This window comes from Aquibacillus koreensis, assembly GCF_025154055.1.
Classification (GTDB): Bacteria; Bacillota; Bacilli; order Bacillales; family Amphibacillaceae; genus Aquibacillus_C; species Aquibacillus_C koreensis.
The window spans coordinates 57,672-101,961 of sequence record NZ_JAOALK010000032.1 but is presented as its reverse complement, the minus strand read 5'-3'; the positions used below and the strand labels follow the sequence as shown (position 1 = coordinate 101,961).

The 44,290-nt window shown below is 37.2% G+C and carries 38 protein-coding genes and 4 tRNA genes (1 of these 42 running past the window's edge); 32 read left to right on the top strand and 10 right to left on the bottom strand.

The genetic code is table 11. The annotated features are described in order from the left end of the window. Positions 1-20: 20 nt before the first annotated feature. The 9 genes from NYQ66_RS08625 to zupT all read left to right on the top strand — a co-directional run bounded on the left by NYQ66_RS08625 (position 21) and on the right by zupT (position 5,640). Positions 21-94: transfer RNA gene (locus tag NYQ66_RS08625), tRNA-Ile, on the top strand. Positions 95-179: 85 nt separating this feature from the next. Further along, a tRNA-Asn gene (locus tag NYQ66_RS08620) sits at positions 180-254 on the top strand. Positions 255-293: 39 nt separating this feature from the next. Next, a tRNA-Ala gene (locus NYQ66_RS08615) sits at positions 294-366 on the top strand. Positions 367-585: 219 nt separating this feature from the next. After that, positions 586-885: a DUF6508 domain-containing protein gene (locus tag NYQ66_RS08610; RefSeq protein ID WP_259868841.1), complete on the top strand. Its 300-nt coding sequence runs from the start codon at positions 586-588 to the stop codon at positions 883-885. Between the two features lie 238 nt (positions 886-1,123). Beyond that, on the top strand, positions 1,124-1,417 hold the full coding sequence (locus tag NYQ66_RS08605) for a hypothetical protein (protein ID WP_259868840.1): 294 nt from the start codon (positions 1,124-1,126) through the stop codon (positions 1,415-1,417). 168 nt (positions 1,418-1,585) lie between these two features. Then, complete coding sequence (locus tag NYQ66_RS08600; protein WP_259868839.1) at positions 1,586-2,098, top strand: DinB family protein; 513 nt, start codon at positions 1,586-1,588, stop codon at positions 2,096-2,098. A 35-nt stretch (positions 2,099-2,133) separates the two neighbouring features. Further along, positions 2,134-2,589 (top strand): GNAT family N-acetyltransferase, encoded by a 456-nt coding sequence (locus NYQ66_RS08595; RefSeq protein ID WP_259868837.1) that lies wholly within the window; start codon positions 2,134-2,136, stop codon positions 2,587-2,589. A 162-nt stretch (positions 2,590-2,751) separates the two neighbouring features. Further along, the gene (locus tag NYQ66_RS08590) at positions 2,752-4,467 is read left to right on the top strand and encodes a permease (protein ID WP_259868835.1); all 1,716 of its coding nucleotides are present in this window, start codon (positions 2,752-2,754) and stop codon (positions 4,465-4,467) included. A gap of 363 nt (positions 4,468-4,830) precedes the next feature. After that, positions 4,831-5,640 carry a zinc transporter ZupT gene (zupT, locus tag NYQ66_RS08585; protein WP_259868832.1) on the top strand — a complete coding sequence of 270 codons (810 nt, stop codon included), beginning with the start codon at positions 4,831-4,833 and terminating at the stop codon, positions 5,638-5,640. Between the two features lie 71 nt (positions 5,641-5,711). Here zupT and NYQ66_RS08580 read toward each other — a convergent pair whose 3' ends face one another. After that, positions 5,712-5,849, bottom strand: a complete 138-nt coding sequence (locus NYQ66_RS08580; protein ID WP_259868830.1) for a lmo0937 family membrane protein — start codon at positions 5,847-5,849, stop codon at positions 5,712-5,714. A gap of 117 nt (positions 5,850-5,966) precedes the next feature. Here NYQ66_RS08580 and NYQ66_RS08575 point away from each other — a divergent pair, with 117 nt between their 5' ends. Then, complete coding sequence (locus NYQ66_RS08575) at positions 5,967-6,173, top strand: hypothetical protein (protein WP_259868828.1); 207 nt, start codon at positions 5,967-5,969, stop codon at positions 6,171-6,173. 84 nt (positions 6,174-6,257) lie between these two features. Here NYQ66_RS08575 and hpaB read toward each other — a convergent pair whose 3' ends face one another. The 6 genes from hpaB to NYQ66_RS08545 form a co-directional block, all read right to left on the bottom strand. Beyond that, positions 6,258-7,694 (bottom strand): 4-hydroxyphenylacetate 3-monooxygenase, oxygenase component, encoded by a 1,437-nt coding sequence (gene hpaB / locus NYQ66_RS08570; protein ID WP_259868827.1) that lies wholly within the window; start codon positions 7,692-7,694, stop codon positions 6,258-6,260. Between the two features lie 67 nt (positions 7,695-7,761). Next, positions 7,762-8,265, bottom strand: a complete 504-nt coding sequence (locus NYQ66_RS08565; RefSeq protein ID WP_259868825.1) for a DNA topology modulation protein — start codon at positions 8,263-8,265, stop codon at positions 7,762-7,764. Between the two features lie 162 nt (positions 8,266-8,427). Then, entirely contained in the window at positions 8,428-9,300 is an 873-nt protein-coding gene (locus NYQ66_RS08560) for a metal ABC transporter permease (protein ID WP_259868823.1), read from the bottom strand. Then, positions 9,297-10,166: a metal ABC transporter permease gene (locus tag NYQ66_RS08555; RefSeq protein ID WP_259868822.1), complete on the bottom strand. Its 870-nt coding sequence runs from the start codon at positions 10,164-10,166 to the stop codon at positions 9,297-9,299. Before NYQ66_RS08555 ends, NYQ66_RS08560 begins: the two co-directional genes overlap by 4 nt. 1 nt (position 10,167) lies before the next feature. Further along, the gene (locus tag NYQ66_RS08550; protein WP_259868820.1) at positions 10,168-10,920 is read right to left on the bottom strand and encodes a metal ABC transporter ATP-binding protein; all 753 of its coding nucleotides are present in this window, start codon (positions 10,918-10,920) and stop codon (positions 10,168-10,170) included. A gap of 12 nt (positions 10,921-10,932) precedes the next feature. Beyond that, the gene (locus NYQ66_RS08545) at positions 10,933-11,862 is read right to left on the bottom strand and encodes a metal ABC transporter solute-binding protein, Zn/Mn family (protein WP_259868818.1); all 930 of its coding nucleotides are present in this window, start codon (positions 11,860-11,862) and stop codon (positions 10,933-10,935) included. Positions 11,863-12,656: 794 nt separating this feature from the next. On the opposite strand from NYQ66_RS08545, the gene NYQ66_RS08540 reads away from it, so the two are divergent. The 7 genes from NYQ66_RS08540 to NYQ66_RS08510 all read left to right on the top strand — a co-directional run bounded on the left by NYQ66_RS08540 (position 12,657) and on the right by NYQ66_RS08510 (position 19,105). After that, positions 12,657-12,730: transfer RNA gene (locus NYQ66_RS08540), tRNA-Gly, on the top strand. 134 nt (positions 12,731-12,864) lie between these two features. Beyond that, a complete protein-coding gene (locus tag NYQ66_RS08535; protein WP_259868817.1) occupies positions 12,865-14,571 on the top strand; it encodes an ABC-ATPase domain-containing protein in 1,707 nt (568 codons plus the stop codon). Between the two features lie 75 nt (positions 14,572-14,646). Beyond that, positions 14,647-15,804, top strand: a complete 1,158-nt coding sequence (gene queG / locus NYQ66_RS08530; RefSeq protein ID WP_259868816.1) for a tRNA epoxyqueuosine(34) reductase QueG — start codon at positions 14,647-14,649, stop codon at positions 15,802-15,804. A 92-nt stretch (positions 15,805-15,896) separates the two neighbouring features. Then, positions 15,897-16,427, top strand: a complete 531-nt coding sequence (locus tag NYQ66_RS21440) for a methylated-DNA--[protein]-cysteine S-methyltransferase (protein ID WP_272479955.1) — start codon at positions 15,897-15,899, stop codon at positions 16,425-16,427. A gap of 295 nt (positions 16,428-16,722) precedes the next feature. Continuing rightward, on the top strand, positions 16,723-17,091 hold the full coding sequence (locus NYQ66_RS08520) for a DUF2294 domain-containing protein (RefSeq protein WP_259868815.1): 369 nt from the start codon (positions 16,723-16,725) through the stop codon (positions 17,089-17,091). 584 nt (positions 17,092-17,675) lie between these two features. Further along, positions 17,676-18,683 carry a sodium-dependent bicarbonate transport family permease gene (locus NYQ66_RS08515; RefSeq protein WP_259868814.1) on the top strand — a complete coding sequence of 336 codons (1,008 nt, stop codon included), beginning with the start codon at positions 17,676-17,678 and terminating at the stop codon, positions 18,681-18,683. Positions 18,684-18,694: 11 nt separating this feature from the next. Beyond that, positions 18,695-19,105: a carbonic anhydrase gene (locus NYQ66_RS08510; protein ID WP_259868813.1), complete on the top strand. Its 411-nt coding sequence runs from the start codon at positions 18,695-18,697 to the stop codon at positions 19,103-19,105. Positions 19,106-19,153: 48 nt separating this feature from the next. Here the strand turns inward: NYQ66_RS08510 and abc-f are convergent, their stop codons facing one another. Continuing rightward, positions 19,154-20,785: a ribosomal protection-like ABC-F family protein gene (abc-f, locus tag NYQ66_RS08505; protein ID WP_259868811.1), complete on the bottom strand. Its 1,632-nt coding sequence runs from the start codon at positions 20,783-20,785 to the stop codon at positions 19,154-19,156. A 350-nt stretch (positions 20,786-21,135) separates the two neighbouring features. Between abc-f and NYQ66_RS08500 the strand changes: the two genes are divergently transcribed. From NYQ66_RS08500 to NYQ66_RS08440, 13 genes are all read left to right on the top strand, one after another. Further along, positions 21,136-21,999 (top strand): amidase domain-containing protein, encoded by an 864-nt coding sequence (locus NYQ66_RS08500; protein WP_407652061.1) that lies wholly within the window; start codon positions 21,136-21,138, stop codon positions 21,997-21,999. An 89-nt stretch (positions 22,000-22,088) separates the two neighbouring features. After that, on the top strand, positions 22,089-22,568 hold the full coding sequence (locus tag NYQ66_RS08495) for a tRNA (cytidine(34)-2'-O)-methyltransferase (RefSeq protein ID WP_259868808.1): 480 nt from the start codon (positions 22,089-22,091) through the stop codon (positions 22,566-22,568). Between the two features lie 1,083 nt (positions 22,569-23,651). Continuing rightward, entirely contained in the window at positions 23,652-25,547 is a 1,896-nt protein-coding gene (locus NYQ66_RS08490) for a PrkA family serine protein kinase (RefSeq protein WP_259868806.1), read from the top strand. A gap of 60 nt (positions 25,548-25,607) precedes the next feature. Beyond that, positions 25,608-25,793 (top strand): hypothetical protein, encoded by a 186-nt coding sequence (locus NYQ66_RS08485; RefSeq protein WP_259868805.1) that lies wholly within the window; start codon positions 25,608-25,610, stop codon positions 25,791-25,793. A 205-nt stretch (positions 25,794-25,998) separates the two neighbouring features. Continuing rightward, positions 25,999-28,851 carry a 2-oxoglutarate dehydrogenase E1 component gene (locus NYQ66_RS08480; protein WP_259868803.1) on the top strand — a complete coding sequence of 951 codons (2,853 nt, stop codon included), beginning with the start codon at positions 25,999-26,001 and terminating at the stop codon, positions 28,849-28,851. Next, positions 28,848-30,128 (top strand): 2-oxoglutarate dehydrogenase complex dihydrolipoyllysine-residue succinyltransferase, encoded by a 1,281-nt coding sequence (odhB, locus tag NYQ66_RS08475; RefSeq protein WP_259868801.1) that lies wholly within the window; start codon positions 28,848-28,850, stop codon positions 30,126-30,128. The genes NYQ66_RS08480 and odhB overlap by 4 nt, the downstream gene beginning before the upstream one ends. Before the next feature lie 449 nt (positions 30,129-30,577). Next, positions 30,578-31,738: a sporulation protein YhbH gene (gene yhbH, locus NYQ66_RS08470; RefSeq protein ID WP_259868800.1), complete on the top strand. Its 1,161-nt coding sequence runs from the start codon at positions 30,578-30,580 to the stop codon at positions 31,736-31,738. 151 nt (positions 31,739-31,889) lie between these two features. Beyond that, positions 31,890-32,771 carry a hypothetical protein gene (locus NYQ66_RS08465; protein ID WP_259868798.1) on the top strand — a complete coding sequence of 294 codons (882 nt, stop codon included), beginning with the start codon at positions 31,890-31,892 and terminating at the stop codon, positions 32,769-32,771. Between the two features lie 142 nt (positions 32,772-32,913). Beyond that, the gene (locus NYQ66_RS08460) at positions 32,914-34,203 is read left to right on the top strand and encodes an NCS2 family permease (RefSeq protein WP_259868796.1); all 1,290 of its coding nucleotides are present in this window, start codon (positions 32,914-32,916) and stop codon (positions 34,201-34,203) included. A 112-nt stretch (positions 34,204-34,315) separates the two neighbouring features. Further along, a complete protein-coding gene (locus NYQ66_RS08455) occupies positions 34,316-34,816 on the top strand; it encodes a hypothetical protein (RefSeq protein WP_259868795.1) in 501 nt (166 codons plus the stop codon). Positions 34,817-34,955: 139 nt separating this feature from the next. Then, positions 34,956-36,146, top strand: coding sequence for a NupC/NupG family nucleoside CNT transporter (locus NYQ66_RS08450; RefSeq protein WP_259868794.1), 1,191 nt, complete (start codon positions 34,956-34,958; stop codon positions 36,144-36,146). 224 nt (positions 36,147-36,370) lie between these two features. Then, positions 36,371-37,801, top strand: a complete 1,431-nt coding sequence (locus tag NYQ66_RS08445; RefSeq protein ID WP_259868793.1) for an aldehyde dehydrogenase family protein — start codon at positions 36,371-36,373, stop codon at positions 37,799-37,801. A gap of 147 nt (positions 37,802-37,948) precedes the next feature. After that, a complete protein-coding gene (locus tag NYQ66_RS08440; RefSeq protein ID WP_259868791.1) occupies positions 37,949-38,275 on the top strand; it encodes a YnfA family protein in 327 nt (108 codons plus the stop codon). Positions 38,276-38,326: 51 nt separating this feature from the next. On the opposite strand, the gene NYQ66_RS08435 is transcribed toward NYQ66_RS08440, so the two are convergent. Further along, positions 38,327-39,685, bottom strand: a complete 1,359-nt coding sequence (locus NYQ66_RS08435; RefSeq protein ID WP_259868790.1) for an MATE family efflux transporter — start codon at positions 39,683-39,685, stop codon at positions 38,327-38,329. A 246-nt stretch (positions 39,686-39,931) separates the two neighbouring features. On the opposite strand from NYQ66_RS08435, the gene NYQ66_RS08430 reads away from it, so the two are divergent. Both NYQ66_RS08430 and NYQ66_RS08425 read left to right on the top strand, forming a co-directional pair. Beyond that, positions 39,932-41,011, top strand: a complete 1,080-nt coding sequence (locus NYQ66_RS08430) for an undecaprenyldiphospho-muramoylpentapeptide beta-N-acetylglucosaminyltransferase (protein WP_259868788.1) — start codon at positions 39,932-39,934, stop codon at positions 41,009-41,011. A gap of 164 nt (positions 41,012-41,175) precedes the next feature. Then, on the top strand, positions 41,176-41,550 hold the full coding sequence (locus NYQ66_RS08425; protein WP_259868787.1) for a hypothetical protein: 375 nt from the start codon (positions 41,176-41,178) through the stop codon (positions 41,548-41,550). Between the two features lie 77 nt (positions 41,551-41,627). On the opposite strand, the gene NYQ66_RS08420 is transcribed toward NYQ66_RS08425, so the two are convergent. Continuing rightward, positions 41,628-44,290, bottom strand: partial view of an MMPL family transporter gene (locus tag NYQ66_RS08420; RefSeq protein ID WP_259868785.1) — the 3' portion only. It continues 433 nt past the right edge of the window; the window shows 2,663 of its 3,096 coding nt (coding positions 434-3,096); the start codon falls outside the window, past its right edge — the gene reads right to left on this strand; its stop codon occupies positions 41,628-41,630.

Here is a 44,290-nt window from a genome sequence, read left to right as displayed (position 1 = left end):
ACCCGCTCCATTATGATAATGGGCCTGTAGCTCAGCTGGTTAGAGCGCACGCCTGATAAGCGTGAGGTCGGTGGTTCGAGTCCACTCAGGCCCATATTATAAAAGAACATTTTATAATAGTTTAATAAACTACTATAAAATGTTCTTTTTTTGTTGTATAATTAAATTCTAAATATTATTCCACAGTAGCTCAGTGGTAGAGCAATCGGCTGTTAACCGATCGGTCGTAGGTTCGAGTCCTACCTGTGGAGCCATTCCATTCCTAACTGTTTTTATAAAATGAGATACTTCTTGGGGCCTTAGCTCAGCTGGGAGAGCGCCTGCTTTGCACGCAGGAGGTCAGCGGTTCGATCCCGCTAGGCTCCATCCTAAAAACTGTAATTAGTTAATAAACTAGTTACAGTTTTTTATATATAAGCAAAGAAGGTTTAAGCCAAAAAATTAGAAAAGGTATTACTGGGTTGTGGGTAGATGTAAAGCACGTTGTTTTAATTTTGAACAAGAAGGGATGACATTGATGTCCAATCTAGTTAAACTATTGAGCTACATAACTTATTTTGAAGACGAAGAAAATAGATATTGTGAATGGGTTGTTCCGGAAAAAGGAATTTTGGCTACCCAAAATATAGTGAACAAATTAATGAATTCATTGATGATGTGTATAAATCTGAATTAATGGTGACGGATTATCATAGACAATTAGAAGGCTTAGATCAAAATTATGAGAGAATTATACCAGAAGCAAATGTTGAACAACTTAAGGCTGTATTAACTTATTATGTTCGTGGTGAACGGCTTTGTGACGGAATGTGGGAAAGTGCATGTAAAGAAAAAGTGTTTCTAAAAATTCTTTATAGATTAAAGGAATTAGAAAAACTAACGTAACAAAATCAACTTGCTTATTACATTGTTTAAACAGGGGAACGGTTCTATTTATGTAGGATTACGGGCTTAGTTGATTGGTCGGATATAATTGCCATTAACTGCTCTGACATAAATGCCGGTGTGTATTTGAATCCACTGTTGTCTTATTATTTTTGTGAAAAAATATGTTTGAAATAGGAGTAGACTGCTTAAATTTTGTAAAAGCTATGGTCAGAGTAATCATAGGGAGGAAGATTTAATGCCTATTCAGAATGAACATGAAATTCAAGCTTTATTTGAAGTTTCTCAAAAACTAGAGCAAGCCGCATTTGAAGCCAAGAATAACGCTGATCCTAGAGAGATACAGCAAATACAACAACAATTAAGAGCGTTGCAGAACGATATTCAAGATGCACGAGGAAAAGCCATTAACGGTAATGGTGGTGCACCAGAACCACTATTTGAGGCACAATTACGTGTAGAAGATAGCCAAAGGCACTTGGAACGTGCGCTTACAAATCTCCATGCACAAGAAGATAATGTACAACCATAAGCAAATGAGAGCAGCTTAAACCAAGGTTTAAGCTGTTTTTTATTGTAGAATTAATTACATAAAAAAATAAAAATCATACCATTTCACAAAAAATATGATAAATTATGATCATTAGGAAATTTGTGGACACAAGAACCGTCCCTCCGTTTCCAAGAAGGGAATGATTACATGTTAGCAAAGCCTGGGAAAAATGAATATCCTGCTTTTTATCACACATATATGAAACAACTACCGAATGAAGACTTGCTGACTTTGCTCCAATCTCAGTCATCTATATTAACAAACCTCCTAGAGAAGGCTACGGAATACCAATGGCAAACGCCTTATGAACCAGGAAAGTGGAACCTAAAGCAATTAGTGGGACACCTGATTGATAACGAAATAATCATGCATTATCGACTTGTTCATATTACAAGAGGAGACCAAATTCCGATTACGGGCTATGACCAGGACGACTATATCCAATCCTCCGCATATGACACGTATTCATCGCAACAACTGATAGCGTACTATAGGAACGTCAGACAAACGACGATATTCACGGTTCAAGGTATTCCTAATGAACACTGGCAAAGAGTTGGCATAATTGATGGGAATGAGATCAGTGCTCGTGCGAAAGCATATATTATTGCTGGGCATGAGCGACATCATTTACATGTGATCAAGGAAAAATATTTATAAAAACGGAACAAGCTAAACATAAAAGGAGAAATCCAATGCAAATACGTGTAGACGATTTATCTGGTGAAAAGGTCAGGCAATTAATTATGGATCATCTTAAAAACATGGAACTTCACTCTCCTCCTGAAAGCAGACATGCACTAAGTGTAGATGGTCTACGTGGACCGAAGATAACATTTTGGAGTGCGTGGGAAGAGGAGGAATTATTGGGCTGTGGAGCACTTAAAGAACTCGATCGTAACCATGGAGAGATAAAGTCTATGAAAACAGCAACTGCTCATCTAAGAAAAGGTGTTTCGAAAACAATTCTCCAACATATTATAATGGTTGCTCAAGATCGTGGATACCGAAGATTGAGCCTGGAAACCGGTTCTATGGATGCGTTTATGCCGGCTAGGAAATTATATGAAAGTCAGGGCTTCCAGTATTGCCCACCATTTTCTGATTATAAAAAGGATCCTAATAGCCTATTTATGACGAAGGAAATCTAGTGTAAACATGGGGCGGTTCTTGAGATACCAAAATGGAAACACAAGAACCGTCCCCTTGTTTACACAATCACACAAAAAAACATTTTATGAAAGCCTTTTCAAAAGTTATTTTCTACTATATTATGAATGTTATAATCTACCAATCATTTGAGGAGTGTTCGCATGGCATCAGGTTATAACAATTTTGATTTAGCAATTTATTGTACAGCGTCATGTTTAGAGAATAATTTTGATCAACTATCAAAAGAAATGGATTTTTTCCAAAAGCACTTAAATGTAACAAAAGTATATATTGAAAGTCATCGAGGTGATACAACACTTTCAAAGGACCGACTCCTAGAACTAAAAAAGTTTTTTGAATCTCGTCAAATTAAAGTAGCTGGTGGAATTACACCGACATTAGGTGAGGATTGCCGTCCGGGATACAACCGTCACTTTGGAGGGATTTGTTATACAGATCCAGCTTCTAGAGAGAAGTTTCAACATGTCATAGAATTAACAGCGAGTGTATTTAATGAAGTAATATTAGATGATTTCTTCTTTACTAATTGTGGATGTGATGATTGTTTAACTGCTAAAGGCGATCGAACTTGGGAAGAATTTCGCCTTGAGTTAATGAAAAATGTATCGGAAGAATTAGTAATTGATCCTGCGAAAGCAGTTAATCCATATGTGAAAATGGTTATTAAATATCCAAATTGGAATGAGTCATATGCTTCTTCTGGGTATAATACGAAAGAGCAGCCTGCGATTTTTGATGGTATTTATACAGGGACCGAAACACGCAATCCCGCTATAAGCCAGCAGCATATACCACGTTATGCTTCTTATTCTTTAATGCGTTGGATGGAAAACATGAGTCCAGAGCGAAATGGTGGCGGTTGGTTCGATAGTTTAGATTGCACATATATAGATTACTACTTAGAGCAGGCTAACTTAACAGTTTTCAGCAAAGCAAAAGAATTAACATTATTTTGCTATTCGATATTAAAAGATAGTAATTACGTGCCAGCTCTTGGTTTTCAATTAGAAAAACTCGATCAATTAGCTGAAAATGTTGGTAATCCAATAGGGGTACATGTATATGAACCACACCAAGGATATGGTGAAGGTCATCTTTATGATTATCTTGGGATGTTAGGCATTCCATTTGAACTGTCTCCAGAGTTCCCAGAAACGGATGTACCGGTACTTGTAACAGCTAATGCTACAATGGATGAGCTAATTATTGAAAAAATGAAAGCTCACCTAAAACGTGGCAATCAAGTTGTGATGACGTCCGGGTTTATCGAGAAGATGCCACCTAAAGACGTGGAGCCTTTTACAACGTTACGACCAACAGATAAGCAAATGGCTATCCAACAGTTTGCAATTGATACATCTAGTTGTACTTTTGATACGTTTACTTATGCTAAAGAACCAATTACCTATCCTGTCTATGACTATAGTACAAACGGAACATGGCAGTCCGTAGTGGGCATGAATGGGCAAAATAATATACCAGTTGTTATGTACGATCACTATAGCAAAGGAAGTATCTATTCACTAATTATCCCCAATGATTTTGCCAATCTGTGGAAGCTGCCAGAAGATGTTATATCTAAGATTAGAGAAGTATTCACAAAAGGATTATTTCCTTATAAAATAGAAGGACCAGGAAATGTTGGCTTATTTAGCTATGATAATCAAAGTCTGATTCTAGAATCGTTTGATACGGTGCCACGTACTTGGAAAATTATCTTAGATAAAGAGCAGGAATTAGTTGACCTGATTTCCGATCGAGCTTTAGAATATGAAGCTATTTCTGAAAGAGATGAAAAAATATATAATATTAAAATAAATCCTTGTAACTATAAAGGTTTCAAAATAAAAAGTTAGTTAGCTGGTTAGCACAATAGCAGAGTCCTATTGTGCTTTTTTATATGGGAATTTAATATAACGGCTTTCATGTAATAGCATTCCTTGTTGAAAGTACTCCTATGCCATTTCACACATCTTAAATGTTCACATTTAAGAATATAAATGGTTATTCCAAAATATAATGATTGCGTAAAAGTTGCGTGGGGAGTAGAATATTTACCAAGCGAAACTTTTTTGAAAACTACCACCTTATTATTGATTTTTATGAACCTTATTTGGTTACGAACATATACTGTTAATCGTCAACTGAATTTAACATTTGCCCAGATAGAAAAGGGTATGAAAATTAATTGGAATATATTTAGAAGGAGAGAGTGAACTATGCCGGAAGGACTTCTTTTAGCTTTCGGATTAACTTTAATGGCAGGTCTTGCTACTGGAGTAGGTAGTGTGCTTGCATTTTTTACATCAAGTACGAATACGAAGTTTCTTTCATTTGCTTTAGGGTTTTCAGCAGGGGTGATGATCTATGTATCAATGATTGAAATTTTCTTTAAAGCAAAAGATGCATTAGTTGGCGCAATGGGCGTGGAACTAGGAAACTGGGTAACCGTCGGTGGTTTTTTCGGCGGTATGCTATTAATCGCTTTTATCGATAAGTTTATTCCTAAACAGGGGAATCCACATGAGTTGAAAAAAGTGGAAGACATGAGTAGTCCTAACAAAGTAATTAATGATCCAGACTTATTAAAGATGGGGACTTTTACAGCTTTAGCTATTGCCATTCACAACTTCCCCGAGGGGATTGCAACCTTTACATCAGCTCTGCAAGACCCAGGACTTGGTATAGCGATAGCGATTGCGATAGCTATTCACAATATCCCAGAGGGAATTGCTGTATCTGTTCCAATCTATTTTGCAACTGGTGATAAGAAAAAAGCATTCCGATTGTCTTTTTTATCTGGACTATCGGAACCTGTAGGTGCTATTGTTGCCTATCTATTCCTGATGCCATTCCTAAATGACATCATGTTTGGAGTTATATTTGCTGCTGTTGCAGGGATTATGGTGTTTATTTCATTAGATGAATTGCTACCAGCAGCGAAGAAGTATGATGAAGCTCATATATCGATTTATGGCTTGATTGGTGGTATGGCCGTCATGGCGATTAGTTTACTTTTATTTATATAAGTAAAAAAATAAAACTGCACCCCCATATGGTGGTGCAGTTTTTTATGTTTTTCTCACATATGGATTATGTTTCACAGTCGTTTAACCATTTTAACAATCAATATGACAATGGCAACCACTAATAAGATGTGTATGAGTCCACCGGCGAGATCAAGTAGAAGTCCTGCAAACCAAAATAATAGAATTAAACCAATGATTGTCCATAACATACAAGCACCCCTTTCTATATTGACATCTTTCCCATAAAAATTGATTGCTAAACAAAACGTATAGCAAGTGATAATGATGACGAAACTGATCATAAAAACAGTGAGGTTGAAATTACATTGGTGAGAGAACAAATTGCGTTTCCAGTAGAAAAAAGAAAACTGTTAACTGAAGAGGAACAAGCACTATTAGCAGACTACAAAGGGAAAGAAAAAGCGGCAAATACGACAGTGAGTAAGGCTTATTATACAGGGCGGATCCATGCTTTTTATGACATTATTGATTTGATTTATAGAGATAGATTGAAAGAGCGGATGGGAAAATGACCATTCCTACCGTATAGAATGAAATTAGCCCTCAAGAAGAAAGGCCTAAGTCACTTAAGACTTAGGCCTTTCTAACGTAATTATTCATCCATTATTATCTAAAAATGACTCTACCCAACGAACATATGTCGCTTTGTCATAGAAATGATAAAGTTCGGTTGATAACCTTATTGGATTACCAAAAAAGAAACGTTCATATTGCGTCTGCCTCGTGCCAAAGCCACTCATGGTTAGATCCCAGGCTAAGCGGAATAACTTAACCCTGTCATGAGCCTTTTTCGTTGTAGCTTGTAAATAATGATCTAAGTCATCTCTTATTTCAGACTGAAAATCTGCTTCTGTTGGAATAGAAACCATCCCACTTGAACCAAGAAACTGCACAATTTCACTCATTTTAGGATAGATTTTTGGAAAAGTGCAAATAGCAGCTTGAAGTGGTTCTTGTTCAGGGCGCATAAGACCAAAGGAATCCATCTGTGCATTGGATTCCGATTTTAACAATAATCCGCGCATCGTTTCCACATAAACAATGATCTCGGATACTTTTTCTTGTACATGTTGATATTCGCTAATGTTAATCGTATCAACAATTGCTTGTGCAACTCCAAGCATCAATTCAGCCTTTACAACTTGCCTTGCTACGGCTTGGTGAAGAGTAAAGGGCAAAAACCCACTTTGGTTTTTAAAACTATTTGCAACGTCTATATTCTTATAGAAGAAAACCCGTTCCCAAGGGACAAGTACATGGTCAAAGACAACGATTGTGTCCATTTCCTCGAAACGTGAACTTAGAGGATAATTGAATGTAGAGTCACCACCAACAAATGATTCTCGACAGATAAATTTGAGACCATCGATGTCTGAAGGTATGGAAAAGAAAAATGCATGTGCTTGATCGGTAATACCTCCTGGCGAAAAGACTAATATTTCATCCGTAATTCCACCTTGCGTTGCAAGTAAACGTGCACCGTCGATTATCATTCCTTTGTCTGTTTCTTTAATGATTTTTGCTGCAATTGGTTTATTTGTATCTTCAAAATATAGTTGTGACCTGTTTACTTGAGGATTAATGAATGTATGTGTGAAGGACAAATCTTCTTCTCTCGCTTTTTCATAAAATCGAACAAGATTTTCCGGAAAGCAGTTCGGCTTATTTGCTAGTAGCTTTGAAGAAGAAGCCAATGCCATGAGAACTGTATTCATATAATCAGGACTTCTCCCAAGCAGTCCACCACTTTTCTTAGCCCAAGTTTGAATCATTTCCCTACGTTTAATTAAATCTTCTTTCGTTTTTGGTTGCATATATGAGGCACCAACAGGTTCTCCAGTTAATGGGGAAGGATAAGTCATAAGGTCTTTTTTTTCAAGTTGCACATTATACAAATTAGCTTGACTTTGAATGATTCCCTTAAAAGCTGGATGTTCTGATAGTTTTCCGGTGATTGGTTTTCCATCATACCAAATAGAAGTATGCTGGTGATTGATACGATCTGTGTACTGATTACCGTTAATTGCTGGCATAGAAACCCACCTTTATTACTAAATATGTACAATTAGTATATAGAAAGGATGGGCAAAACGTGTATGTCTATGGAAGCTTTTGGAGAAATTGTTTCGTTTGTTTTGGGTGTGTAAATTCAATAATCGTTAAGTGATTAGCTTTGCTTAATTTGTTCTTAATCAGAGGTGCTTTCTTTTTTTGGTAACTTGCAACCCACAAGAAAAATTCTTTATCTAGCTTTTCGGGACAACCTTTTCCCATATCCGGTCGAGTCTTCTTTCGATATTGAATCCTACGTTTGACAATGCCATATAAACAACGAATCGTGGAGTAATTAAGATAAATGACGGTATCTGCGTTCTGTAGACGAATGTCCATTGTTCCACTGTAGTTTCCATCTATGATCCAAGACTCCTGTTTCACTATTTTCTCTTGCATTGTAGCTAACTCTTCTCTTGTAACTGATTCCCAGCCTGGTTTCCAAAAGTATGCATCTAAATGATGAACAGGAAGATGTAGGACTTGTCCAAGCTGTTTTGCTAACGTTGATTTTCCGGCCCCGCCGCTACCGATGATCATTATTTTCTTCATATGAACCCTCCCCTGTATCGTACGTAGAAGAAATATTTTACCACTTTCTTGAAAAAAAGCTAGTCATAACCATGAATATGTTGGTAGGTGTACATTCCCTATGGTAAAACAACTATAAAAAACGAGCAAAATCACATGTGATTTTGCTCGTAATGGTTTTTATTAACTGTATCGACTATTCCTAACCTTGCGAATGATATAACCATGTTTGGGGCTTAGGAATATAGCTAGTAAAAAGAATACGCCAGCTGCACTAGCCATTGCACCAGCTATGGATACATTCCACACATAAGCAATCCCATAACCTGAAATAGCTGACAGGATTCCTATCAGTGCACTTATAAGAAGTAATGTGAAAAAACGATCCGTTAGTAAATAAGCCGTAGCTCCTGGTACAATTAGCATAGCAACAACTAGAATTGCTCCGACACTATCAAATGAAGCAACTGTCGACAAAGATACCATAGTCATTAAAAGATAGTGAACAAAAACAATTGGTACACCTATTATTTTTGCATACTGAGGATCAAAGGTTGATATTTTTATTTCTTTATAAAACAACCAAATTAGCAAAATATTTAAAATGAGTACACTACCTAACATCCAAACGGCAATAGGTCCGTAACTAACGCCATTAACTTGGAGCGTATCCCAAGGGACAAAAGCAATCTCTCCCATTAAAGCGTGCTTTGTGTCAAGGTGAACTTGGTCGCCAATAAACGAAATTAAAACAACACCTAGTGCGAAAAGTGAGGTGAATACAACCCCGATCGCAGCATCTGATTGTACACCAGAAGCATGTAAAGATTCCACAAAGAATGCTGTTAAGATCCCGACGATCCCAGCACCTATGAGCATGGGAATACCATTTAACGATTGACTGACAAAGAACGCTCCAACAATCCCTAATAAAACCGTATGACTAATTGCATCCGCAATCATAGACATTTTACGTAAGACAAGCAGTGAACCAGTTACACCGCATGTAACACCGACTAAGCAACCAGTTATAATGATCCATAGTGCATAGGTCATACCTGCCTCACCGCCTTTAGAGCAATTCCTTTTTTACTACCGAATAACAAGGACAGGAAGAAAATAGTGGATGCGCTAAGTACCATCATTGGTCCTGTAGGTAAATTCTCCATTACGGTACTCAAAATGGCGCCAGATGCACCAGATAAGGCACCGAATATACCTCCCAAGATTGCCATCACACCTAAGTTTTCCGTCCAATATCTTGCAGCAAGAGGTGGGGTAATGAGTAGTGCTGCGATTAGAACAACACCCACCATTTGAATACCAATGACCACAACACCTACCACAAGTGCTAATAATAAACCGTTTAAGAATGAAACTGGTAATCCGATTCCTTGTGCGAACTGGGGATCAAAAGTAGTTAGTTTAAACTCTTTGAAAAATAGAGCAGTAATAATTACTAAGATAAATGCTCCGATGGTTATTAACTCGACATCACTCCGAACAAGAGAAGCTGCTTGCCCGAAAATAAATGAATCAAGTCCAGCTTGATTTCCGCTTGAGTTTTGTTGAATATAGGTTAATAGCACAATTCCAAACCCGAAAAATACGGAGATAATGATCCCGATTGCTGCATCGGATTTCACGCGTGAGTGCTTGATAATTGCTTGAATAGAATGCGTTGCTATTAAACTGGTAATCGTTGCACCAACTAAAAATAATGGCACTGATTTGATTTCGAAAATGATATACATGATACAAACGCCTGGTAAAGCAGCGTGTGCCATTGCATCACTGATAAGGCTTTGTTTTTTTAACAATACAAAACTACCAATCACGCCACTTGCAAAACCTAATAACAAACTACCGATCAAAACCCACTGTACGTTAGCTCCTGAAAAGATATCTAGGAAAGCACTCATGCTACTTTACCTCCTGCGTCACAGCAGTGCCTCTTTGTAGGAATGCTATTTTTCCACCATAAGCTCTCTCCAAGTTGTCTAGTGTAAATACTTTTTGAGTTTCACCATATTCAATTGGTGTTTTATTTAATAATAGTACGTGATCAAAGTAGTCTTCTACCGTTTGCAGGTCATGGTGAACCACTAATACTGTTTTGCCTTCTTGTTTCCATTCTTTCATTAATTTAATAATCGCCTTTTCTGTTGCGGCGTCAACACCGCTAAAAGGTTCATCCATAAAATACACTTTTGCATCTTGTGCAAGAGCACGAGCAAGAAAAACACGCTGTTGTTGTCCTCCAGAGAGCTGACTAATTTGACGATTAGCATAATCGGCCATTCCTACTTTATCAAGGCATGTCTTTGCCCACTCGATTTCTTTTCTATTCGCTCGTTTAAACCAACCGATATGGCTGTATCGTCCCATTAATACAACATCTAAAGCATCTGTAGGAAAATCCCAGTCTACTTCACTACGTTGTGGCACATAACCAATTAATTTCTTCTGCTGCTTATAGGGTTCGTCAAATACTGTCACGTTCCCAGATAGAGTAGGAAGTAAGTGTAAGATAGACTTAATGAGCGTAGACTTTCCAGCGCCGTTTGGTCCAATGATACCAGTTAGAGACCCTTCTGGAACTGCAAACGATACGTTTTCTAGAACTGGCTGTTTATCATACGTAACAGCCAGATTGTTAACAGATAATGCATGCATAGAAATCCCACCTTATTTTAATGAGTTAACAATTGTATCGACGTTATGTTTAAACATCCCGATATACGTGCCTTCTTCTGTACCTTCCTCCCCCATTGCATCAGAGTATAGTTCACCACCGATTGACACTTCATGACCTTCTTTTTTGGCGCCTTCTACAACTGCGTTAATGGCTCTGTCATTAACACTACTTTCAACGAATACGCCTTTAATATTGCGTTCTACTAACACGTTAATAATCCGATCGATGTCACCAAGGCTAAAATCAGATTCAGTACTTAACCCTTGTAACCCCATTACTTCAAACCCATAGGCTTCACCAAAGTAGTTGAATGCATCGTGTGCGGTAACAAGTACACGACTTTCTTCAGGGATTTGTTCAAATTGTGTATTTGCATACGCATTTAATTCATCCAATTCTGCAAGGTATGCATCTGTATTCTTGACATAGGTGTCTTCATTTTCAGGATCCAATTCTACTAATCCGTCTCTAACTTCCTCCACAGCATATTTCCATAGATGTATGTCAAACCACACGTGAGGATCAGAAATATCAGGGCTAGCCGGGTCAGCTAGTCGCATGTCGGCTGGAATCTTTTCAGCGACAGCAACAGTTGGTTTTTTACTTTCCATTTCTTCAAAAATTTCACCCATCTGACCTTCCAGATGAAGTCCATTGTAGAAAATAATATCTGCTTGATCTAATTTTTGAATATCTCCTTGAACAGCATTATATAGGTGTGGATCTACACCAGGTCCCATTAGACTTTCCACCTCAACATGTTTTCCACCAATATTTTTGGCAATGTCTCCTATTTGAGCAATTGTCGTAATGACTTGGATTGTTTCTTTATCACTGTTTTCCGTGTTACCTGTTTCGGAAGAACATCCAACAACCCCAAGAATTAATGCACTAAATAAAACCAGTAAATACTTTTTCATTATTTTTCCCTCCTGTAAGTAAGTTGCCCTAGCGCAACATTTTGCTTAAAAAATATAATTTCACTCTATGTTGTGAAATTTTCTAGTGTGCATAAAGTTAATTTAATTGCTTTAGTGTTAAAAAGTTTACCTAAGGCAAATTATATGGAATTGAGAAAGAAAGTCAACAGTAATTACATGTTTTTTACAATTAAACTTTTCGACAAAAAATTCAATTCACCTATTGCATCTCGTCTAATCGGTTGCTATAATAAAACACATCACTTCATTCGAAAAATAAGTCTTTAATAAAAAGAATTATAAAGTAATGAAGATTCAGATTATTTGTTAGAAACAACATTTTACCATGTGCGGGTGTAGTGAGCCGCTAGCATCTTGATTTGCTACTATATGCAGGCTTGCGAGGAGCGTACGCTTCACCGAGAAAACATGCAACGTGACGAGCATAAAACCATGAATCGGTGTCTAAATTTTTATAATAATACTAACTAATAATGCGGGTGTAGTGAGCCGCTAGCATCTTGAATTGCTACCATGTGCAGGCTTGCGAGGAGCGTATGCTTCACCGAGAAAACATGCAACGTGACGAGCATATAACCTTGAATCGGTGTTGAGATAAGAAGATTATATTGACTAATAATGCGGGTGTAGTTTAGTGGTAAAACCTCAGCCACGAGCGATACTTCTACCGAATAAGCTACGAGTTGTCCCGAAGCATAATTCATCTTGAATAAGCTAGAAGATGCAGGGACATAAAGAGCGTAAAACTGAATTAGAAACAACACTTCCCATGTGCGGGTGTAGTTTAGTGGTAAAACCTCAGCCTTCCAAGCTGATGTCGAGGGTTCGATTCCCTTCACCCGCTCCATAATTATGTGAGCAACGCAGTGTTTCGTTGAATAGACAACGAAGCATTGCGTTTTATTTTTGTTGATTACTTGAAACAAAGGTGGAGCAGACTGTATTCTAGGAAATGAAGCTTTTTGTAAAGGGGCTAGAAAAATGAAAAAACTTCAACAATTATTATATGACATAGATGGAAAGAGTTATAAAGCTTATAAATCAATCCAAGGTAGGTATTCTTTTCATAGATTCGAAATAATGATTGACTACGTACAGGGAGATCCATTTGCGGCTCCATCAAAAATACGCATTATTATTCCAGATGCCTATCGTAAGATGTATTCTAATTGGAAAGATAATCATCATCGAAAAGTGTATGCAGAAGATATTATCGCAAGATCTGTTGCAGAAGCAATTCATGAAAACACAAAAGTAAGTAAAGGTTCAGGGAAAAGTGGCTTAATTGCCATTGATGCACCTGGTCAAGAAATACTAGAAAGAACGGCAGTAACAATTGATCCTAACCATGTTACAATCTGTTTATCTATAGGTTTACCAGCAAATGGCCGCAGAATTAACGGCAAGGAAGCGCAAAAGTTGTTTATCGATATCATTCCGGGTATTTTGTCACAGTCTGTTTTTTCTATAAAAGATGAACGGATTGAACAAGCCGTACAATTAGCAGATCAACATCAAGAAATTCGGAGACAAATGAAAGAAAATGGTTGGGTCGCATTTGTTGCTGATGGCGCTATACTACCAAGGCAAAGCGGCGTTAGTAACAAGCCCTTAAATCATGCGGTGCCTTTTGTTAGCCCAAAAGAAAATACAGTTGAATTTAACATCCCGCATCAATCAGAGCCTCTAACCGGTATGGCGATCAAAAAAGGTGTTACGTTAATTGTTGGGGGAGGCTATCATGGTAAAAGTACCCTGTTGAATGCAATCGAACGAGGGGTGTATCATCATAGGAAAGGGGACGGAAGGGAATACGTACTTACGGACCCGGGTAGTGTGAAGGTTAGAGCGGAAGATGGAAGACAAGTTACTTGCGTTAACATTTCATCTTTCATCAATGATCTTCCACATAAACAAGATACGAGAAACTTTTCAACAGAAAATGCAAGTGGAAGTACGTCGCAAGCAGCCAATGTAGTGGAAGCACTAGAAGCGGGTGCAAGCACGATATTAATAGATGAAGATACGAGTGCGACTAATTTCATGATTCGTGATCAGCGAATGCAAGCACTTGTATCCAAGGAAAAGGAACCAATTACACCTTTTATAGATAAGATAAAACAAATGAAAGATCAACTTGATGTATCTACTATTTTAGTAATGGGTGGTTCAGGTGATTATTTTGATGTAGCCGATCAAGTGATTATGATGGATCAATATAAACCGATCAATGTAACGGAAAAGGCGAAAGAAATAGCATCGAGTTACCCAAGTAAACGACACATACATCCTGATGAATCCTTTGGATCTCTTCCAAAACGTTCTTTCTCACAAAACAGTCTACAAACAAGAAGAGGGAAAAAAACAAAGGTGCAGGCAAAGGGATTATCCACGATTATTATGGGGAAAACCGATGTCAATTTACAGTATGTGGAGCAGTTAGTCGACCATTCACAAACGAATATGATCGCAGAGATTATTAGATATCTAGACCAACAAAATATTTTGAAGCAGCAATCATTATATCAATTACTGGACATGATTGAACAACAAATGGACCAAAAAGGGTTAGCTTCTTTTGCACCATTTCCTAATCAACATCCCGGTGATTTAGCTAGACCACGTCGATATGAAATTGCTGCAACGTTAAATCGATTGCGTACTGCACAAGTGAAGGATTTACTGTAATAATTGTGATTTTCACTGGAATTGAAGTAAATTTACTGCATTAAACAAAAACACCTTAGAAAGGAGGGGAATGGAATGGCTTATGAAACGCTTAAACAAGAAATTATTGATTACAGTAAAGAAATCGGAATTGATAAAATCGGATTTGCCTCTACTGATGAATTTTCTGAATTGAAATCCAGATTAAAACTTCAACAAGAGTCTGGATTTCAATCTGGTTTTGAAAAAGGAACGATAGAAGAACGTACAGAACCAGTACGATTGATGGCAGAGGCACAGTCGATCATAGCAATTGCGCTTGCGTATCCATCGAGGATAAAAAGTCCTCCAAGAGGTGTAAAAGGAGACCGAAGAGGTGTGTTTTGCCGGGCATCATGGGGAAAAGATTATCACCATTTGTTGAGAGAAAAATTAGAGAAATTAGGTGCTTTTATTCAAGAAAAAGTCGAAGGTTTTGAATATAAGCCAATGGTTGATACGGGGGAGCTTTCTGATCGAGCTGTTGCGGAACGTGCTGGTATTGGATTTAGTGGGAAAAACTGTGCAATTATCACTCCTGAATTTGGATCATATGTATATCTAGGGGAGATGATTACAAACATTCCATTTCCTCCAGATTCTCCGGTTGCAGATGGCTGTGGTGATTGCACAAAATGCATTGATAACTGTCCAACGGGTGCTTTAGTAGAAGGTGGAAGGCTAAATGCAAATAAATGTATTGCTTTCCTAACACAAACAAAGGACTTTCTTCCAGATGAATATCGCGATATAATCGGAAATCAATTATATGGTTTCGATACGTGTCAAACGATCTGTCCTAAAAATAAAGGAATAGACTTTCACCTTCATCCAGAAATGGAGCCAAATCCAGAGTTGGTTAAACCTAGGTTAGTACCGCTTTTATCGTTATCAAATCGAGAATTTAAAGCGAAGTTTGGCAATATGGCAGGTTCATGGCGTGGAAAAAAACCAATTCAACGAAATGCAATCATTGCCTTGGCTCATTATAAAGAAAAATCAGCAATAGAGGATTTAATACGTGTCATGAAAGAAGATCCTCGTCCAGTAATTAGAGGGACGGCAGCGTGGGCAATTGGTAAAATTGGCTCAGAGTTAGGGTTTCGAGCAATTGAAAATGCAATGGTGAAAGAAAGTGATCACCAAGTACTGGAAGAGATGGAAAAGGGATTAGCATTTCAAACAGAAAAAGATAAAGAAAAACCAGTGCATTAGTAGGAAATCTATAAAAACTACTTCTTAATCTCGTATTAATTCTGTACAATAGAATTATCTGAGTGGATTAGATGGATAAGAAGGTGTTAAAGATGGAAAATCGATCGCAATTATTTTATGAGGAGTTAGAAACTCCTATTGGATCTATGACCATCATCATGTCACATCAAGGTGTGTGCCGAATTGATTTTGGTGGAATGGCAAGAATTTCGTTAAGTCTAAAAGCATGGAGTAAAAGGTACTTTCTTACAACAACGTTTGTCGAAAATCCATCAAGAACAGCTGCATTAAAGCAGCAACTTCACGAGTATTTCCATGAAGGCAGAAAAACTTTTGATGTTGCTTTTGATTTACACGGTACAACTTTCCAACAAAAGGTATGGAAATGTTTACTTGAAGATGTTCCATACGGGGAAACAAGATCCTACAAGGATATAGCGCAGTGTATACAAGCACCAAAAGCAATAAGAGCAGTTGGTGGAGCTATTAATAAGAATCCGTTAGCGATTGTCATTCCATGCCATCGAGTTATTGGAAGCAATGGTTCGTTAGTAGGATACAATGGTGGTATGGAAAAAAAGAAACAACTGTTACTACTAGAAAAAGCACTAGTTGAAGTGTAAATTTTTCTATTGATTTATCAATTAGATAAGAGTATTATATAATAGGTCGAATTTAATAGTTTTTCGAGAGATGTTATTTTTACTTCACAATTAATTATGGAGCTTTAGCATGTGATTAATAAGTTTTATTGATCATATGAAAAAGTCCCCAATAGATTAGATGTAAAAATGAGGTAAATCGGTATATTGTCTGCAATCATGTTTATGATAGTGTGGAGGATATGCCGTTTTTTTATGTAATTTCAATGTTGGTAAAAAAAAGATGTTATACGTTAACGCATTGGGGGAGGGCATCATGAACAAAACAAAAGGTTTTATAGAAGCGGAAATAAGTAAAGCTATTACACAGTGGGAAAAGGACTTTCTTGGGCGTGGATCTGTATCTGTAAAAACTGATTTTTTAAGAGATATGATCATTGTGTCCTTAAAAGGCGTGCTCACACCTGCTGAATATGCTGTTTGTGAAACGAAGGACGGCACGTTATCTATTAAAAAAATGCGAGCAGAATTGGTTGAATCTGGTGTGGAAGATTTAAAACAAATTATCTTTACATTAACAGGAAAAGAAACAAAAAGCTTTCACTCAGACATTAGCACGGTCACAGGTGAGCGAATGATGGTTTTTAGACTTGCTAGCGACATTGAAAGTGAATTTGCAAAATAAATAAGACTGGGAGATTTTTAAAGAGCACTTGTGCTAGTTAAAGATAAACCGGCAATTTTCAGGATGATTTTGTTCATTCTGGAATTGTCGGTTTTTATTTTGTCGGTTTTTCGTAGATTGTTGATTAAGACTGAATTTCTATATACTGCGCAGTAACTTCCATACGGTATTTATGGGCTGAGTGCTAGAACGCCGCTGCGGAAAAACACTCCGCTTTGTACAGTTTTCTTTCGGGATAGATTGAACAATTTAAGCATTTCGTAAGTTTATTCTCACTTCAATAAGAACGCTATGTCTTAGCGTAGGCAGAATACTGAGACTCCTGCGGGAACAGCGCGAGCCGAAGATCCACTCAGGAGCGCACTTTGCTACTGAGTTAGCTGAGGCCGTGCCCGCAAGAGGAATCTGAACTTAGAAAAAGCCGGATCTTGGGATTTTTCGTGATTCCTCCTCGGAAAGCGAAGTGTTCTGCCGAAGCGGCTACTAGCACTCATCCAGAAGATAGTTACGACGGTTTTTCTATCAAATCCGACATTAAACACAACAAATCTATAAAAATACGAATATATGAGGGGGAATGGAAAATGAGTGATATTATCTTGCAAAACTTATTATCACCAGTAGTATTATTTTTTGTGTTAGGAATTATTGCAGCAATTTTCAAATCGGATTTAAAATTCCCGAGTGGATTAAGTGAAGGGTTAAGTATTTACTTATTGATTGCGATTGGAGTTAAAGGTGGGATTGAGCTTTCCCACTACTCGATTGATGAGGTATTTGCGCCGATATTGGGTGCATTGTTCTTAGGCGTTGTTATTCCGTTATTTACAATATTTATCTTGAAGTGGATGAAGCTAGACACGAAAAACGCGATTGCACTTGCAGCCACGTATGGTTCGATCAGTATTGTAACCTATGGAGCGGCAATTTCCTTTCTTGCTGAGGTTGGCACTCCATATGAAGGATATATGAATGCACTAGTTGTTCTAATGGAAAGTCCAGCTATTTTAGTTTCCTTACTTTTATTAAATATAATAGAAAACAAAAAAGAAGTATTAACTGTTTCATCCCAAAGAATGGGGATCGTACCTTCATCAATGAAATTAATTGATAAAGAGATACTGAGAGAAAGTATTTTTGGGAAAAGTATTTTACTCCTTTTAGGTAGTTTATTTATCGGATTATTTTTAGGAGAGAGTGCTGTTCCGATGGTAAAACCATTATTTATGGATTTATATAACAGTGTATTAATCCTTTTCTTACTCAATATGGGACTAATTGCAGGTCAACGTTTACCGGAAGTGAAAAAACATGGTGTAAAACTATTACTGTTTGGTTTATGTACGCCACTTTTGTATGGAACTCTAGGTGTTTTAGTTGGTAATGTTGTTGGATTGTCAGTTGGTGGAGCTGCGTTAATGGGGGTTTTAGCTGGTAGTGCATCTTACATTGCTGCACCTGCTGCACTTAAATCATCTGTGCCAGAAGCAAATCCATCTATATACTTAGGGTTAGCTTTAGGCGTAACTTTTCCATTCAACTTAATTATAGGTATCCCTGTTTATTTTGAAATTGCTAAATGGATTCAATAGGAGGTTATGAAATGAGCGTATGTAGAAAAAAGGCTTTAATTATTACTGATCTTAGTGAAGAAACAAATGCTATGTTTTTAAAGGTTACGAATAAGGATGAGGAAGCGTTATTAATATCAAACAGTTTTGAAGTAGATAACCATTTACAATTTAGCGCTATGGTTAGAGATATTACTTTTTCAATTTATAATGAAAGTATAGAAGAGATTTATGTTATTACAGAAAAAAGTAATAAATATGTCATGGGAGATAATAAGTTGGAAATTTCACAAATACAAATAGTTAGTGATCAACTACATGCAGATACTATTATTAGGAAAAAGGTTGATCAAATTAGAAAACATCCATTAATTCCAAAGTCAATGATCGTGAAGGGTATCGTTGTAAATACGGAAACAGAAGAATATGAACTCGTTTCATAATATACGAACACAAAAAAACGCTAATTAGCGTTTTTTTGTGTAATCTAATTATTTTAGATCACGAATTTGCTTCGTTAAATCGGTAAACTTCTTATCTAGTTCGATATAGGCCTGATCATTAGGCGATAAAAAACTAAGCTTTCCTAAAACTGCTTGCCGTTCTGTTTCTAGTGTCAACCTATATTCTTCTTGGTTGGTGTTGTGTTTCGCCTTTTGGTCCCATTGTTTTTCTATCTTTTTGTCTTGTATAACGAGTTTTGTAGCTGTTATTTGTTCAAGAAAATACCGGTCATGAGAAACAACAAGTAGTGTGCCATTGTAGGTTGATAATGTTGCTTCTAGTTGTTCACGAGATGCAAGGTCAAGGTGATTTGTTGGTTCATCCAATACTAGAACATCTTTTTCCTCTAGAATATATTTCATAAGCTTGCATTTTACTCGTTCACCCATGCTCATGGCTTGAATTGGCTCTCTCCACTGTGCTGCAGTAAATCCTAAATGGTTCATTAGCGTTTGAACTTTCCCTCTCTGTTTAAAGGTTTCTTGATAAAACAGTTGCTCCGGCGTCTTTTCTAAGGGCAAGTCAAACACTTCTTGTGTTAAATAGCCAATCGATGCAGATGGTGATAACCAAACTTCCCCTTCGTAAGATTCTATGCCTAGGATGATCTTTAGTAACGTAGTTTTACCGCTTCCATTAGGACCAACTATGGCTACTTTTTCCCCATGCTGGATTGTAAAAAATACGGATGAGAATAGTGATTCATTGTTAAAAGATTTTGCTAGATTTTTCACTTCTAAAAAACGTTTGCCTACCTTATCATTTGCTTTCATGGTAAATTGCACGTTGTAATCAGCTTCCACTGGCTTTGCGTTCACCTTTTCTAGTTCCTTTTCCAAACGTTTTTGTTTCGACTTTACTTGTGAATCCATTCGCTTTGCTTTTTTACGGAAGTACTCTTTCTTTCCTTCTTGTTTTGTTGATTGAGCGTGGGCGCTTTTGGACCAAGAAGTGAGTGCTTGCATTTGACTTTCGATTTGTTCAACCATTTTTTGTTGCTTCTCATATTCTCGTTGTTGTGTTAGTCTTCTTTGTTGACGAGCTTCCATATAACTAGAGTAGTTACCTTTATGCTCCACCAACTTTTTGCCTTCAATCGACCATATCTTTGTTGCCACTTCATCTAAAAAGTATCGATCGTGCGAAACCAAGATAACCGTTCCATTATACCGTTTTAATTGTTCTATTAAGAGCACTGTACTATTTGCATCTAGATGATTCGTTGGTTCGTCTAATAATAAAAGGTGAGCTTGCTTTGCTATCCCATGTATTAACCGAGCCTTTAATTTCTCTCCACCACTAAAATTGGAATAATCATTGTCAGGTACACTCCACTTTGATCGCAACGCTTCTTCCGTTGCAGTTGATTCCTTATGCATAAAAGATTCCGCTTCTTGATCTACTAACGCTACGACTAGGTTTTGTTCGAACCATTGTATGCTACCCTTTGTTGGTGTTAACTCATTATTTAATAACTTTAATAACGTGGTTTTACCTGCACCGTTCTTACCAATGATCCCGATAATTTCACCTTGCTTTACATGTGCATGGATATTCTCAAAAAGCGTAAAGTCATGTATTTCTAAACCTAATTGCTGCATTATTAATAATTCTTTCATGTACATCCCTCTTTCTATTCAAGGGAGGATTTCAGTATTTAGTTAAAAAATCCTCCCAATTCTAAATTGGAAGGATTAGCCATACACATACACATTTTTATCCGAACTTCTCTAGCTACTACGAATATAAAAATGGGCAGACTAATCCTGTTTTTCTAACAATTTGAAATATTTTATTTCAAATATTGGAAAAAAAGATTAGTTAAACATTGTCCACCCATCAGTCCTTTCGTTTTTATAAAAATAGTATAGCACACGATGCTATCGAGGAAAAGGATGTTACGCGGATCACTTTCTAATCATCGTACAGATACCTCCTTCATATGTTTAGAAAGGAAGGAGTGATGATCTTGAAGCGATCCGAACAATTAAAAAAGTTTTGGGAAGAGCAACTAGAAATGAAGAGGGAGGATTCTCTTCCTAATTGGATCCTTGAAAAGATAAGTTATCATGAAAAAAGAGGAAGTAAAGTAGCAAGGATCACTGGAAAAGGTACATTATACCGCGCTTTTGAAGATGAGAATCAAGAAGTAAAGGTGGAGTATAACCTAGGTGTAACTTTTTTCGTGAAGCAGGGCGATCATTTTTATCATGAAGAAGATGAACGGATGCATCAAGCTATTTTTTATAAAAATACGTTAGTAGAGGACAAAGAAATACAGGCTCCTACAAAGATGGAAGTCGTGCCGCCAATTGAACCGATTGAGAGAGAGGATGCAGGCAATATGCGCTTCGAGTACGATCGGAGAGCTGCTGTTCAATATGCAGAAAGATGGTGGAATGACTATAATCCGGAATACAGAAAATTTGATGTAGACTGTACCAACTATGTGTCTCAATGCCTGCATGCGGGTGGAGCGCCGATGTGGGGAGCGCCTAACCGGGGACAGGGATGGTGGTACCAAAATGAAAATTGGAGTTATAGTTGGGCAGTAGCGCACGCATTACGGTGGTACTTGAGTGGAGCAAATCAAGGACTGAAAGGGAAAGAAGTAGAGAATCCAAGTGAATTGATGCCTGGTGATGTAATTTGTTACGATTTTGAGGGGGATGGCAAGTGGGATCATAATACCATTGTAGTGGAGAAAGACAATGATGGAATGCCGCTGGTTAACGCACATACGGATAATAGTCGTCACAGATATTGGTCATATGAGGATTCGTATGCATGGACAGAGGATTGTAAATATAAGTTTTTTCGGATCGGAGAGTAGTTTTTTTCTTGGTGTCTTTATTTAAGATATAGGCTTGTATGAATTTGTGCTATAATGGTCAAGTTAAAATGTAGTTAGAGGTGAAAAAATTGGCCATACATGTTGTATTGTATCAACCAGAAATTCCTGCAAATACGGGAAATATTGCTCGCACTTGCCTTGCGACTAATGCTGTTTTGCACTTGATTCGACCTCTTGGATTTTCGACAGAGGATAAGATGTTGCGCAGAGCTGGTCTTGACTATTGGCACGATGTGAAAATTCAATACCATGATTCATTAGATGACTTATATAAAACACATCCAACCGGTGCGTTTTATTATATTGAAAATTTCGGTACGAAGTATTATACCGATTACGATTTTAGTGATGCAGATAAGGATTTGTTTTTTGTATTCGGAAGAGAAACAAATGGTATTCCTAAAGAACTATTAGTCGGAAAAGAAGACCAATGCTTAAGAATTTACATGGCATCACATGATAAAGTACGTTCATTAAACCTTTCCAACACAGCTGCGATTATCGTTTATGATGTGTTAAAACAACAAGGATTTCCGGGTCTGCATTAATATATACGGAAACACTAACGCTTGGATCTTTTTATAATCCAAGCGTTTTTTGTTAGGCTCTTTTCATAAATGTTTTTTTCGAATGCAAGACTTGATGTAAAATGCGTCGTAACTTCACCTGCTAAGAATTCAATGGATGATTTTAGCGGCTAAGAGATCCGTTATTTACCTCAAATCTTAGAATATTTGATTTTAACGGCTACCAGAGTCCTTAATTGTCCTGATTTCAATGATTTCGTTGGCAATTTATTGGAATAACGTACTGTATAGCCGCACAGATAAAAAAACGGTCTAAAAAAGCTAAATAACGGATCTCATAGCCGCTCAGAAATCTATGCTAAATTTAGCGGCTAAGAGATCCGTTATTTGCCTAAAATCTAAGGATATATGATTTTAGCGGTCACCAGAGCCCTTATTTGCACAAATTTCATTAATTTCGTTGGCAATTTGTTAAAATAACGTATTGTATAGCCGCACAGATAAAAAAGTGGTCTAAAAAGGACAAATAAGGGATCATATAGCCGCTTGCATTGAATTCACTAATTTCTCCTTATTACGACGCAGTATAGATAAAATCATTCATAAAAACAATTGAATAGAATAGAACACCCTTGCGCGAGTTAAGTCGGTCGTCTCGAAGGGGGTGTATAGGTGAATCAACAAAAAAACGCACAGGCATTAGCCTATGCGTCGCTCAATCTGTATTATTTTTTTGATACATTGTCCGTATCATATCCTGCTGAAAAGATCGATACTAAAAATACGATACTTACCCCGATGATAAGTGCTAAACCCATATGTTTACCTCCTTGGAAATTGTAATGACTATGTAAGTATTGTTCCTTGCATTAATTAAACGCATCATTTTCTTCATTATAACGAATTGTAGTTAGAATGTGAAGATTTGATAATTATTATAGCATAAAGTAATAAAAACTAGTAATTATCATAAAGAACCATTCCGCTATAGGCTTCTCCGTGATAAAAAGTATGTGTTACATGTTAATCTATTCATTTTCCGGAAAGTTTGCACATAGGTTATAGTAATAGCTTGTGTAACACCATTTTTCTGGGAGGTCACCTATGGATATTTTAAAAAAGGTTCAGGATTATCGAGAGGATCAAGAAAGATTAAAGTGGGAAGGTACGTTAGCAGACTATTTAGAACTTTTAAAAGAGCGCCCTTATTTAGCACAATCCGCTCATTCACGTGTATATAATATGATCAAACATAAGGGTGTAGAAGAAGTTAACGGTAGAAAAGTTTATAAGTTCTTTGGTGATCAGCTATTTGGTTTAGAGGAAGCATTAGAAAAGCTTGTAGAAGAATATTTTCATCCAGCCGCTAAGCGCCTTGATGTAAGAAAGCGTATTTTATTATTAATGGGGCCAGTTAGTGGCGGTAAATCTACCCTTGTTACAATTTTGAAAAGAGGATTAGAAAAATTCTCGTTAACTGATGAAGGTGCAGTCTATGCTATAAAGGGTTGCCCGATGCATGAAGATCCACTTCATTTAATTCCGCACCATTTACGAACGGAATTCGAGGCTGCATATGGGATAAAGATTGAAGGGAATTTATCTCCTCTAAACACGATGCGCCTTGAGAAAGAATATGAAGGGCGAATAGAAGATGTGATGGTCGAACGCGTATTTTTCTCAGAAGATAAACGAACCGGTATTGGGACATTTAGTCCATCTGACCCGAAATCCCAAGACATTGCTGACCTAACTGGATCGATTGACTTCTCTACTATTGCAGAGTATGGTTCAGAATCTGATCCGCGTGCTTATCGATTTGATGGTGAGTTAAACAAAGCAAACCGAGGCATTATGGAATTTCAAGAGATGTTAAAGTGTGATGAGAAGTTCTTATGGCACCTGTTATCATTAACGCAAGAAGGTAATTTTAAAGCAGGACGATTTGCCCTCATATCAGCTGATGAACTGATTGTTGCGCACACAAATGAATCAGAGTATCGTTCATTCATAGCTAATAAAAAGAATGAAGCACTTCACTCAAGAATGATTGTCATGCCAGTGCCGTATAATTTGAAGGTATCAGAAGAAGAAAGAATTTATAATAAAATGATTAATGAAAGTGATATCAAGGATGTTCACATTGCTCCTCATACACTAAGAGTAGCTGCGATGTTTACGATTCTCACTAGATTAAAAGAGTCGGACCAAGCAAATTTAAGTGTATTAAAGAAAATGTACTTGTATGATGGACAGAATGTAGAAGGTTTTTCTGATGCAGATGTACAGGAAATGAAGAAGGAATTCCATGATGAAGGTATGAGTGGTATTGACCCTCGTTATGTGATTAACCGAATATCTTCTACAATCATAAAAAAAGAGATGACATCCATTAATGCGTTGGACGTATTAAGATCGTTAAAAGACGGATTAGAGAATCATCCTTCTATTTCAAAAGAAGATAAAGAAAGATACATGAATTTCATTTCGGTAGCCCGAAAAGAATACGATGACCTGGCCAAAAAAGAAGTCCAAAAGGCATTTGTGTATTCTTATGAAGAATCAGCGAAGACACTGATGGATAATTACTTAGACAATGTTGAAGCATTTTGTAATAAAGCAAAAATTCATGATCCATTAACTGGTGATGAGATGCAACCGGATGAGAAGTTAATGCGCTCAATTGAAGAACAGATAGGCATCTCTGAAAATGCGAAAAAAGCATTTCGAGAGGAGATTCTGATCCGTATTTCTGCATATGCAAGAAAAGGGAAGAAATTTGATTACCAATCTCATGAGCGATTAAGAGAAGCGATACAAAAGAAATTGTTTGCGGATCTAAAGGATGTAGTGAAAATTACGACATCAACAAAAACACCTGATGAACAACAATTGAAAAAGATCAACGAAGTAGTTGTGACATTAGTGGACGAATATGGATACAACTCAACTTCTGCAAATGAATTACTGCGTTATGTAGGTAGTTTGTTGAATAGGTAATGGATGAGTGATCCCAAATTGGGGTCACTTTCTGTTTTTGGATTGTTTGGTAGAAAGTGAGTGGATACTGAATTACATACCGGGTTTACTGAATTAATTGGAGGAGACGCTGAAATCGGTGTCGCTTTCACTGGAAAATCCTCAAAAGTTACTGGATTACGTGTCTTTTTGACGGAATCGCAACTTGTGGCTAAATCGATAGAAAAGAAACACAAAAACCGTTTCTATATTTCAGAATCGTTCTAATTATGATATATATTGATTTTAATCAATCTCAGTATTCGTACTATTTTTGAATTTACAAAATCATTCGAATTATCCTAACTAATATGTTGTTTCCGTATATAAAATAGGGTATATTAGTTGATGTAGCAAGAAGGTAATTCTATAATGAACTTGGATGGGAAAGAAAGTAGTAGAAGAATGCGAACTTCTAATGGGGGTATAAGACGTGACACAGCAAGAATCTAGTGAAAGATTCTGGAAAAATTTCCATGGTCCAAACATGGGATACGTAGAAGAACAGTATGAAACATATTTGGAGAATCCTGAAGCGGTCGATCCGTCTATCAAAACACTTTTTGAAGTATATGGTGCTCCAGAATGGCTAGAAACAGAAGGGGTAAATGGTAAAGCTATTGCTCAAACAACTTCATCCAATGATATAAAGAAGATAACCTCAGCAATGAAGCTTGTTGAGGCTATTCGTCGTTATGGTCATTTGGAGGCAGATATCTACCCTGTTGGGCAAGACAAAAATCGTACATCATCACTAATTGACCCACGCACGTATGGTTTAGAGAAAGAAGATTTGGAAGCGATTCCTTCTGAACTCATTTGGGAAAATTCTAACAACCATGTGAAAACAGCGCAAGACGTCATTGAATTCCTAAAGAAGCAATATGTAGGTACGATTTCATTTGAATATGACCATGTGAATAATGATGCAGAGCGTGAATGGCTGCAACAAAAAGTGGAAACCGGGTCATATAAAGTAGATTTTAATAATGAAGAGAAAAAACAATTATTAGAGAAAATAGCAGATGTAGAAGGTTTTGAAAACTTTCTAGCAAAAACATTTGTTGCGCAAAAACGATTTTCTATCGAAGGTTTAGAAATGATGGTTCCAATGCTAGACCGCATCGTTCAGCTATCTTTTTACGATGATACGGAAAACATCTTAATGGGCATGGCTCACCGCGGTCGATTAAGTGTTTTAACGCACATATTAGGAAAGCCATTTGATAAGCTTTTTTCAGAATTCCATCATTCTTCCGATAAAGAGTTAATTCCATCTGCAGGCTCGAGAGCGATTACGTATGGATGGACTGGAGATGTAAAGTATCACTTTGGTGCTGAAAGAAAAGCAGGGGAAGAAAAACCATCTCCAACTCGAATTACGCTAGCTCATAATCCGTCACATTTAGAATTTGTGAATCCTGTTGTGCAAGGCTTTACTCGTGCCGCACAAGATTTCCGATTCGAACGAGGATATCCGAAGAACAGTATTAATAAGGCGCTAAGTATTCTAATTCATGGTGATGCTGCGTTTATTGGCGAAGGTGTTGTTGCAGAAACACTTAACATGGGTGCTTTACCTGGATATTCTACGGGTGGTACGATTCACCTTATTGCGAATAATCAGGTCGGATTTACTACGAGTCAGAACCAAGGTAGATCCACGAGATATGCTAGTGACTTAGCCAAAGGATTTGAAATCCCAATTATTCACGTAAATGCGGATGATCCAGAAGCCTGTGTATCGGCTGTACAGCTTGCTTATGAATATAGAAACACATTCCATAAGGATTTCTTAATTGATCTAGTAGGTTACCGTCGATATGGTCATAATGAAATGGATGAACCAAGAGCGACACAACCGCAACTATATAAACAAATTGATGAGCATGATACTGTTGCTACCATTTATGCCAAAAAGCTTCAAGAAGCTGGTCTTATTGAAGATAACACTTTGGAAGTGATGATGGATGCTGTATTCCAAAAATTAAATGATATTTATACTAACATGAAAGAAAACAGCACTGGTGAAGCAGAGGCAAAGCCAGTTCCAAAAGCTTTGCGTAACGGTTTAGCAGATATAGAAACGGCCGTTCCTTTAGATGAGTTAAAGGCATTAAATAAAGGACTACTAAATCGTCCGGACGGTTTTAATAGTTTTAAAAAGTTAGAAAGAATATTGAAAAAGCGTAGTGAAACGTTTGATCAAGAAGGTAAAGCCGATTGGGCTACTGGAGAGGCATTAGCTTATGCTTCTATCTTACAGGATGGCATTCCAATTCGTTTAACAGGTCAAGATTCAGAACGTGGTACGTTTGCACACCGTCATCTTGTTTTACACGACGTAGAAACAGGTGAAACGTATTGTCCTATGCATGGATTAGAGCAGGCAAAAGCAACGTTCGATATCCACAACAGTCCATTATCAGAAGCTGGTGTTCTAGGTTTTGAATATGGATACAGTGTAGAAGCTCCAAAAACGTTAGTGTTATGGGAAGCTCAATTTGGTGATTTTGCCAATGCAGGTCAAGTCATTTTTGACCAGTTCATCTCTTCCGGCCGAGCAAAATGGGGAGAAAAATCCAATATGGTTATGCTTCTTCCACACGGGTATGAGGGGCAAGGTCCTGAGCACTCCAGTGCACGTATAGAACGGTTCTTAACGTTAGCTGCTGAGAATAACTGGATTGTTGCTAATGTGACAACAAGTGCACAGTTTTTTCATTTACTTAGACGCCAAGCTGCGTTAGTTAATAGCGAGTCGGCTCGACCATTAATTGTGATGACACCAAAGAGCCTATTACGTAATCAACGCGTTGTTTCGGATGTGGAAGCATTTACAAAAGGAAAATTCAGACCATTAATTCAACAACCGGGTTTACCTTTAACAACGAAAAAAGCGAAACGTTTAATCATTGGTAGTGGAAAAGTAATGGTAGATATCGAAGAATCGATGAGTAATGCTGAACAAAAACATGATGAAATTCATGTGTTAAGACTAGAACAAATATATCCATTCCCTCAAAATGATATTGAACATGTCATTAAAAACTGCCCAAATCTAGAAGAAGTTGTTTGGGTACAAGAAGAGCCTAGAAATATGGGAAGCTGGAATTTTGTTAAAGAGCCATTATTTAAATTACTTGATGGGGAAATAGAATTAAAATACATTGGACGTCCTGAACGTTCGTCACCAGCAGTTGGGGAACCTAACATACACAAAACAGAACAAAACCGAATTGTTCGAGAAGCCTTAGAGCTGTCTAAAGGAGGAGATTCCAAGTGAAGGAAATAAAAGTCCCAGAATTAGCAGAATCTATTACAGAAGGCACGATCGCAGAGTGGCTTGTTAAAGAAGGCGATCAAGTTCAAAAAGGGGATCCCATTTTAGAGCTTGAAACTGATAAAGTAAATGTGGAAGTAAACGCAGACTACTCTGGTGTGATAGCAGAGGTACTAAAACAAGAAGGTGATGACGTTTCAGTTGGAGATGTTATTGCTAAAGTAGACGAGAATGGCGAAGCAGGAGGATCTACTTCTTCTGATTCCAAAGAGGAAGAACCAAAAGAAGCAAAAGAGTCAGAGAAAAAAGAAGAAGCAAAACCATCCGATGACAATCAAGAAGAAAAGAAACAAGAAGAAAAACCTGCATCTAAAAATGGTGAGGTAGTTGCATCACCCGCTGCAAGAAAGCGTGCGCGTGAATTAGGTATCAACTTACAAGACGTGTCACCTCGAGATCCATTAGGTCGCATTCGTCCAGAAGATATCGAAGCACATGCAAGCGGTTCTAAAAAGAAAAGTGAAGCACCTAAACAAAGTAAGAGTGAATCTACATCTACAGAGAAGACTGAGTTTGATAAGCCAGTAGAGCGAGTGAAAATGTCACGTCGTCGTCAAACGATCGCGAATCGCCTAGTCGAAGCACAACACAATGCAGCGATGTTAACTACTTTTAATGAAGTTGATATGACCGCTGTGATGAAGCTTCGTAGTGAACGTAAAGATAAATTCCTAGAAAAACACGGTGTAAAACTAGGATTTATGTCCTTCTTTACGAAAGCTGTTGTTGCTGCATTAAAAGATTTCCCATTAATTAATGCAGAGATTCAAGATAATGAAATTGTACTTAAGAAATTTTATGATATTGGTATTGCCGTATCGACGGATGACGGGTTAGTTGTACCAGTAGTTCGTGATGCTGATCGTTTAGACTTTGCTGGAGTCGAGTCAGAAATTGGCCGATTAGGTAAAAAAGCGAAAGAAAAACAACTGCAATTAAATGATTTACAAGGTGGTACATTTACGATTACGAATGGCGGTATATTTGGTTCGTTACTATCGACACCAATTCTTAATACACCACAAGTTGGGATTCTAGGCATGCACTCGATTCAAAAGCGTCCAGTTGTGATGCCAGATGATTCCATTGAAGTTCGTCCAATGATGTATATCGCACTTTCCTATGATCATAGAATTGTAGATGGAAAAGAAGCGGTACAATTCTTAGTTCGTATTAAAGAATTACTAGAAGATCCATATGATTTGTTACTAGAAGGTTAACTATAATGAGACGTTGGTCCCTTACACAAGGGATCAGCGTTTTTTTCTATTATCACTCTAAAATGATAGTTTCACAAAAAAAATCATCGTTATCCTTTGTATGCGAATTTGATACAAACACTGCAATAACTAGTAATTATAATATCGTTCTACCGTTCCGGAAATACACTTCGCTTTCCACGGACTCGCGCTGAGCCTCCTCGCTCGCAAAGCCCGCTCCCTGTGGGGTCCTCATCTTCTTCTTGCCCGTGGAAAGGGAGCCAATTGCACTTGTGGAGCGGGTGGAACAGTTAATGCAGAGTTTAGAGAAAAAGCGTCATTATCAACAATCGGCTAATAAACAGATATTATGAAAGATAATGTCCTATTTAATTGAATTTTACAAAAAGTTTAATCAAAATCGATTTGCTTGCATACAATAAAATAATACAAATAAAGGAGGGTATTACATGGCTGATTCCAAAAGTTTTGTGATTTCAGAAGAAGATTGGTCCCTCCACCGAAAAGGGTATGACGATCAAAAACGCCACCAAGACAAAGTTCAAGACGTCCTCAAGAAAAAGCTCCCCGATCTAGTAAGTGAAGAAAACATTATCATGTCGCGAGGGAAAGATGTAGTGCGCATTCCAATCCGATCACTTGATGAGTACAAGATTCGTTACAGCCAAGAAAAAAATAAACATGCAGGTCAAGGTGATGGCAATAGTGATATAGGTGATGTTGTAGCAAAAGACGGTAAACCTGCCAAAGGACCAGGCAAAGGAGAAGGTGCAGGAGATCAACCTGGAGAAGATTATTATGAAGCAGAAGTTTCCTTTGAAGAGTTGGAGGAAGCCTTTTTTAATCAATTAGAATTACCCAATTTACAACAGAAGGAAAAGGATAACATTATCACAACTGACGTAGAATTTAGAGATATTCGTAAGAAAGGGCTACAAGGTAACATTGACAAAAAACGAACGATGCTTGAAGCATTCAAACGTAATGCAATGGATGGTAAATCGCAATTCAATCCAATCTTTCCAGATGACTTGCGTTTCAAAACTTGGGATGATATTGAGAAACCAGAATCGAAAGCAGTAGTCCTAGCAATGATGGATACAAGTGGATCCATGGGCCAATTTGAAAAGTATATGGCCAGAAGTTTCTTCTTTTGGATGACACGTTTTCTACGAAGGAAATACGAAACTGTTGAAATTGAATTCATCGCCCATCATACAGAAGCAAAAGTCGTTGATGAAGATTCTTTCTTCTATAAAGGGGAGAGTGGAGGTACAATCTGTTCATCTGCATACCGGAAAGCACTGGAGCTGATTGAGAAAAAGTACTCTCCAAGCAGATATAACATTTATCCTTTCCACTTCTCAGATGGTGATAATTTAACTTCAGATAACAGACGATGTGTCTCCTTAGTTCAAGAGTTGATTGAATACTCTAGTATGTTTGGATATGGTGAAGTCAACCAATACAACCGTCATTCCACACTCATGCAAGTATTCAAACAAATCGAAGATCCAAAGTTTAGCTATTATGTGTTAAAAAACAAAGCCGATGTATTCTATGCAATGAAGAAGTTTTTTGGAACCCAAAATGAAGAAATATATGCATAAGTGATAACCGCCCTATGTAGGGGCGGTTTTTTACTTAGCTTTATCAAATTCTCCATTTTAAAAAACAGTAATATACGACAGAATACATTCATAATTTCTGCAAATAAGTAAAAGATACCTCTATATCTGCAATAAACTGGTGGTTATTATCGTGAAAAAAAATAATGTCATTAATAATAAATCGATACCTTTTTTTCTATTAGCAGCAATCCATTCGCTTCTACTTTTGTTGCTTTTAAAACGACATAAACAAAGAAATGTTTGGTTTTTGTTTTTAACAAATACGGGATTTGCATACTTATTTGAATATATAATTCTGAATTTATTCCGTGGTTATAAATATAAGCCGTCTATATTTAAAAATCGTCATGTAGATGCAGTATTTGGAGCTATTTTTTCACAAGCTTTGTATGTACCTATCTCCGCCACATTCCTTACTCTGTGTAAGATGAAGTGGTATTGGAAGGTTATCATCAGTATTTTTTACTACGTTATAGAAAAATTTTTTATTTGGTTACGCGTATATAAGGTGAACTGGTGGAAGCCTGTCTATACTTTTGTCTTGTTGAACGTGTACTTTTATATTAGTGATCGCTTTTATTTAGCCTTTTCCAAAAACAGAAAATGGGCTTTGGCAATCACACATTACTTGTCTATTGAAGTCATTTATGTATCTTTCCTTTATGCTTCCGCTATTAGACGTAAAGTAAGGTTTGGGCGTGGAAACTATCACTCGTGGAAGGAACACTTTATTATAGTTCCTCTGTATAGCCTTTTTATTTCTTTTATTGCAATGAGGAATTCAGGAAAGCCTGGTCTAATAAAGCGTATTAGCTTGATCGTTTACCAATTGTTAATTGATTTCACTTTAGCACATTGGGGTTTCCTAAAATTAAATACCAAATACCTGCTTGGTGCATTACCCGTTCACATAGTAATGACCTTTCTATCACGCTTTATATATATAAAGGTGTACAGGAAACAGGGGGACGGTTCTGCTGTTTCCAATGTTACAAATGACTTTTCTAAATAACTATGCAATGTTGTTTAGATTAAATTTTCTAACAATAATGTTACAAAATGCAGAATTTGTATAGTTTATGGTTGATGTATCACCCAAAAACGAATATTATAGATAATGTTGTGTTTAATATTCGTAAAGTTAGGTGAAACTTATGACAAACTTTTTTAAATTAAAGGAAAATCGGACAAACATAAGAACAGAAGTAATAGCAGGAATTACAACTTTCTTGACCATGGTATATATTATCATCGTTAATCCTGCCATTTTATCGGGAGTAGGTATCCCGTTTGAACAAGTGTTCATGGCAACGATCATATCTGCTGCACTTGGTACGATCATTATGGCCTTTTTTGCGAACTATCCAATTGCAATTGCACCAGGAATGGGCTTGAATGCTTACTTTGCAACAGTGGTAGGCATGGAAGGATTATCTTATCAAATTATTTTTGGTACAGTATTTTTAGCTGGGATTTTATTTATTTTACTTAGCTTGACCAAACTAAGAGAAACATTAATAGCTGCTATACCGCCAGCATTGAAATATGGCATAACGGCTGGAATTGGCCTGTTTATCGCCTTTATTGGGTTGAGAGATGCGGGGATTGTACAAGCAAATGATGCCACTCTTGTAACACTTGGTGATCTACATCAATCAATGACTCTTTTATCCATTGTAGGTTTATTTATTATAATAGCTTTGATCTCCTTAAACGTAAAAGGTGCACTTTTTATTGGTATGCTTGTGACCGGAATAATTGGATTCTTTACAGGTCATCTTAAGTTTGATAGCGTTGTATCATCCCCACCGGCACCAGTATTCTTTGATATCGATATTATGGGTGTCTTTTCACATGGATTATATGGAATTGTATTTGTTTTCTTACTCGTTACCTTATTTGATACGACGGGAACGATTATCGGTGTGTCTGAACAAGCAGGGCTTATGAAAGACGGTAAATTACCAAGAGCAAAATCTGCGCTTATGGCAGATGCGGTAGCGACGACAACAGGTGCCATGTTTGGGACGAGCCCATCTTCTGCTTATATTGAATCATCATCAGGAGTAAGTGCAGGTGGAAGAACAGGATTAACCTCGTTGGTAGTAGGTTTATTGTTTATTTTATCCATGTTCTTTTCACCAATTATTTCAGCTATTTCTTCTCTTCCAGCAATTACAGCTCCAGTGCTAATTATTGTAGGTTGTTTTATGATGGAAGGCTTAGCACGCGTGGATTGGAAAAAGTTTGATGAAGCGTTTCCTGCGTTTGCAATCATTTTAACGATGCCACTAACCTCAAGCATAGCAACTGGAATTGCTATCGGTTTTATTACGTATCCGTTAATGAATTTGTTAGGTGGAAAAGGAAAAGAAGTGCACGGCTTGTTGTATGTATTTGGAATTATTTTTATTATACAAATGGTATTTTTCCCAGTTCATTAAAAAACCCTCACAAGGGTTTTTTATTTTTTTCTACTTTTTTTGTCAAAAACTGCAACCTGTAACCTAGTACATACGTCTATATAATGAGTACAAAAAAAGGGGGTCTTCGACGTTGAAGCAATTAGCCAAAGGCCTTATATTTCTACTCTTTGTAATTATTGGGGTAGCGGGCTGTCAACAAAAACAATCCATTCCTGAAGGCTTTTACCCTTATGAAAAAAACGAGGTGGAACAGGCAGTAGAACAACTATCGTTTCGTCCTGAAATTCCGGGTTATGTGCCAATTGAAATGGAAATTGTAGTTTCTGATCAATACGTCTTAAGAGATACAGAAATAGAGGCACTAGACGTTAGTTTTTATACGAGGGATAATGATTTGCTTTCCATTCAATTTATCGATGGAGAAATGAATGAAGAGTTAATGAGTCCTGAGATTGTATCCATTTCGGAAAAAATTAATGGAGCGTATATCGATAATTCCTATGCAAAAGTATTGTCATGGCAAAAAGATGGAATTACGTATAAAATTACATATCGTTCTAGTGAGTATGGAAATAATCCGTCCGTTACAAAGACGGATTTGGTTATGGTTGCTAAATCATTTCACTCATAATGAAGTAAAAAGGTATCAAGCAAAGCTTGGTACCTTTAAATTCTTTTAAACTCCAACAATTCCACTACATTTCACCTTGATTAAAAAAGTATCATCAGGGAAAAGTAGGACTGCATGAAATGTTCAAGGAGGAATGGTAGTGGATATTATTCTTGGTTTATTAGCGATATTCGTTGTTTTAGTAATTGCATACTTCATGTCTAATGATCGAAAGAATGTAAATTTTATTGGCATTGGTGTCATGCTACTTGCTCAGGTCTTGACTACTTGGTTTATGTTTAAAACAACCATTGGGAGTTCCATTATTAATGGAATTTCGGCAGTTTTTAATAAATTGATTGAGTTTGGCACTGCTGGGGTTAGCTTTGTTGTTGGAGGACTAATGGTAGAAGATGGCGAAAGTGTTTTTTTCTTCAATGTTTTGTTATTAATCATTTTTTTCTCTACATTGTTATCTGTTTTGACTTATTTACGTATTCTACCAGTTTTGATCCGTTATTTAGGTGGTTTTATATCAAAAATAACTGGATTACCTAAGGTAGAATCATTTAATGCCGTGAATAGCATATTTTTCGGGCAATCAGAAGCTCTGCTAGCGGTAAAATCACAATTCCATTATCTGAATAACAATCGGTTGTATATCGTAAGTGCTTCTGCCATGGGCTCTGTATCTGCCTCAATTATTGGTGCTTACATGCAGATGTTGCCTCCGCAATATGTGTTAGTGGCATTGCCTTTGAATATGTTTAGTTCCTTAATTGTAGCTTCTATAATTGCTCCAGTTGAAGTAGATAAAAAAGACGATCAAATTGATATAAAAAATGTAACAAATTCAAAGAGTGTCTTTGAAGCTATGGGAAACGGTGCGCTTGATGGCGGGAAGATTGCATTGATCGTAGCGGCAATGTTAATTGCATTTATTGCTTCATTAGAATTAGTCAATTGGATAATTCAAGCGATTTTTGGTGGGACAACCATCCAACAAATCTTAGGGTATGTTCTAGCTCCTATTGGGATATTAATGGGGATTTCCCCGAGTGAGGTAATCCAAGCCGGTGGTATTATGGGCACGAAAATTGTTACGAATGAATTTGTTGCGATGCTTGAATTACAACCGTTAGTAGACGTTTTTAGTGTGAAAACAGTTGGGATTGTATCCGTCTTCTTAACAAGCTTTGCAAATTTCTCCTCAATTGGTATTATTGCGGGTACGGTCCAAGGAATTGATAACGAAAAAGGCGTTGCCGTTTCAAGATTTGGGTTAAAATTACTAGTCGGTGCAACGTTAGGTTCAATTCTATCTGCAACAATGGCAGGATTATTTTTATAAAAGGTAGAAATAGATTTAACATAGGGAAGTTAATAGCACCTATAATACAAAGGCTTCTCATATTAATGAGAAGCTTCAATTATATAATTGAAGCTTGCTACTGGAAAATAAAATAACACACTCGCTATAGGCCGATCGAATGCGAGTTTTCTAATCTAAAAGTTTAAGCTTTACATAAAGTGGAATAAAACAATGGAGAACATATTTCCGGGGAGGAATCATGTATGTCGAAACGATCATACAAGCTATATATTGACGGCAAATGGATAGAAACAAAGGAACAATTAAGTGTTTTAGATAAATATACACAAGAGGTTTACGCAACTGTTTCAAAAGCAGGGGAACAAGAGGTTGATCTTGCCATTACAAGTGCACAAGCTGCCTATAAACAAAAGCAACTTCCGCCTTATGAAAGGTTTACTATATTGAAGCGTATTGGAGAATTGCTGCTTGAAAATAAAAACACGTTAGCGGCATGTATTACAAAAGAAGCAGGTAAACCATTAAAGCAAGCACAAAATGAAATTGAGCGTTCTGCACAAACCTTTGAAGTTGCAGCAGAGGAAGCTAAACGAATCCATGGGGAAGGTGTACCTGTAGAGGCAGCTCCTGGCTCTGAAAATCGAATGGCATTTACGATAAAAGTTCCGGTCGGAGTTGTTGGAGCAATTAGCCCTTTTAATTTTCCATTAAACTTAGTGGCGCATAAAATAGCACCAGCCCTTGCTGCAGGAAATGCGGTTGTGTTAAAACCTGCAAGTGCTACACCAATAACTGCATTAAAACTAGCAGAAATAGTGGAACAAGCAGGTCTCCCAACCGGACTATTTAATGTTGTAGTTGGTTCTGGTTCAACAGTAGGCGAAGCGATGATGCGTGATCCTAGAATTAATCTTTTTACGTTCACAGGTAGCGCAGAAGTAGGGCTAAAACTAAAACAAAACACAGGTTTAAGAAAGCTAATTTTAGAACTTGGGAATAATTCACCGGTTATTGTAGATAAAGAAGCAGATATCGAAAAAGCAGCCAAGGTAATTGCGCAAAAGAGTTTTGCCTATGCAGGACAAGTATGTATTTCCGTACAACGTTTATACGTGCATGAAGAAGTGTTGGGTGAGTTTCAACAATACTTTGTCGAACAAGTTCGTGCATTAACAGTTGGTGACCCAAATCATCCTGATACCGATGTTGGACCAATGATCTCAGAAAAAGAAGCAGAACGTGCAGAAGAATGGATAGAAGAAGCCATAAATGGCGGTGCAAAACTTATTCACGGAGGACAACGAGAAGGTGCGGTTTTACAACCTACTGTGCTCTGCGATACAACAAAAGACATGCGGGTGGTATGTGAGGAAGTATTTGCCCCTATTGTAAGCTTGATGCCTTTCAAAGACATGGACAAGTGTATCGATGAAATAAATGAATCTCCATATGGATTACAAGGCGGGATATTTACAAAAAATCTAGACACTGCCTTTTATGCAGCTAGAAAAGTAGAAGTTGGGGGACTAATGATTAACGACGCTTCACAATACCGTGTTGATCTGATGCCATATGGCGGTGTAAAAGATAGTGGTAATGGGAAAGAGGGACCAAAGTATTCCATTGAGGAAATGACGGAAGAACGATTAATTGTATTAAACCTAGATCACTAATGAAAGTGAAAATATTAATGTGGGAAAGCGTATGGTTTACTTGAGGGCCATGCGCTTTTCTCTTGTTTTTTTACAGAATAATAAACAGTATGGAATAATAGGAATAGATTTATCTCTAGTACATACATAAACAAAGGTGTGTTGACAATGATTCAAGCAATCCTATTATTTCTGTTTGCTGGTCTTGCTGAGATCGGTGGAGGCTATCTCATTTGGCTTTGGTTGAGAGAAGGAAAACCATTTCATTGGGGTATAGGTGGTGGTCTTGCATTAGCTTTATATGGTGTAATTGCAACTTTTCAAACCTTTCCTTCGTTTGGAAGAGTGTATGCGGCGTATGGGGGTGTCTTTATTATTCTATCCGTGCTTTGGGGATGGGGAATTGACAAGAAGGCACCAGATTTGTATGACTGGGTCGGTGCGGCAATCTGTATAATCGGTGTTTCAATCATGTTATTTGCCCCACGTCATTAGATATCCTTTTGTTCGTAGACAAAATAAAACAAGGACAAGTAGCAGTCCTTGTTATCCATTATATTTTATTAATAATTTTCGTTGTAGAAAATACATTCGTCCAAACAACGTGATTGCACCAGCGCTTAATCCAATAATCAGTCCCATCCAATAGCCATAGGGCCCAAAGTCGGTGTAGTTAGCAAACAACCAACCGCTAGGAAGTCCGATCAACCAATAAGAAACAAGAGACATCCAAAAGGTAATATTAACATCTTTGTACCCTCGTAAAACACCTTGAAGCGGTGCGCCAAACGCATCTGCAAACTGAAAGAAAATCGCAAAAAACAGGAAGTTCTTCGTTAGTTCAATTACTTCTGGATTTTCATTGTATAGCTTTGCAACCGGGTCATCAAAGGTATAAAGGATAAAGCCTGCAAGAAAAGCAATAAAGACTCCCGCAATAATTCCCATATATGAATACACACGAGCATCTTTTATTCGTTTTGCCCCTACTTCATAACCGACTGCAATCGTTAGGGTCATGGCAATGCTAAATGGAATCATATATAAAAAAGATGCGAAGTTAATTGCAGCTTGGTGCGCTGCGATCGTAAATGTGGAGTACACACTCATAAATAAGGTAACGGCTGAAAAAATACTTACTTCAAAAAAGATAGAAAATCCGATTGGCACACCAACTTTTAATAACTCCCACCACTTTTTAATGGATGGTACTGTCCATGTACTAAAAATATTGTGTGACCGGAATGGGCGCACTTTGTAGACAATAAGGATGGATATCCCACAAGAAATCCAGTAGGTTAAAGCGGAAGCAATACCAGCACCAATCCCGCCAAGTGCAGGAATGCCAAACTTACCAAAGATAAATACATAATTAAAAACGACATTTAGAGGTAAAGATAACAATATAATAAACATCGAAATACGCGTTTGACCCAATGCATCGATGTAACAGCGAAGTAAGTTATAAACGAACAATGGGATAATGCCAATCCCGATCGTTATAAGGTAATACTTCGCAACATAACGAACGTGTGACTCTAAGTCCATAACAGTTAAAATAGGATCAATCAAGATAAATCCGATAATAGATACAAGAATCCCTATTGCAATAGATAAATATATCCCTTGTTGAACGGTCTCTGGTACTTCATCTTCTTGTTTGGCTCCAATCATCTGTGCGACGATCGGGGAAAGTGCCATTAAGATTCCAGTGATCCCCATTGATATTGGTACCCAAAGACTGGACCCAATAGCAACTCCTGCTAATTCTTCGGCACCTGCATTACCTGACATAACTGTGTCGAAAAAATTCATTGCATACATACTTAATTGTGTTATTAAAATAGGTATAAGGATATAAAAAAACAATTTCATTTTTTGCTTTATTGTGTTAGTTTCAAACATATGCTCTTCCTTTTTATTTAGATTTGAATTAGGATAGAAGAGGATTATAGCACAGTTTCGTGTTTATTACATGTAGGAAGTTATGCAGCTTCCATTACTTTGTACGTTAAAAGCATTAATTTTTGGCTTTGAAGTATAACCGACGTAGTAAAAAATTTAATGTACCAAGTATAAGAAAAACTAATGCATTCGCCAAAGGTCGAGCGAAGGCGAGTTTTTCTAACATACATAGAAAGGGCGTCCGTCATGAGCGAGAAACGAATTTTATTTACAGGTGGGGGAACAGCAGGCCACGTGGTTGTAAACTTAGCAGTTATTCCAGCCTTTCAAAAAGAAGGATGGGAAGTTGATTATATCGGATCCAAAAATGGAATTGAAAGTGAGTTAATTAGTCGATTAGATGATGTGACTTATCATCCAATTTCTACGGGTAAATTACGACGCTATTTTTCAAAAGAGAACTTTAAAGATCCCTTTAAAGTATTAAAAGGGACCATGCAAGCATATAGAATTCTGGGGAAGAAAAAACCTTCCGTTATTTTTTCAAAAGGTGGGTTTGTATCTGTACCAGTACTTGCTGCTGCAAAGATGAGAGGAATTCCAGCTATCATTCACGAATCCGATTATACGCCAGGTTTAGCAAACAAGCTCGCAATTCCTATGGCCAAAAAGGTACTAGCAACATTCCCGGAAACGATGCAGTTTTTGCCTGAGAAAAAAGCCGAGTGGATTGGCGCAGTCGTGCGGAATGAATTATTTCAAGGAAGTAAGAAAAAAGGATTAGCATTAGCAAACTTTACAGAAGGGCAACCAGTTTTATTAATTATGGGTGGTAGCGGTGGTGCTCAAAGAATCAACCAAGCTGTACGTGACAACCTAGATGTGTTAGTAAAAGAATTTCAAATTATTCATATTACCGGCAAAGGCAATGTGGATGAGTCAGTAAAGAGAGCTGGATATATTCAATTCGATTATGTTAACGAAGAGCTAAGTGATATATTTGCTGCGACAGACTTTGTGTTATCACGAGCTGGATCCAATGCTATTTTTGAATTCTTGGCATTAAAAAAGCCGATGTTACTTATTCCATTATCCCGAAATGCGAGTCGAGGCGACCAGATCTTAAATGCAAATTCATTTAAAAAACAGGGTTACGCTAATATATTAGAGGAAGAAGAATTAACAGAAGATCGATTAGTGACAGAATTACTCAATCTTAAACAGAGTAAAAAGGAAAAGCTTAAAGCAATGAAAAATTATGAAAGCTTTGAAGCAAAACAAAAAGTAATTAAGATTATTAAGGATATAAGTAATAAGACTCAATAATTAAGAGAAAGACCACTAAAGTAATGGATGTAGTGGTCTTTTTTACTGGTTACAAATCCTTATTTTTACTCTGTATAGGGAATTTTAGAGGAAAATGTTTCCTATTGTCGAATTATCAGGTGTGATGTAATCATGGATAAGTCGAGATAAGAGGAGGAATAAGAATGTCAGTAAAAAGATCAATTATTGCAGTAATAGCGGTAGTAGGGGTTTTGTTTGCATTTCTACCATCTGTAAGCGCTCATGAAGGAGATGACTGTGGTTGTCCTACTGATGTGCGAGAGGTTACTGGATCAGAAAAAAACAAGCTTGTCTCCAATCTTTTAAAGTCAGCGGAGTTTAAGGTAAAGAAAAAGGAATTGAAGAGTGATGGTTATCATTGGAATGGTGTTAGTGAGGTAGAGGTTGAATATAGTGAACAAATGGATGCGTATGTTATAGCAATCCCGATTTTAACCCAAGATCATTCGGAAAAACATTACTTACTTTATGCTTATTCTTTTGGACAATTTCAAGAGCCAATAGTAATTAAACAATAAAATAAAAACACTTATCTCATGAATTATAAGAGATAAGTGTTTTTCAATGATCAGCTATTCATCCTTACTATAATTATTTACTCATTTGGCTTTCTAAACGGCCACCAATTTGCTTTTCCAAACAATCGAACCATAACTGGAATAAACAAAGGTAGCATGATTAACGCATATAGGAAAAGTCCAGTTAATACTACTGTTGCAATTTGTAATAAGGATAGAACACCAGAAGGCATCATTGCTGCAAATGTTCCACCTAAAATCACAGCAGCCGAGATAATAACCGTACCCATATTTTTCATTGCGTGGATTAATGCTTCTTTGATGCTTAGATGCATATTCTCATTAAAGCGATCCATCAAGAAAATACTATAGTCAATACCTAATGCGACTAGGATCACAAAGGCGAAGAAACTTACTGCCCAACTGATTCCTTCATAGTCTAAGATATTAACGAAGATAAATTCAGATATTCCCATTGCTGTGAAATACGTTAGAATTAGGGATCCAATCAAGTACAACGGCATAATAATCGAGCGTAGTAAAATGACTAGGATGATAAAAATTCCGGCTAGCATTAAAACGACCGTACGTGCATAATCTGCATCTGAGATATTCTGCAAGTCATTATTCGTACTACTAATACCGCCGATTGCAATCGTTGCATCTTCATAAACAGTACCTTTCACTGCCTCATCAACTGATTGTTTAATTAAGCCAACCGTTTCCATGGACTCTTTTGAGTAAGGACTAGATTCCATGACTACTTCTAATTTAGTAATGGTTTTAGTATCAGCTAAATAAGGTTTAATTCCTTCCATGAACGCTTCGTTTTCTAAAGCTTCTTTTGGAATGTTGACAGTTGGAGCTGCTTCTTCTGACGAAAATTCACCTAAATAATTTTGAACTTGAGTTAGCCCCTCTGAAACTTGCTTCAGGCCATCAGTGCTCTGATCTAGGCCATTTGTAAGCTGTCCCATTTGGTCATACATATCGCTAAAGGCGCCTTGCAATTCCTCTTGCCCGCCGTAAATTTGCTCTAGACCATCTTGTAGGCTTGGGATATTATCAACTACCTGTTGTTGTCCATCTGCAGCCTGATTTAACCCATTTTGTAACTGATCAATTCCAGCTATTAATTCAGTTAGACCGTTAGCAAGTTGTTGTTGTCCATCGATTGTTTGCTGGAATCCTTGGTTGGCTTGCGTAATCCCACCAATGACTTGCTTTTCAAATGTTTCATTTAATGTAAGTAAGCCAGGGTTTTCTTCGGTTCCGTTCAAAACAGCATGTAATTGTCCTTTGGCTGTTTCCAAGTTTTTCACCGATTCTTCATTACTTGCTTCTACGTTATCTAGCGTTTGTAGAGTACCTTGCAATAATTGAGTGTACCCTTGATAACCTGCATGTAAAGGTGTTAGTCCTGATTCAAGCTCTTGATAGCCTGTTAATATCTCATTATTACCATCAATGGTTTGCTGAAGGTTAGTTTGAATCGTTTTCAGATTCTCTTTTACTTCACCTGCACCTTGTGAACCGGAAGAAATTCCGTTTTGGATTTGAGTTAGTGCATTTTGCATTTCACCAATTCCGTTATTTGCTTGCTTGGTACCGTCCAATAATTGATCGACACCGGTTTCAGCTTCTTTTAATTGTGGTCTTGACTCTTTTAGTTGATCTGAAGCATCGGTTAAACCACTTTGTATCTCATTAATTCCTGATGCACTTTCACCAATACCATCACTTAACGCTCCGGTTTGACTGTTCATCGTAAAATCTTCAATGATTTTACCAGTTGGACGTGTAGCACTTCTTACAGACTTCACACCATCAATAGTAGCGATTGCCGCAGATATAGTCTCAATATCCTGAAATTCTTTCGCTTCGTCGATATTTTCTTCGGTTTGCAAAACTACTGTCGCAGGCATCGCCTCTCCAGGGCCAACACTTTCAGCCAACCAATTAAATCCTTTTACTGAATCATAGTTTTCGCCAATTTCTTCTAAAGAGTTATAAGACTTTTGACCATCAAAAGTTACTAAACTAGGTACGACAATGACAAGAACAATCAGTAATGCCAATAATGGTCGTCCCCATGCAAATAAACCTACGGACTTCCAAAGCTTACTTTCGCTATGAGACACGTTTTTATCAAATGGCCAGAAAAGTTTTTTTCCAAATAAAACAAGGAAAAAAGGCACTAAAGTAGCCAATGCAATAAGTACAACCGCTACACCAACCGCTACAGCTACAGCTGATTTATATAGCGAAAACGTAGACAATCCAATGGTTGAAAAACCAATCAACACTGCTAATCCAGCAAAGAAAATTGTCTTTCCACCAGATTTATAAGTCGCCACAACGGCATCTTGAATCGTTTCATGATTAGCAAGTTCTTCTTTAAATCTACTAATTAATAAAATACAGTAGTCTGTACCGATTCCAAACATAACCGCTACCATGAAGATCTGGGTAAAGGTGGATAAGGGAAAATTGGCGGTCTCAGCTAAGATCGATACAATACCTTGTGCGGCTAAGTAACTTATTCCGACTGTTAATAGTGGAATAAATGGAGCCACCAAGGATTTAAATACGATAAATAAGATAATTAAGATAAAACCAACGGTAATAAACTCCGTCTTTTTTAAGCCTTTTTCTGAGTTAACCACGATATCTTTAGAAATATAGGCTTCACCAGTTAATGCATAATCAATTTCTGTTCCTTCAACAGCTTTATAAATCA

Excerpts from the sequence above, each read along its gene's own strand:
- NYQ66_RS08610 (WP_259868841.1), top strand. The coding sequence starts at position 586 with ATGGGTTGTTCCGGAAAAAGGAATTTTGGCTACCCAAAATATAGTGAA.
- NYQ66_RS08605 (WP_259868840.1), top strand. The coding sequence starts at position 1,124 with ATGCCTATTCAGAATGAACATGAAATTCAAGCTTTATTTGAAGTTTCT.
- NYQ66_RS08600 (WP_259868839.1), top strand. The coding sequence starts at position 1,586 with ATGTTAGCAAAGCCTGGGAAAAATGAATATCCTGCTTTTTATCACACA.
- NYQ66_RS08595 (WP_259868837.1), top strand. The coding sequence starts at position 2,134 with ATGCAAATACGTGTAGACGATTTATCTGGTGAAAAGGTCAGGCAATTA.
- NYQ66_RS08590 (WP_259868835.1), top strand. The coding sequence starts at position 2,752 with ATGGCATCAGGTTATAACAATTTTGATTTAGCAATTTATTGTACAGCG.
- zupT (WP_259868832.1), top strand. The coding sequence starts at position 4,831 with ATGCCGGAAGGACTTCTTTTAGCTTTCGGATTAACTTTAATGGCAGGT.
- NYQ66_RS08580 (WP_259868830.1), bottom strand. The coding sequence starts at position 5,849 with ATGTTATGGACAATCATTGGTTTAATTCTATTATTTTGGTTTGCAGGA.
- hpaB (WP_259868827.1), bottom strand. The coding sequence starts at position 7,694 with ATGCCAGCAATTAACGGTAATCAGTACACAGATCGTATCAATCACCAG.
- NYQ66_RS08565 (WP_259868825.1), bottom strand. The coding sequence starts at position 8,265 with ATGAAGAAAATAATGATCATCGGTAGCGGCGGGGCCGGAAAATCAACG.
- NYQ66_RS08560 (WP_259868823.1), bottom strand. The coding sequence starts at position 9,300 with ATGACCTATGCACTATGGATCATTATAACTGGTTGCTTAGTCGGTGTT.
- NYQ66_RS08555 (WP_259868822.1), bottom strand. The coding sequence starts at position 10,166 with ATGAGTGCTTTCCTAGATATCTTTTCAGGAGCTAACGTACAGTGGGTT.
- NYQ66_RS08550 (WP_259868820.1), bottom strand. The coding sequence starts at position 10,920 with ATGCATGCATTATCTGTTAACAATCTGGCTGTTACGTATGATAAACAG.
- NYQ66_RS08545 (WP_259868818.1), bottom strand. The coding sequence starts at position 11,862 with ATGAAAAAGTATTTACTGGTTTTATTTAGTGCATTAATTCTTGGGGTT.
- NYQ66_RS08535 (WP_259868817.1), top strand. The coding sequence starts at position 12,865 with ATGAAAAAACTTCAACAATTATTATATGACATAGATGGAAAGAGTTAT.
- queG (WP_259868816.1), top strand. The coding sequence starts at position 14,647 with ATGGCTTATGAAACGCTTAAACAAGAAATTATTGATTACAGTAAAGAA.
- NYQ66_RS21440 (WP_272479955.1), top strand. The coding sequence starts at position 15,897 with ATGGAAAATCGATCGCAATTATTTTATGAGGAGTTAGAAACTCCTATT.
- NYQ66_RS08520 (WP_259868815.1), top strand. The coding sequence starts at position 16,723 with ATGAACAAAACAAAAGGTTTTATAGAAGCGGAAATAAGTAAAGCTATT.
- NYQ66_RS08515 (WP_259868814.1), top strand. The coding sequence starts at position 17,676 with ATGAGTGATATTATCTTGCAAAACTTATTATCACCAGTAGTATTATTT.
- NYQ66_RS08510 (WP_259868813.1), top strand. The coding sequence starts at position 18,695 with ATGAGCGTATGTAGAAAAAAGGCTTTAATTATTACTGATCTTAGTGAA.
- abc-f (WP_259868811.1), bottom strand. The coding sequence starts at position 20,785 with ATGAAAGAATTATTAATAATGCAGCAATTAGGTTTAGAAATACATGAC.
- NYQ66_RS08490 (WP_259868806.1), top strand. The coding sequence starts at position 23,652 with ATGGATATTTTAAAAAAGGTTCAGGATTATCGAGAGGATCAAGAAAGA.
- yhbH (WP_259868800.1), top strand. The coding sequence starts at position 30,578 with ATGGCTGATTCCAAAAGTTTTGTGATTTCAGAAGAAGATTGGTCCCTC.
- NYQ66_RS08460 (WP_259868796.1), top strand. The coding sequence starts at position 32,914 with ATGACAAACTTTTTTAAATTAAAGGAAAATCGGACAAACATAAGAACA.
- NYQ66_RS08445 (WP_259868793.1), top strand. The coding sequence starts at position 36,371 with ATGTCGAAACGATCATACAAGCTATATATTGACGGCAAATGGATAGAA.
- NYQ66_RS08440 (WP_259868791.1), top strand. The coding sequence starts at position 37,949 with ATGATTCAAGCAATCCTATTATTTCTGTTTGCTGGTCTTGCTGAGATC.
- NYQ66_RS08435 (WP_259868790.1), bottom strand. The coding sequence starts at position 39,685 with ATGTTTGAAACTAACACAATAAAGCAAAAAATGAAATTGTTTTTTTAT.
- NYQ66_RS08430 (WP_259868788.1), top strand. The coding sequence starts at position 39,932 with ATGAGCGAGAAACGAATTTTATTTACAGGTGGGGGAACAGCAGGCCAC.
- NYQ66_RS08425 (WP_259868787.1), top strand. The coding sequence starts at position 41,176 with ATGTCAGTAAAAAGATCAATTATTGCAGTAATAGCGGTAGTAGGGGTT.